Here is a 57,671-nt window from a genome sequence, read left to right as displayed (position 1 = left end):
TTGAAAGGGGTTTTGAGTGAATGGAAGAATTGAAGAAGACACCATTGTTCTCCGAATATGAAAAATTTAATGCTAAAACAATCGATTTTGGCGGATGGGCATTACCGGTACATTTTACTGGTATTAAAAATGAGCATCATGCAACAAGAAATAATGTCGGATTGTTTGATGTATCGCATATGGGTGAAATACTTGTAGAGGGAAAAGATGCTGAACCTTTCTTACAAATGATGCTAACAAATGATCTCTCAAAATTAACACCAGATCACGCGCGATACACGTTTATGTGTTATCCAGATGGTGGAACAGTGGATGATTTAATTGTTTATCAATTAGCCACAGAGAAGTATTTGTTAGTCGTAAATGCTGCAAATATAGATAAAGATTATAACTGGTTATTGAAACATAAATTTGAACAGGTAACAATCTCGAATCAATCCGATAAATTCATTCAATTAGCTATACAAGGCCCAAAGGCAGAACAAGTGTTACAAAAAATAACAGATACGAAATTATCTGACATTAAATTTTTTGAATTCTCACAAAATGTGTTTTTTAGTGGCATTGAGGAAAAAGCACTCGTAGCAAGAACAGGTTATACGGGTGAAGATGGTTTTGAAATATACATTGGAGTAGAAAGTGGTGTTGCGCTATGGAAAGCAATTATCAAAGCTGGAGAAGATGTGGGAATTCAACCAATTGGACTTGGAGCGAGGGATACATTAAGATTTGAAGCGAATTTAGCTTTATATGGTCAAGAACTGAGTTCAAGCATTTCGCCAATTGAAGCGGGACTTAGCTTTGCAGTTAAAACCAATAAAACAAGCGATTTTATTGGTAAAGAGGTATTATTAAAACAAAAAAATGAAGGTCCACCACGTAAATTAGTAGGATTAGAAATGATCGATAAAGGAATACCACGTCATGGTTACACAGTTTTATGTCAACAGAAAAAAATAGGTTTTATTACGAGTGGAACACAATCACCTACTTTAAATAAAAATATTGGTTTAGCATTAATAGCAACTGACTATGCAAAACAAGGAGACCTTGTAACAGTTCAAATTAGAAAAAAAGAAGTGCAAGCCAAAGTAGTCGCTACACCGTTTTATAAAAGGGGATAAGGGGGAGAAAAAATGGAATTTCGCTATTTACCAATGACGCAAGAGGATAAAGAGGAAATGCTAGCTACAATAGGTGTGGCTACTACAGATGATCTATTTAAAGATATACCTGACCAATTACGTTTAAAGAAAGATCTACAGTTAAAAAAACCTGCAAATGAAGCGCAGTTAATGCAGGAGTTATCTGCTTTAGCAAAGAAAAACGTAAATACGAAGACACACACATCATTTTTAGGTGCTGGTGTTTATGATCATTACATTCCATCTGTAGTTGACCATGTTATATCTAGATCGGAGTTTTACACAGCATACACACCATATCAACCCGAAATTTCGCAAGGAGAACTACAAGCCATTTTTGAATTTCAAACGATGATTTGTGAACTAACTGGTATGGATGTAGCTAATTCTTCGATGTACGATGGACCAACTGCATTAGCGGAAGCAACTAATCTAAGTGCAGCACAAACGAAAAGAAAAAAAGTATTGGTGTCAAAGACCGTCCATCCTGAATCTAGAGCAGTAATAGAAACATATGGCAAAGGACAAGGGATAGAAATTATTGAAATACCCGAAAAAAATGGATTAACGGATCTGGATATGCTTGAGACGTTAGTAGATGAAACTGTAGCAAGTGTTGTGATTCAATATCCAAACTTTTTTGGACAGATTGAGCCGTTAGCTGCTATAAGACAAGTTATTAACGATAGTAAAGCAATGTTTGTCGTATCTAGTAATCCTTTAGCACTAGGTTATTTGACGCCTCCAAGTGCATTTGGTGCTGATATTGTTGTTGGTGATACACAAGTATTTGGAATTCCTGCACAATTTGGTGGTCCGCATTGTGGTTACTTTGCAACTTCCAAGAAGTTAATGCGTAAAGTTCCAGGAAGATTAGTTGGACAGACACTAGATGAGGATGGAAAAGGAGGATTTGTTCTTACACTTCAAGCTCGAGAACAACATATTAGAAGAGATAAAGCAACTTCTAATATTTGTTCAAATCAAGCATTAAATGCATTGGCATCTTCTGTTGCGATGAGCTCATTAGGTAAGAACGGGATTAAGCAGATGGCTTGGCTTAACATGCAAAAAGCGTACTATGCTAAAAAAATTCTTGAACAACAAGGAATAGAGGTTGTCTATCAAGGTGCTTTATTCAATGAATTAGTTATTAATATCAAGCATGATGTTGCAAAAGCAAATCGAGCATTGTTAGCAAAGGGTGTATTAGGAGGATATGATTTATCTCTAGTTGATAAATCTTATAAAGGTTATATGTTACTTGCTGTATCAGAGATGCGTACAAAAGAAGAAATTAATCTGTTTGCTGTGGAAGTAGGTGTAATCATTGCATAATCAAGATTATCCATTAATATTTGAATTAAGTAAGCCAGGTCGAACGAGTCACAGTTTACCTGAGTTAGATGTAGAAGAAACGGATATCGAAGCGTTACTAGATCCTGCATATATTCGGACTACTTCTCCTAATTTGCCAGAACTAAGTGAATTACAGATTATCCGTCACTATACGGGATTATCACGTCGAAATTATGGTGTAGATTCGGGTTTTTATCCACTTGGATCATGTACGATGAAATATAATCCTAAAATGAATGAAGATGTTATACGATTAGAAGGTTTTAGTCATATCCATCCCTATCAAGATCCAGAATCAGTACAAGGAGCTTTAGAGGTTATGTATGATTTGCAAACATCTTTGGCTGAAATTACTGGGATGCATGATGTATCCCTACAACCAGCAGCAGGTGCGCAAGGTGAATGGACGGGTTTAATGATGATCCGGGCATTTCATGAAGGAAACAATGATTTTAACCGGACAAAAGTAATTGTTCCAGATTCAGCACATGGAACAAATCCGGCATCAGCATCTGTGGCAGGATTTGAAGCTGTCACAGTGAAAACAAATGAACGAGGATTAGTAGACCTAGATCATTTGAAAAGTGTTGTAGGTCAGGATACAGCCGCGCTAATGTTAACAAATCCGAATACATTAGGTTTATTTGAAACAGAGATAGTCGAAATGGCACGAATCATTCATGAAGTTGGTGGTCGATTATACTATGATGGTGCAAATTTAAACGCGATAATGGGATATACAAGACCAGGTGATATGGGTTTTGATGTCGTTCATTTAAATTTACACAAAACGTTCACAGGTCCCCATGGCGGTGGTGGACCTGGTTCAGGACCTGTTGGTGTATCTGAAGAGATTGCACGATTTTTACCAAAACCCGTGTTGACAAAACGTGATAGTCAGTATGTGTTAGATTATGATCGTCCACACTCAATAGGAAGAGTGAAGCCGTTTTACGGTAACTTTGGAATCAATGTACGTGCTTATACCTATATAAGGACAATGGGTGCAGAAGGATTGAAAAAGGTCAGTGAATACGCTGTGTTAAATGCTAATTATATGATGCGACGTTTAGAAACGGTATTTAATTTACCTTATTCGCAACATTGTAAGCATGAATTTGTTTTATCAGGTAAAAAACAAAAAAAATTAGGTGTTCGAACATTAGATATAGCTAAACGATTGTTGGACTTTGGCTATCATCCACCAACTATCTATTTTCCTTTAAATGTAGAGGAAGCCATGATGATTGAACCAACTGAAACGGAAGCAAAAGAAACATTAGATGGCTTTATTGATACAATGATAGAAATAGCAGAGGAAATAAAGAGTAATCCGGAACATGTTCAAGATGCGCCACATACAACAATAGTTCGTCGCATGGACGAAACAACAGCAGCTAGAAAACCGATATTAAAATACGAGTTTTAAACGTGAAACCCCCTTCAGATCTGAAGGGGGTTTCCGTATAGTTAATAACTTGCTTTTTTTGATTTTTTAATTTTCCCAGACCATTTTTTAAAACCGCCTTGAAGTTGACTTAAATCGCTATACCCTTTTTTGTGAAGCATTACTGCAGCTCGTCCAGTCCTTGAGCCATTTTGACAATATAGATATATAGCTTGATCTTTACGTAATTCATTCATTCGTTGTTTCAATTGTGTTAGTGGAATATTACGTGCTCCTAAAATATGGCCACCATCAAATTCCTTTGGTTCTCTTACATCGATTAGTTGTGCTTTACGATACCCTTCTCGAAATTCCTCTTCGGAAATCGTTTTTAGTATGCGTCGTTGTTTAAGATATCTATAGACACTAAATAAGATTAGCGCTATTAATATACCAATTAAGATATACAATTCCATTTTACTTCCCCCGTTTTATAAAAGTCATATTCTATTGTACGACAATTATATCATTTTTTCCAAAAAAATTCTTTCATTGATACGAGATATCTAAAAATAGTATAATTGTTTGTGTATTTAAAAAAATTCCTGACAAAGAAAATCGCTTGTGTAGACAGCAAAACTATTGTATCCTTTTTACTATAGGCTTTAAAGGGAATTGAAGAATTGGAGGATTACCATGCCAACACCTAGTATGGAAGATTATATAGAACAAATATATATGTTAATTGATTCAAAAGGTTATGCACGTGTTTCAGATATTGCTGAAGCTCTAGAAGTTCACCCATCCTCCGTTACTAAGATGGTTCAAAAACTTGATAAAGATGAGTACTTAAATTATGAGAAATATAGAGGATTGATTTTAACGCCTCAAGGTAAAAAAATAGGTAAGCGTCTTGTTTATCGACATGAGTTGTTAGAACAATTTTTAGGAATAATTGGCGTAAATAAAGAAAATATTTATCATGATGTAGAAGGAATAGAACATCATTTAAGTTGGAACTCTATTGATCGAATTGGTGATTTAGTCCAATACTTTGAAACAAATCCAACCAGAGCAGAAGAACTAAAGCAATTACATAAAGAGAATGACGAATTATAATTAATTTAAAGCAGAAGGAATTCGTGAATATACGTATTTCTTCTGTTTTTAATTTGGTTAATCTTCTATTATGAACACTACTTTTACACAGTTTTCTGAATATCTTTTTAAAAACAAGAAAATACGAAATGTTGAAACTTAATTGAAACATAATCCGTATATCTTAATATAAGACAATTAAAAAAGGGAGATGTCTACATGCTAGGCGTATTAATTACCACGGCTATATCATTTATATTATATCTTTTCGTTTTGCTTACAATATTAATTACGAAAAAAAATAAAAAGGCCACATTCAAATATGGTGTTTCCATATTTATAATTGGATTTATTTTATTTAGTATCGTTATTTATGCAATCATGCCTGCGATTACAATTCCAAATATGTTATTATCAAATTTACTTGTAGGGGTAATAACGACAGCTTCATTACTTGTTATGATTGGAGAAGTTGGAGGCTACAAAGCACCACAAAATTCAATTATTGGTTTTGTATTTATATTAGTAATAGTTGCACTACCAATTGTTTTTATAGCCGGATTTTTCGCATTGGATGATTCCTATGAATCAATTGACAAAGAAGAACAAGATCAATCAGAACCTTTGAGTAAAGAAGATACACCGATTGCAGTCGCACCAGAATCCGCTAGAAATAAGATGCAGAAAGCAATGAGTGTTGTACCAAATCCTCAATTTTATGATTTAGGTAAATTACAAGTTCAAAAAATTGATGAAGAAATTGTTTATATTGCACCGTTAGAATTCACTGGATTTTGGAAATATATAAGAGGAAATGAAACAGAGGGTTATTTTAAAATATCTGCGACAAATGTTAACGCTCAACCTGAGTTTATGGATAGTAAGATGACCTATACAAACTCAAGTTATTTCAATGACAACGTTAAACGTGTTATTTATAATCAGTATCCACATTATATGCAGAGTGGAGAAGCGCAAATAGAAGTAGATGATCAAGGGAAACCATGGTACGTACAAACGTTGTATCAGCCGATTAAGATTACCAATAAACCAAATATGACTGATCAAAAGGTAGCGGTTGTAGATCCAGTTAATGGTGAAGTATCATTGTATCGAACGAATGATGCGCCAGATTTTATCGAGGGTTCTATTAGTTCAGAAATGGCTGCACTACAAAATGAATACTTTGGAAACTATGTTCATGGTTGGTTTAATAGTCTTTTTGGTAAAAAGGATGTTCGTATTCCGAATGATTCAGGAACAGAGAAAAGTGTCACACCTATTTTTGATGAAACTGGGGAAATGTATTATTTTACTGACATGACTTCTCCAAAAGAAAATATCGATTCCGCATTAGGTTATACATTGATCCATGCACGAACAGGAACATTAACTTATTATAATGGAGATATTAATAATGCGATCATGGATAGTGAAGGGGCAAAACAAATTGTAAATAAAGAGTTTCCAGAAAAAAACTGGGAAGGCTCGATGCCAATTCTATATAATATCGATGGAAATCCAACGTGGATAGTAAATGTATTAGATCCTAATGGGCTATTTAAACATTATGCTTATATAGATGCATCTGATTCTGACTTTGTCGTATTTGGAGATACAGCAGAAGGTACATTAGACGCATATCGTATTGCTTTACAACAAGATCCTGGTAGAGTTGAATCAACTGAAGATGTTGAAGCAGAGCCAAGGAGTGGTGTGGTGTCTCGTGTGCTTGTTATAACAAATGAAACGAGTCAAGTAGTTCAATTTTTATTAGAGGGTGAAGAAACAATCTACAGATTGAATGCGAGTAATCAACCTTTAGCTGTATTTTTACAAGAAGGTGATGAAGTTATAATGCAAGTAAAAGTTCGTGATGAGCAAACAGCAACTGTAGAAGAGATGTCCATAGAAGGTTTAACAGAATAGATTAGAATCACCAGCCGATCATATGAGATGGACTGGTGATTTTTTTGTGTGATATACCTCTTTTGTAACGAAAATTGATTTAAACCGTCTAATAAAATATAGCAAAGAAGGTGAAACCAGTTGCAATGGAATGAAGACGAAATTCGAATTATTTATCGAACTTATTATAAAGATGTTTATCGATTTATTATGTCATTTACGAGATCACAAGAAGATGCTGAAGATTTAACACAAGAAGTGTTCATACGTCTATTCAATACTAGTTCAAAGTATAAAGGTGATGCATCAATGAAAACATGGTTATTCACAATAGCAAAAAATATTTCTATGGATCATTTTCGCAAACAAAGCAGACAATTACAGTTAAAAGACTTTCTGTCGCACATTATTCCTTTTAAAGATAAAAGCACGGAAGAAAAAATAGAAAAGAAAGATGAGTTAGGTCAAGTATACGAAAAATTGAATGAACTTAAACACGGTTATAGAATGGTTATCGTACTCCGGAACATGCAAGGTTTCTCAGTTAAAGAAACGGCAAGTGTTATGAATTGGACTGAGTCAAAAGTGAAAGTGACGTATCATCGAGCGTTAAAGCAACTAAGAACCCTGTTAGAAGATTATGAGCAAGATATAAAGTCTGGAGGTGGGTTATTTGAATCAGAATAAGGAAGAAGAGATATTAAATCGTTTAAAAAAAGAGTATAACAAGATAGAACCAAGAGATGAATTTGGAAGAGAATTAGAAGATAAATTAGTGACAAAGTTTTCTGAAGAGAAAAAGATATTTTGGTATCCTATTTTTGGATTAATAATTACAGCTGGATTATTTTTGATATTATTACTAAATTGGGACGATACAAATCAGAATGCATCAAAACCAGAACAACAACCTAATATAGTTTCAAATGAAGAAATAGAAGAAGCTAATATAGCCGAACCTGAAAATTATACAGAAGAAGCTGTAGTTTACGACCTAAAAGCTATGCTGGAGATGGAAAATGCTATTACACCTACAACATTTCCCATTGATGACCCTAATTATTTAAACGGGTATATTGAAGAGAACACTAGTACCAGTTATAAGATTTTATATTATCAAGTTAATGAGTCTACTGAAATTAATCGTTCTCAATTGGGAAGTCAAGATGAAGAATTAATCGCAACTTTCTCTGCTAAGGATTATGAAGAAGATTCTAATAGTCTAGATGAAGAATTTACCGATAATACTGATTCAATAAATGTTGAGTCTGGAGAAGAGATGACATTAGATCTTGGGTTCGATATATTTGGTAAGTATGCAGAAGATAACTTAAGAGAGAGTGTCAACTGGCAAGAAGGAAGATGGTTTCTACAAGTATCTTCTATGATATCTGACAAGATGGATATTGAGAATATTGCGACGCAAATTGTTGAATTCCTAGAAAGAAAACTTTTACCTGCACCAACTGTTGGATATGTGTTCGTTGCATACGATGAGGGTGGTAATTCGGTCGAAGTTAATATTATTTGGATGAATGATAATGTTGTTTATCAATTAGAAACAACCGAAGTGCCAATAAATGCATTAGATATGGTTGTGTCTGTTGAATAGTTTTTATAGTTCTAAAATAACGCACCTTTTCCTATATATAGAATAAACACATGTTGGAGGTTATCATGAAAATTGATGGTGTTTTTTCAGGAGGAGGCGTCAAAGCTTTTGCCTTTATTGGTGCGTTAGAGGTACTGGAAGAGAAGGGTTTTGCGTTTGAACGTGTAGCCGGAACATCGGCGGGTGGAATCTTAGCGAGCTTGCTTGCAGCAGGATATACCGTGAAAGAAATAAAAAATATGCTAATGGAATTAGATTTAAAGCAATTCATGGATACAAGCATAATGGATAAATGCATGCCTTTTTGGAAAGTATTGTCATTGTATTTTACGATGGGTATTTATAAAGGTGATGCTTTTGAAAAGTGGTTATATCAAAAGTTAGCTGATAAGAATGTATATACCTTTCGTGATCTTCCGAATGATTGTTTAAAAGTAGTTGTTGCAGACCTGTCTTTAGGTAAAATTGTCGTATTACCAGACGACTTACAACGTTTATATGGAATTAAGCCTGACAGTTTTTTAATTGCAACTGCTATTAGAATGAGCGCAAGCCTACCTTATTTTTATCGGCCGAAAAAATTAGTGAATAATAAAAACAAAAAAAGTGTTATTGTTGACGGCGCATTATTAAGTAACACACCGATGTGGATTTTTGATAAAGATCGTTCTATTAGAAAGAGGCCATTATTAGGTATGAATTTAAGTGCGTCCTATGACCAAATCGCAGAGAAAAAAATAACCAATGCATTTAATCTATCACAAGCGTTGGTTACAACAATGCGTTTGGCACATGATGCTAGATATATCTCAAAAAAACATACAGAAGATCTGCTATTCATACCAGTGAAAGAAGTTGATGTGTCTGACTTATCATTGTCTAAAGATGCAAAAATGGATTTAATCCTATTTGGTAGAAAAAGAGCTACGTCATTTTTAACACATTGGCCTAATTAATCATAAAATTAACTATATATTCCGACTTAACGTACATGCGGATCAAATTCAATGGGCTCCCTTTCCTGCTGTGCCCTAAGAAAATAAAGTTTCCAAAGCAGTATGATACGTCGTATTTTCAATCTACTGTGTATTTTTAAAAGTATCTTAGATTATAAAGCAAACAAAAAGAAAAGACTTACCACTAAAATGTGGCTCGATCTTTTCTTTTTTGTTTTTTTCCATCTATTACACGTAAATGTGGCGCATCTGTTTTTTTTGTGTATTTTTTCTTTTTTAATACAGGTTGATTTCTTTTAATAGAATTAGCTGTCGATGCCTTTTTAGTTTGTGGATTTTTATATCTGTTCTTAGATTGTTTAACAGCCTTTTTATATTTTTTAAGATCATCTGTTGTACGTTTACGAAGGATAAAAAAGTAGATTGCACCATAAATTAATGCACCTACACCTGCGATAATGAGTATATTCATAATGAAACCTGTTGGATTCGTTAATAATTTACTTCCTAAACCAATAATAGCAATACCGAGAAGGATATATATCCATATAGAAAACTTATGACGGAACATTTCTTTCACCCTTTCTAGTGTTTTTTAAATCATTTTTGTTTATAGCTAGGCGAATCGTTTCTATCATATATTATTTCCGTAATCTATTAATTATATGCAGATATTATGCTACTTTTTAATAAGATTCAAAAATGAACGTGTTAAAAGTTCTTTAGTCTATTTTACTAAAAAATACAACAAATCACTAGTATTAGATAATTTTTCTTTTGTGATCAAAAAGCATATTGTTAAAAATAATGGTCATCCTACATATAGAGGTGATTATGTTGACAAAAAAACAACAGTTGGAACAAGATAAGAGAGAACAACCAACTTCGATTATTACAAAATCTCTTATGACTGGTTTTATAGGTGGTCTTTTTTGGGGGTTTATGGGATGGTTTGCTAGTTTTTTTAATTTCACATCTGTATCTCCAGCAACATTCATGATTAGGTCCTGGTTAAATCAAGATTGGACAAATGGGTGGTTAGCGGAGTTGCTTGCCATCATTTTAATTGGTGTATTATCTTTAGCAGTAGCAATTATATATTATCTACTGTTAAAGAAATTAAGGGGATTGTGGCCAAGTGCTATATTTGGTGTAGTGTTATGGGGGATAGTTTTTTACGTATTACTGCCGATTTTCCCAAATATATCGGCTCTGAATCAATTGAGCGGTGATACGATTGTCACCACCATCTGCCTATTTTTATTATATGGTATATTCATTGGTTATTCCATTTCTTATGATTATCTTGATACAGTAACAAAGAAAAATATTTAAAAGGAGTCAAAAGTTTGGCTTTAGATTAAACAAAAAAATGGAATTATGATAAACTAGATGAAGAGAATTAACCTAGAAATAGAAGAAGGGAAGGATTTAGCATGGGGAAAGTTGAAAAACTCCGTAGTGTTATGAAAAAAGATAATTTAGGTGCTTTAGTTATTACAAATTCATTTAATATAAGATATATGACCGGTTTTACTGGTACTTCAGGTGTTGTGCTTATTACTGAATCGGAAGCGCTGTTTATTACAGATTTTCGTTATACACAACAAGCTGCGGATGAAGCTCCATTATATGAAATTATTGAACATAAACAAGGTATTATTAAAGAAATTGCTAACCAAGTGAAGTTATTAGGTATAAAGCGTCTTGGATTTGAAAAAACAAATTTAACTTATGCGATTTTTGAAGAATATCAAAAAGCAATTAGTGCTGAGCTAGTTCCTACAGAAGGCTTAGTTGAAAAATTACGTTTGATTAAGACAGATGATGAGATTGCTATTTTAAAGGAAGCTGCTAAAATTGCAGATGCGGCATTTGAGTATATTTTAACTGTTATTAAACCAGGTGTGAGAGAAATTGATATATCAAATGAATTGGAGTTTTTCATGCGTAAACAAGGTGCTATATCATCTAGTTTTGATATTATTGTGGCATCAGGTTTTCGTTCTGCACTCCCGCACGGTGTTGCTTCAGACAAAAAAATTGAGAATGGTGAACTTGTAACATTAGATTTCGGTGCTTTATACAAAGGTTATTGCTCCGATATAACACGTACCGTAGCTGTTGGTGATATATCGGATGAACTACATATAATTTATGATACTGTATTACAAGCACAGTTAAAGGGAGTAGAAGGTATTAAAGCGGGAATAACAGCCAAAGAAGCTGATGCACTTACGAGAGATTACATTACAGAAAAAGGATATGGCAAGTACTTTGGACATTCGACTGGCCATGGTTTAGGATTAGAAGTGCACGAGAGTCCAGGTCTATCGTTTCGCTCAAATGAAATTCTTGAAGAAGGCATGGTCGTTACCGTTGAACCAGGTATTTACGTACCAAATGTTGGCGGTTGTCGTATTGAAGATGATATTATTGTAACGAAAGATGGTAATGTGAGGTTGAATCATTCTTCAAAAGAACTTATTATATTATAAGTTATAAAAAGATAAAGAGATAGTCACTAGGGAGGAAAACAAACAATGATTTCAGTTAATGATTTTAAAACAGGTTTAACAATTGAATTTGATAATAATATTTGGTCAGTTGTAGATTTTCAACACGTAAAACCAGGAAAAGGTGCAGCATTTGTACGTTCGAAATTACGTAATTTACGAAATGGTAACATCCAAGAAAAAACATTCCGTGCAGGAGAAAAAGTAGAAAAAGCACACATTGAAAATAATAAAATGCAGTATTTATATGCTGCTGGTGATGTGCATACTTTTATGGATACACAAACGTATGAGCAAACTGAATTACAAGCTAGTCAAATTGAATATGAATTAAAATTCTTAAAAGAGAATATGGAAGTAAATATTATGAGTTACTTTGAGGAGACAATTGGTGTAGCTTTACCAAACAACGTTGAGCTTAAAGTAATGGAAACAGAACCTGGTATTAAAGGGGATACTGCAAGCGGTGGCACAAAGCCAGCAACGTTAGAAACAGGCTTAAGTGTTCAAGTTCCATTCTTTATAAATGAGGGCGATGTTCTTCTTATTAATACAACCGACGGTAAATATGTCTCACGTGCTTAAATAAAAAGCCACAAAAAAACTGGTATGCAAAACGCATGCCAGTTTTTTTGTGGCTTTTTTTCTATAAATCTCTAGATAAAAATTCAAGTCATATCAGATGAAGACAAGCATAGACTTACTATAAATACAAATGTGTTACTAGAGAAAGAAGTGAGGATATGATAGAAGAGATCATGAGATTATTTCCAGAAATAATGAAACGACAACTCATGACTAAAATTGGTACACGTTGGCGTAGTTTACAAGAAATTAGAGTTAGAATTGAACGCCCAATAGAACTTGTATTTGATACGAATACAGAATGGCTAACAGAAAATGTACCAGCTAAGCAGGATGGCATATTTTTATTAAACCAACTAAGTCAGTTTTCATTGTATCGAATGGAAGAAGAATTAAAACAGGGTTATATCACAATTCGCGGAGGACATCGGGTCGGACTAGCTGGAAAAGTTAATACCTTACATGGTGAAGTTAAAGCAATCAAGGATATTACATCATTTAATATTAGAATTGCAAAAGCAAAAAAGGGTATTGCTGATAACTATATATCCTATTTGTATGACAACAGGTACTTTAATACCTTAATCATAGGAGCACCGCAAACTGGAAAAACAACATTACTTCGGGATATTTCTAGAGTGATTGGTACTGGTTGGGGTGCTGTGAATCCCGTTAAAGTCAGTATTATAGATGAACGATCAGAAATTGCGGGCTGTATAGAAGGAATTGCGCAACATGATATTGGTATTCGTACAGATGTATTGGATGCATGTCCCAAGACTGAAGGCATGATGATGATGATTCGTTCCATGTCTCCAGAAGTTCTGATAGTTGATGAGATAGGAACTAAAAAAGATGTAGAGGCTTTACAGGAGGCCTTACATGCAGGTGTGCGAGTGATTTGTACGGTGCATGGCGAATCACTGGAAGATATACAAAAACGCTCTACGTTTATAGCATTATGGGAGGAACAAGTATTTGATCGTTTTATCTGTTTGGAACGTACTAGTAAACCCGGAGGCGTCCATTCTATTCTCGATTCAACAGGGGCAAATATTGTTAGGAAAAAGGGGTGCCGAACGAATGAAATGGATAGGAGCTCTCCTTCTTTTGGGCGCTACCACGTGGATCGGATTTGAAATAGCACTGCAATTGAACAACCGTCCCAAAGAAATTCGTCAGTTAAAGAGTGCCTTGCAAATAGTAGAAGCGGAAATGGTTTATAGTCAATCACCGTTAGAAGAAGCATTCAGAGTTGTAGCAAAACAAGTCCCTCAACCAGTTTCTTCCTTTTTTCAAGCGGTAAGCCAAGATTTACAATCACAAGCAGTGGATTTCCCTGCTAGCTGGGATAAGCGACTTGCGCTCTTCTTCACTAATGTTTCTTTAGGAGATTATGAAAAAGAGATTATGCACCAATTTGGACAAACGCTGGGACAACACGATATCAAACAACAAACAAAACATATTCAACTTGCTTTTACGCATTTAGAACGTGCTTTAGAAGAAGCACAGGATAATCAGCAAAGATATGGAAAAATGGTGAAAAGTTTAGGTTTTCTTGCTGGATTATTTATCATCTTACTCTTGATTTAGAAAGGAGTAAAATTATGTACCAAGATGCCGCAATTCTTTTTCAAATTGCTGGAATTGGAATCATTGTTGCAATGATTCACACTATCTTAAAACAGATGGGGAAAGAAGAGTATGCACAATTCGCGAGTCTTGTTGGATTTATTATTGTACTGATCGTCGTAATTGATAGCATTGACGAACTATTCCAGCAAATAAAATCCGTATTTTTATTTCAGGGGTAATGGAATGGCTATAATTCAAATTGTAACAATTGCTATCGTAGCAAGTTTGCTAGTTCTTCTAGTTAAAGAACAAAAGCCAACCTTTGCATTTTTAATTGTTTTACTTACTAGTGTGATTATCTTTTTTTTCGTAATTGAATATATAGGAAAGGTAATCGAATTAATTCGAGCATTAAGTAACAAGGCAAACATTGACAATATGTATCTTGAAACAATCTTACAAATTATTGGAATTTCTTATGTTGCTGAATTTGGAGCCCACTTGACTAGAGATGCTGGATTAGAATCGGTAGCAGCGAAAATTGAATTAGCTGGGAAATTACTTATTATTGTTTTGGCAGTACCAATATTAACAGCCGTTATTGAAACTATCCTAAACTTTCTACCGTAATAATGCTAAATAAAAGTGAGGTAAGCACATGAAGGTATATGTGAGAAGAATAGGAGTGGTTATGTTCCTTCTGTTCATATATTACCAATTCTCTGAAACTATACTAGCTACTACAAACCCTACATCAATAGAAGAAAATTCTTTATTGGAAGAAGTCTCAATGGATGAAACAACTAATTATTGGGATCAAATGGTTACAAACTATGGTGAATTTCTGCCTAATATAAAAAATGTTACGTTTCGTGAATTACTACAAAATCAAGATGCATTATCTGTAAAAGATTGGATACAAGCGATTGTTGCTTATCTTGGTTATGAGGTTATACAAAATGGAAAGTTGCTTGGTACGTTAATTATATTAACGATGTTTTCAGCAGTTCTACAGAGTATTCAAACAGCATTCGAATCAAAAACTGTTAGTAAGGTAGCAGATATTGTCGTTATGCTCGTATTATTAATTTTAGCGCTACAAAGTTTTCAACTTGCATCATCTTATGTAAATGAAACAATTATTCAAATGCGCGATTTTATGCTTGCTTTATTACCGTTAATGCTAGGATTAATGGCCTCCTTTGGAAATTTAACCGCTGTTGCCTTTTTTCATCCGGTTGTTGTTGGTTTAATGCACTTTACTGTCGTTCTTGTATCCAAAATTATCTTGCCATTGTTTTTCCTGTCTGCATTACTACAAATGATAAGCACATTAAATGAAGGGTTTCAGGTCACTAAATTAGCGGAGTTATTCAAAAATTTCGGACTAGCTTTATTGGGAATAGTTTTAACCGTATTTTTAAGCGTTGTGTCCGTTCAAGGTGCTACTTCTGCAATACAAGATGGTGTAGCAATGAAAACGACAAAATTTGTTACGAGTAACTTTATTCCCGTTGTTGGCAAGCTTTTTACAGATGCAGCAGACACTGTTCTAGGGGCTTCATTATTGTTGAAAAATGCTGTTGGGTTAGTTGGTTTAATTATATTATTAATGCTTGTCTTATTTCCAGCTATTAAAATCATTGTGATTGCATTGATTTATAAAGTCACAGCAGCAATTTTACAACCTTTAGGTGATGGTCCAATATTAAAATGTATGGATATTATGAGTAAACATATTTTGTATTTATTTGCTGCACTACTCGCAGTATCATTGATGTTTTTTTTAACCATTGTGTTACTCGTAATAGCAAGCAATATTACATTAATGCTTCGTTAAGAGAAAGGACGCTTTCTGTGTCTTCCTTAAAAGACTGGATTACTCAGATCATCGTATTTTTGCTCTTAGTAATGATTATAGAAATGTTAATTCCACAAACCAAGATGAAAAAATACGTTCATACAGTATTATCTCTTTTATTTCTTTTGTTATTTTTACAACCGCTATTTCAATTCTTAAACATGGATATAAAAGAAGCAACAGAACAAGCAATGATGGAATTTGAAGGATCGATGGACGAAAATACATTAGAAAATGAAATTGAATTAAAGAAAAATGAAATACAAGCCTCACAAGATGCATATGTTGTAGAAGAGATACTTGTCCAAATGAAAAAACAAGTGGAAGAGGAGTTGAATAATACTTATGGTGTAACAATTTCTGATATTTCTTTTCAGTTCGATCCAGAGAATAATCACGATATAGAAAACCTAAAAGAAGTGACAGTTTTCTTATTAGAAGATAGCAGCTTAAATCAAGGAGAAGTAGAAGAAATAGTTATTGGAGAACCTGAAGACACAGTGGTTTCAAACGATACCTCAGAAACGAAACGTGATGAAATTAAAACGTTTTTAAATGAAGTATGGGAGTTAGAAGAGGAAACATTAGTTTTGGTATGGGAGGGAGGAACATAGTGGAAAATCCTTTCAACAAAATCTTTAAAAATTTAAAACTTAAAACAGAGGATGGTAAGAAACCAACTAAAATGGGCTATATACTTATACTTGGTCTAGTTGGGATACTTGTTATAATCACAAGTAGTTTATTTCAAGGAGAAACAAATTCGCTTGAACAACCAGGTGAATTAGCACAACAAAAAACAGCTGAAACAGAAGAAGAAACTTTTCTACAAAAGGATACTAAAAGTTCAGATGTAGCTGAAATTGAAACGCAATATGAGACAGACTTAACAGACTTACTTGAAAAAATATCTGGTGTCTCTGCTGTAGAAGTAATGGTGAATCTAGATGCAACAAATGAACAAGTTTATGAAAAGAATTTAATCATAGGTACACAAACAACAGAAGAAACGGATCAAAATGGCGGGGAAAGAAATATTGAAGATACAACGGAAGAGCAACAAATAGTAATTGTTCGACAAGGGGAAGATGAAGTGCCTTTGTTAATACAAACAAAAAAACCAGAAATACGTGGCGTACTAGTTGTAGCAAAAGGTGTTGAACATTTAGAAACAAAACAATGGGTGACAGAAGCTGTTTCCCGCGTGTTAGATGTTCCAATACATCGAATTTCTATTATGCCAAAGAATAATGAGGAGGAATAAAAGATGTTAAAAAAACAAACAGTGTGGTTATTAACAATGCTAAGTTTAATGATTGTGTTAAGTGTATATTATATGAGTTCACCAAGTGAAGGAGAGTTAGCTTTTATTAATGATGAAGCAGACACAGAAGGTGAAATAACAACTGGAAATATCACTGAAGAAACAAGTGAAGAGACTACTTCAGATGATGGCGTAAGCTCTGAAGACATAACTTCAACATCTGATGAATCAGAGATATCTTCCACATCAACAGATGATCTTTTTACTACAATAAGAATGGAATTAGAAGAGACAAGAAGTGGAAGATTAGAACAATTGGAGAATATAGTTGCCTCAAGTGCAGCTTCCACAGAAGAAAAAACGCAAGCTTATGATGAGATGCAAGAGTTAGATAGTATATCATCTAAAGAGTTGATATTAGAAGAGACATTAAAAGCTGATAACGGTTATACGGATGTTCTTGTTCGTACAAAAGATGATAATATAATCGTAACCGTAAAGGCGGATGAATTATCTGAAACAGAAGCAAATGGGATTATGCAAATGGTTCATGATGAGTTTGGTTCAATGAATGTTGAAGTAAAGTTTCAACCCAATAGTTAATATACTGAAAAATAAATAGTCGCCCTTATGGAATAAGCTAATCTTAAATAGGTTAGCTTATTTATTTGTGTTATGATATAACTTAATTAATTGATCATTTTAAAATGAATAGTTGCAGTTTCTTCTGGATTTTCGTAAAATGTTATGGGGAGTTATTAGTACCTGTACATAACCTATATGAATTATTAATGATTACTTGTAAAAGAAGGAGTGTATTATATGTTAAAAATAGAAGATATTCGATCTTTAATCAAAGAAATTGATGGATCATCTATTGATGAGTTCAACTATGAAGCTGATGGAGTAAAATTAAAGCTGAAAAAGAATACAGAAAAAGAAGTAATTGTTGAGAATAAGACGCCTATTAATCAAGTGTCAACCTCATCACATACAATCACGGAGAACGATGGCACTGGCTCAGTACCAATTAACTTTCAAGAGTCTGTAGAAGAGGACCAACAGCGAATAGATGATTATCAGATAAAATCACCAATGGTTGGTACTTTCTATCATTCTTCTTCACCAGACACAGAGGCATTTGTTTCAGTAGGAGACGAAGTAAAAGCAGATAAAGTTGTATGTATAATAGAAGCTATGAAGCTATTTAATGAGATTGAAGCAGATGTTAATGGTGAAATTGTGGAAATTTTAGTTGCGAATGGAGAGCTAGTAGAATATGGGCAACCATTATTCAGAGTAAAGCAGAACTAAGGGGATGATTGCATGATAAAGAAACTTCTAATCGCAAATCGCGGAGAAATTGCAGTGCGGATCATTCGGGCTTGCAAAGAACTTGGAATTGAAACAGTTGCGGTCTATTCTGAAGCAGATCGTGATGCATTACATGTGCAATTTGCTGATGAGGCATACTGTATTGGTCCATACCCGAGTAAGGATAGTTATTTAAATTTCACTAATATTATGAGCGTTGCGACCTTAACAGAGGTTGATGCGATTCATCCTGGTTATGGATTCTTATCAGAAAATGCAGATTTTGCGGAGATATGTGATAAGTGTGGGATAACTTTTGTTGGACCAAGTGTTTATGCGATACAAAAAATGGGAACAAAAGATGTAGCTAGAGAAACAATGGCACAAGCAGGTGTACCAATTGTACCTGGTTCTGATGGAATTATTAAAGATGACAAAGAAGCGATAGATTTGGCAAATAAAATTGGTTACCCTGTTATTATAAAAGCTACTGCTGGCGGAGGCGGTAAAGGAATTCGTGTTGCGCATAACGAATTAGAATTAGTAAAGGGTATTACTATTACACAACAAGAAGCAGAAAAAGCCTTTGGTAACCCAGGCGTGTATATGGAAAAGTTTATCGAAGATTTCTCACATGTTGAAATTCAAATTTTAGCAGATAATTTCGGAAATGTGATACACTTAGGTGAGAGAGATTGTTCTGTGCAGCGTCGTTTACAGAAGTTGATTGAAGAAACGCCTTCGCCTGCTATTACGGATGAGATACGTAAACAGATGGGGGAAGCATCAGTAAAGGCTGCCCGTGCGGTAGATTACTCTGGTGCTGGAACCATTGAGTTTATATTTGATAAAAAAGAACAAAGATTTTATTTCATGGAAATGAATACACGCATACAAGTAGAACACCCAGTTACAGAAATGGTTACCGGTGTGGATTTAATTAAAGAACAGATTAGAGTTGCAAACAATGAAGTGTTGTCATTAAAACAAGAAGAGGTAATTTTTCAAGGATGGGCAATGGAATGTCGGATTAACGCTGAAGATCCATGGAAAAATTTCATGCCATCCCCTGGAAAAATTGAAATGTACCTTCCACCTGGTGGTTTAGGTGTGCGTGTTGATTCTGCTGCTTATCCGGGCTACACAATTTCACCATATTATGATTCGATGATCGCAAAATTAATTACATATGGTGCAACGAGAAAAGAAGCGATGGACCGTATGAAACGTGCTTTAAGTGAATTTATTATCGAAGGTATATCAACTACTATTCCGTTTCATTATAAAATGATGGAGCATCCTGTGTTTGCAGAAGGAGATTTCAATACGAAATTTCTTGAAAAATATACAATTATTGAAAATGAAGAGTCCGATTAACTCTAAAAGGAGTGGATCTTAATGAGTGAGAATACAATGTTAAATGTAAGTGAAGACTCAAGTCTTGGAAAGGTTGAAATAGCACCTGTTGTGATTGAAGTGGTTGCTGGTATTGCAACGATTGAAGTCGGTGGTGTGTCATCAACTCGTGGGAATTTTGCTAGTGGTGTAGTGGAGCGCTTCGGTAAAAAAGCACATGGAAAAGGAATTAAAGTAGAATTGACTGACACTGGTGTCATGATTGATGTTTTTGTGGTTTTGGATTATGGTGTAACGATTCCAGTTGTCGCGCAGAAAATCCAAGAAAACATTCGACAAGCATTAAAGGATATGACTGCACTTGAAATTGATGAAATTAATGTGCATGTAGTTGGCATGCACATGGACTCAACAGAAGAAGCAGGGCAAGCTGAGGAATAATGGATCTAACAGACCCTAAGAGATTTTATAGGTCTCTTAATAGGGTCTTTTTTACTTTATATAATGCTTTTTATTTAGTGCGTATAGCATTTTTTCTTTGTATTCGATATGATGAAGATAAAATGAGTGTAGAATACAAATTTTACAGTTACATGCTAGGTAAATACAAGGAGAATGAATAATGAATCGAAGAACCGCAAGAGAAAAGGCCTTTCAAATTCTTTTCTCAGTTGACAACCAAAATTACAGTCCAGATGAAGCAATGGAACAAGTATTAGAAGAAGAAGCGGAAGTAGCCTCGTCCTTTTTATCAGAAGTGGTATCAGGCGTTCATCAGCATTTAAAAGAAATTGATGAAAAAATTGAGGATCACCTGGAGAATTGGTCGATGAAAAGATTGGCAGCTGTAGAGAAAACGTTATTACGTATTGCTGTTTTTGAAATGTTTTATGAAGTTGATACGCCTCATGGTGTTGCAATTAATGAAGCAATTGAATTAGCTCATGTTTATGGTGACGATAAGTCAGGTAAATTTATTAATGGTGTATTGTCTAAAATGATTAGCTAGGGGGATTTTGCATGACTGCTGAAGTTATTTATGGAAATGTATTAGCTGAAAAGTTACGGATTGATATGAAAGATGAGGTAATTTTGCTAAGGGAACAGGGGATTCAACCAAAACTAACGGTCGTTTTAATTGGTGATGATCCGGCTTCGAAATCCTATGTAAAAGGAAAGCAAAAAGCTTCAGAATTTGTTGGGGTGGAATCGGACTTAATTGAATTACCTGAAAATACAACGGAGAAAACTTTATTGGATCTAATTGATCAACTAAATGCTGATCAAACAATTCATGGCATATTAGTTCAATTGCCACTGCCAGATCAAATTAGAGAGCAATTGGTTATTGAAGCAATTAGTCCAGAAAAAGATGTCGATGGTTTTCATCCGATCAATATTGGTAGAATGTTAACTGGTAAAGACACATTTTTGCCGTGTACGCCATTTGGTATTATTACGATGTTGAAATCGAAAAACATTGAAATGTCTGGAAAAAATGCTGTTGTAATTGGCCGTAGCAATATCGTAGGAAAACCGGTTGGTCAATTGTTGCTGAATGAAAACGCGACAGTAACATATTGCCATTCTCGGACAAAAAACATGGATCAATTTATTAAAGAAGCAGACATTGTAATAGTAGCAGTTGGTATTGCCCATTTCCTTCGTGCAGAAGCTGTTAAACCTGGTGCCGTTGTTATAGACGTAGGTATAAATAGATTAGAAGATGGTTCATTAACTGGAGATGTTGACTTTGAAAATGTCAAAGAGAAGGCATCCTTCATAACACCAGTTCCAAAAGGTGTAGGCCCGATGACTATTACCATGTTACTTCATAATACAATTAAATCCGCAAAAAAAATCTATCACGTTTAATTTGAAATGTAGGTGATTTTATGATAAATGATAATTATTTAACGGTTTCGGCATTAAACCGTTATATTAAACGGAAATTCGAAATGGACAAACATTTAAATGATGTCTGGTTAAAGGGAGAAATATCAAATTTCAAGCATCATAGTCGTGGTCACATGTATTTAACCATTAAAGATGACCAGGCTAGAATAAAAGCTGTCATGTTTGCAGGTTATAATCGCACACTGAAATTTGAACCTGAAGATGGTATGAATGTATTAATTAAGGGCGAAATCAATGTATATGAACCACAGGGCCAATATCAACTATACATTCAACAAATGGAGCCTGATGGTGTGGGTGCATTGTATGTAGCGTTCGAGCAATTAAAGGAGAAATTAACAAAAGAGGGTCTATTCGAGCATGATCGAAAATTGCCGTTACCTTTATATCCAAAACACATTGGAGTTATAACCTCACCTACAGGCGCAGCGGTTCGAGATATATTAATTACATTAAAGAGAAGATATCCGATTGCTAACATTACTATTTTTCCAGCTTTAGTACAAGGTGAAATGGCGCCATCTTCAATTGCCAATGCGCTAGGACAAGCAAACCAATTTAAATCGATAGATGTACTGATAGTAGGACGTGGTGGAGGATCAATTGAGGAACTTTGGGCCTTTAATGAAGAAGTAGTTGCTCGCGCGATTGCTGATTCGATGATTCCAATCATTTCAGCTGTAGGACATGAAACAGATGTAACGATTGCAGATTTTGTAGCGGATGTTCGTGCGGCGACACCAACAGGTGCAGCTGAATTAGCAGTTCCATCGATACAAGAATTAGAAGAAAAGATTAAAACCTGGAAACAGAGCTTAAATAGAATCATGCAACACAACTTGGATCAATCTAATAAACACTTAGAACGACTGAAAAAAAGTTATGCTTTTCGTTATCCAGTTCAATTACTAAACCAAAAAGAGCAAGATTTGGATAAGGTGGTGGAGCGTTTAGCGAAAGCCACGAAGCAAATACAATCAAACGAAAGTAAACGTTATGAACAGCTTATGAAGCGATTGGCATATCAACATCCAGAAGCACAACTGAAGCTTGCAGAAAAACAATTAGTGCAAATTGTAGACAGAAAGAAACGTGCCATGCAAGTTATCTATACCTTGAAAAATCGTCAATTCATAAATGTAGTAGAGAAATTAGAAGTCTTAAGTCCACTACATACTATGAAACGTGGCTATTCTATTGCTTATGGCGATAATGGCACATTGATACAATCAACAAAAGAAATACAACCAGGAGAAGCAATTTCCGTAAAAGTGGTTGACGGCATATTAGATTGTCGTGTCTTGGGAATAAAGGAGGACTTGGAAAATGACTGATAAGGATAAGGAAGTATCTTTTGAACAAGCAATGGAAGATTTAGAGGCAATTGTTGAAAAACTTGAAGAAGGTGAAGTACCTTTAGAAAAGGCAATTCAATACTATCAACAAGGTATGGAACTTTCCAAAGTTTGTAGTGTCAAGTTAACAAATGTGGAGAAACAAATGACCAATATTATTAACGAACAAGGGGATTTAAAAGCTTTTTCGGTACAGGAGGAAGAATAAAGTGAGCGATAAATTAGCGCTGTTTTTATCGGAAAAAGAAAAAATTGTGTCAGAAGAGTTAGTTCGGACAATAACAGAATTATCAATACCAAAACATTTAAAAGATTCCATGCTATATTCGATAAAAGCTGGTGGGAAAAGGCTTCGTCCTTTATTAATGATTGCGAGTACTGAATCCTATCATGGTACAGACCAACAAGTGCTGTCAGTGGCTGTGGCATTGGAAATGGTTCATACGTATTCATTAGTTCATGATGATTTACCAGCAATGGATGATGATGATGTACGAAGAGGCAAACCAACAAATCATCGGGTCTTTGGTGATGCTACTGCAATTTTGGCAGGAGATGCACTATTAACATACAGTTTTGAATTAATTTCTAATGACAATCAATTAACAGATGAGCAAAAAGTATACATATTAAAACGACTAGCAGAAGCAAGTGGTCCAAAAGGAATGGTAGCAGGTCAATCGCTTGATATGGAAGCTGAAGATAGAGCGATCCATTTTGATGAACTGGAAACAATTCACCATTTAAAAACCGGCCAGTTACTAATTTTTGCGATTGAAATTGGTGCTTATATTGGCGGTGCTTCAAATTACCAACTTGAGGCAATAAGAGATTTTGCTTATTATGTCGGCCTTGTTTTTCAAGTACAAGATGATATCTTGGATGTAACAGGGGATCCAAATACGATTGGTAAACCTATTGGGAGTGACGAAACCAATTTAAAGAGTACGTATCCAAAACTACTTGGCTTAAATGGTGCGATTGAAAAGAAAGAGGAATATGTTATAAAAGCAAAAAATGCCCTAAAAACAGCAGATGTACAATCTAGTTTATTGGAAGAATTAATTGATTATTTAAGTGATCGAACTATCTAGTCAATAATTATTGAGTACACGTTAAAAATATGTTATCATACTATTATATGAGGAATGGTGCAGTATTCTAGTCGGTTCTCCGCTTCTGAAGGCGGGCCTAAAAATCCGCCAAAGGGCACATCGATGAAGTTCCTTGTGTCGGCTTGAGGCGCCCAGCCTTGGGTCGGTGCTGGGAGTTAAGGTTGCAGGGCGATCCACAAAGGCATGTGGGCGAGGACCCTGCTTCCGCGGAGGCCCAACTCTGTGGTTAGACTTTAGCCAAAGAATTACCATGGACTGGGGTATGAACCTACGCAATAAGTGGAAGGGTATCTTATTCGTAGCGTAGCCTGCCTTGAGTGGTGTCTGAGGGGATTATTATTGTGAATACAAAAGTCGGAAGGCCACTGACTTATGTATTATTATTTATATGAAATCAGCACTGCAAAAGAGGCTAGGGAGTGGTTAAGAGCTGCTGAGGAAATCTCCTAGACTGTTCCATAAGACGTTTAAAAGGGATTATAGTGCGGACTAAGTGGTAATCCAGTCTAGCTTTTGGAAACAAGGCTAAGATGCTTTTAATGGGGAACCGCCAGAATGGCAACATTCGGTAAGGATCTGGGAAAACCTACTGGACCTAAGCCGCAGTTTTTACCTTTTAAACGACCATTCCAATTACATAGTTGTATATAAAAATGAGGTATAAATAGATGGCGAAATCACAATCGCAAATTAAAAAATCAATAAAATTTAGCATAAGTATTGCCGTTATCACATTTGTGTTAGCGGCTATTTTTTCAGTTATTTCTTCTTCTATATTAGGAGAAGTGATGTGGGTTGTTGGCTTTATTATTGTGTTAATTATTGTATTGATTGGAATTGTTTTTGACATGTTAGGAATAGCAGCAACTGCTGCAGACGAAGTTCCATTTCATGCAATGGCAGCAGAGAAGGTGGACGGCTCAAAAGAAGCGATCTTAATTGTTCGGAATGCTGATCGTTTCGCAAGTTTTTGTAACGATGTAATCGGAGATATATCTGGAGTTATTAGTGGTACAGCTTCTGCAATCGTTGTTTTACAATTAGCTAACGGTTTTGGCCATGGTGATGGTTCTACTTTGCAGATTGTTATATCTGTTATTATGACAAGTTTAGTTGCAGCTCTAACAGTTGGTGGGAAAGCGTTAGGGAAATATTATGGCATTCATTCGTCAACGAAAATCATTTTCTTTGTAGGTAAAGTGATCGCATTTATACAAAACAAGACCAAAATTGAAATTTTGAAAAAAGGTTAGTGACCATATATAAATCAATTTAGGGAGGATTCCCAAATGGATCTTACAAAGATAAAAGATCCTTCTTTTTTAAAGAAGTTGAATAATGAAGAATTAGAAGTATTGGCATCTTTTATTCGTAAATTCCTAATTGAAAAATTGTCAGAAACAGGCGGCCATTTAGGGGCGAATTTAGGCGTTGTTGAATTAACATTAGCTTTACATAAATCTTTTAGTAGCCCTACTGATAAATTAATTTTTGACGTAGGTCACCAGTCCTATATTCATAAAATACTAACAGGGCGTGCGAATCAATTTGAATCGATTAGACAATATAAAGGAATGTCAGGTTTTCCAAAAAGGGCTGAAAGTCATCACGATGTATGGGAATCGGGACACAGTTCAACTTCGTTATCCGCTGCAATGGGTATGACGATTGCACGTGATTTAACAGGTAAGAATTACTTTGTTGTTCCGATTATTGGCGATGGTGCTTTGACAGGTGGTATGGCTTTTGAAGCATTAAACAATATTGGTCATGAACAAAAAAACATGATTGTTATTCTCAATGATAATGAAATGTCTATTGCAAATAATGTTGGTGCACTCCATAATGCGCTAGGACGAATGCGTAGCGCTGGTCAATATAATAAGGTAAAAAAAGAATTAGATTGGATTTTAAAGAAAATTCCAACAGTAGGCGGAAAATTAGCACATACAGCTGAGCGGATTAAAGATAGCATGAAACATTTTGTGATTCCGAGCATGTTTTTTGAAGAATTTGGTTTTACTTATTATGGACCAGTGGACGGACATGACTTTCATGCACTACAGGAAAACATTCAATATGCTAAAAAAACGGAAGGCCCCGTTTTAATCCACGTAATTACCCAAAAAGGTAAAGGGTATCATCCTGCGGAATCAGACGAGAAGGATAAATGGCATGGTGTTGGCCCGTATAAAATTGAATCAGGCGAAAAAATTTTATCTACTAATGTTGCCCCACAATGGAGTGCTGTTGTGAGTGCGACCCTAGAAAAAATTGCTTTGGAGAACAGCAAATTAACAGTTATTACACCCGCAATGGTGTTAGGTTCCAAATTAGAAAATTTTCAACTAAAATACCCTGACCGCCTATTTGATGTTGGTATTGCAGAACAACACGCGACAACAATGGCAGCAGGAATAGCAATACAAGGCATGAAGCCGTTTCTTGCAATTTACTCCACCTTTTTACAACGCGCTTATGATCAAATTTTGCATGACGTTTGTCGTCAAAATTTAAATGTGGTTTTTGGAATTGATCGAGCTGGGTTAGTTGGTGCTGATGGTGAGACACATCAAGGGTTGTTTGATATTTCTTTCTTACGCTCGATGCCAAACATGGTCATTATGATGCCAAAAGATGAAAATGAATGTCAGCATATGGTATATACTGCTCTAGAATATAATGATGGGCCGATAGCGATTCGTTACCCAAGAGGTAACGCAATTGGTGCGTCAGTAGATAACGCGTTACTAGCTATCCCAATTGGTACATGGGAGGTTATAAATGAAGGGGCAGATGCAGTCATCCTAACATTTGGAACAATGATTCAGATGGCGATAGAAGCAAGTAAGACATTAGCAAAGCTTGGAGTGTCTGTTCGTGTCATTAATGCACGATTTATTAAACCACTGGACGAACGTATGCTTCACGATATATTTGAAGAAAAATTGCCGATCCTAACAATTGAAGAAGCCATATTATCTGGTGGTTTTGGAAGCGCGATTCTAGAGTTCGCTGAAACAAATCGTTACACGACTAAACAGATAAAACGAATGGGTATAGAAGATGAATTTATTGAACATGGTAGTGTGGAGTTTTTACTAGCACAAATTGGTTTAACAAAACAAGTGGTAATAGAAGAAATACAACAGTTATTGCCAACTAAACAACAAAGGGTTTAAGTGATGACAATTAAAAAAATCAGATTAGATATATTATTAGTGGAACGTGGTTTAGTTGAAACACGAGAAAAAGCAAAACGTACAATTATGGCTGGATTAGTTTTTAGTGAGCAACAAAGACTTGATAAGCCTGGTGTTAAAGTTAATAGTGATATTTCGGTTACTGTTAAGGGCAAATTGCTTCCTTATGTTGGAAGAGGTGGACTAAAGTTAGAAAAGGCTTTGAAAACTTTTAACCTTTCAGTATATAAGAAAATAATGGTTGATATTGGTTCTTCTACAGGTGGGTTTACAGATTGTGCTTTGCAAAATGGCGCTACATTATGTTACGCAGTTGATGTAGGATACAATCAATTAGATTGGAAATTAAGAAATGATTCAAGAGTTGTGGTAATGGAACGTACTAATTTTCGGTATGTAACACCTGATAAATTTAATAATGGAATGCCAAATTTTGCAACGATAGATGTCTCTTTTATATCATTAAAAATTATTTTGCCAGTTTTAAAAACAATCTTAGCAGATGATAGTGATGTCGTGGCATTAATCAAACCACAATTTGAAGCTGGAAGAGAACAAGTTGGTAAGAAGGGTATCGTTCGAGACAAAACAATTCATAAAGAAGTATTAAATCGAATCCTTCAGTTTGCGCATGAAGAAGGCTTTGGTATAAAAGATTTAACTTTTTCACCAATCACTGGTGGTGACGGTAACATTGAATTTCTTACTCATTTAATATGGAAACCGCAAGAAAAAGCAGGGGAATTGAAATCTAATGTCGAATTTAATTCTATAGTGGAGCAAGTAGTTGGACAAGCTCATGAAATCCATTCAAAAAAATAAATAAGGATATACTATTTTAAAGTGTGAAGCGCTGTGAATTTAAGCTAGTTTCACTATCTTTTTTAGAATGTGGAAAGGAGATACTATGAACAAAGGTCAACGACATATAAAAATTCGTGAACTAATTACAGATCATGACATCGACACACAAGATGAATTGGTTGATGCATTGCGTGGATTAGGTTATAACGTTACGCAAGCTACTGTCTCGCGAGATATAAAAGAATTGCATCTAGTTAAAGTTCCGATGGTTGATGGAAGATATAAATATAGTTTACCCGCTGATCAACGCTTTAACCCTTTAGAGAAGCTAAGACGCTTAATGCGAGATGCTTTTATTAGAATTGATCAAGCAGGTTATTTTTTAGTACTTAAAACGTTACCAGGTAATGCAAATGCGCTCGGCGCTTTAATTGATAATTTAGATTGGTCAGAAATATTAGGAACGATATGTGGAGATGACACGATTTTAATTATTTGCAAAACAGAAGAGCATACCTTTGAAATTCAAGATCGCTTTTTAGAAATGTTATAATTAATAATAAAGTGAGGTGGAAGCTTATGTTAACCGAACTTACTATAAAAGATTTTGCTATTATCGATGAGATTACTATTACCTTTAGAGAAGGATTAACTGTACTGACTGGAGAAACTGGTGCAGGTAAGTCCATCATTATAGATGCGATTCAGTTATTAACAGGTGGAAGAGGATCTGTAGAGTTTGTAAGATATGGTGCAAACAAAGCAACATTAGAAGGGCTATTTACAATTGATGAGCCCTCGCATCCAATATATAAAAAAGGTAAGACATTTGGTATCGAGATTGATACGGATGGAATGATTGTCTTGAATCGGACAATAACTGCTAACGGAAAGAGTATTTGTAGAGTAAATGGAAATTTGGTAACGCTAGCTATTTTAAAAGAATTTGGGAAAACGTTGATTGATATCCATACCCAACACGAAACACAATCGCTTATGGATGTAGACCGACATATTGAGTTATTAGATATGTATAATAAAGAGTCCATAGACGAAGTGAAAGCGGATTATAATATATTATATCAAAAATTACATACACTAAAAAAACGGTATCAAAAATTAAATGATAATGAACAAGAAATGGCTCAAAGATTAGATTTACTCCGATTTCAACTTAATGAATTACAAGAAGCAGATCTTTCTCCAGGAGAGGATGAAACCCTAGAGGAAGAACGAAAAAAATTAATGAACCACGAAAAAATATATAAAGGTGTAAATGAAGCTTATGAAGCTTTAAACGGTGAGCAACGAGCACTTGATTGGTTAGGATTGGCACTTTCTGGATTAGAAACAGCAAGTGAGTATGAAAAAGGATTAGCAGAAAAAAAAGAAGGATTTTCAAATCATTTTTATTTAATTGAAGAATTATCTTATGATTTACGTCATTATTTAGATTCACTCGAATTTGATTCAGAACGTCTCAATTTTTTGGAAAGCCGATTAAACGATATAAGCCGATTAAAGAAAAAATATGGATTTACTGTTGATGATATGTTGGAGTATGCTGCTAAAATTGAGGATGAAATTGATGAAATTCAAGATCGCGATACATCTTTAGGTAAATTAGGGGCAGAAATAGAAGAAATTGGCCAGGATGCACTCGTTGAAGCACGACACCTACATGATTTACGTAGCCAAGCTGCTAAACAGTTAAAGTTAGCAATTCAACAAGAACTACAGGATTTATATTTAGAAAAGGCAACTTTTGAAGTAGACATAAAAACAAAAAAAACGAAACCAAACGAACCAGAATCTAAATCGATACCAGTACAATTAACACCTAATGGTTTTGATATTATCCGATTTTTAATTTCAACCAATCCTGGTGAACCGATTAAAGAAATGAACAAAGTCGCATCAGGTGGTGAATTGTCACGAATTATGTTGGCTTTGAAAAACATTTTCGCTAAACATCAAGGAGCAACTAGTGTGATTTTTGATGAGATTGATACGGGTGTAAGTGGTAGGGTAGCCCAAGCTATAGCAGAAAAAATACATGGAATATCCACAGGATCGCAAGTATTATGTATTACACATCTTCCTCAAGTAGCTGCAATGGCAGATACACATTTATTGATTGAAAAAAATGTTTCAGAACAACGGACTAGTACAACCGTTGATGAGCTTTCAACTGAGTCACGCGTAATGGAAATAGGAAGAATGGTTACAGGTAGTGAACTGACAGAAACATCAAAAGTTCATGCCAGAGAATTAATTGCATTAGCTAATAAAAGTAAGGAATAAAAACCATGTTAAACGAGCATGGTTTTTTTAATACACAAAAATAATGCTTAATACTATCTAAAATAGGAAAACATCTCCCCTATATGAGATCTTTACTGGGTTTAAAAAAGGCTTGCTAAGGTCACATTATAAATACAGAAAAAAATAATTTGGGTTGGGAACGAGGAGAGTGGATAATGAACATGAATAAAATTCGGGCTGCAATAGGATTATTACTCCTTGTTACTTTCCTAAGCATGCCATTTAACCATTTTATACAACAATATGTTGCTATACCGAATCATGTAACAGTGTTTGATGAAACAGGAGAAAATTTAACTATTCCAAAGTTAGGGAATGAAACAACAACTGTTTTGTCTCAGCAAGATGAAGTTTTAGAAGCAATGGACACATCTCAGTTTAAAGCAGTCAATAATGGAGAAAGCTCAATTGTATATGAAGTTGCAGGTATGCCACTTAAAAAGGTCAATGTAGCCGTTTTAGATGATTTTAAAGTAATACCTGGTGGACAATCAGTAGGTGTTAATTTACAAACTTTGGGCGTACTCGTAGTAGGACACCATTTAATCAATACAGATAGTGGCGAAAAGTCGCCGGGTGAAGATGCTGATATTCAAGTTGGCGATATAATTTTGCAAGTGAATGGAAATGAAATAGAAAAAATGGAACAGATGACTCCACTTGTTGATGAAGCGGGAAAAAATAATAAGAAACTAAATGTAAAAATAAAACGTGGTGGTGAAACGCTAGAAAAAAAATTAGCACCAGCGCTTGATAAAAAAGAAAACCAGTATCGAATCGGATTATATATAAGGGATTCGGCAGCAGGTATTGGAACAATGACGTTTTATCATCCAGAATCGAAAAGATATGGCGCTCTAGGTCATGTTATTTCTGATATGGACACCAAAAAACCGATACAAATTCACGATGGTACAATTGTAAAATCTAATATTACGTCGATAAAAAAAGGTGATAATGGCGTGCCAGGAGAGAAGCAAGCAACTTTTAATAGTGATGATACACCTTTGGGTACCATAACAAAAAACACATCATTTGGTGTATTCGGTAAATTAGATAGTAAATTGCAAAAAAGCAAGTGGAATGAACCAATGCCAATCACATTGCCAAATCAAGTGAAAGAAGGTCCGGCTAAAATTTTAACAGTTGTAGAAAATGATTTGGTCGAATCATTTGATGTGGAAATTGTAAACAGTGTCGATCAGCCAAATGCAGCTACCAAAGGAATGATAATAAAGATCACTGATGAAAAACTTTTAGAGAAAACTGGTGGTATTGTACAAGGTATGAGTGGAAGTCCAATAATGCAGGATGGCAAATTAATTGGTGCCGTAACACATGTTTTTGTAAATGATCCCACATCAGGTTACGGAATTCATATCGAATGGATGTTAGAAGAAGCTGGAATAGATATTTACAATAAGCAACAAGAAGCTAGTTAAAGATTAAGCTCTTATTCGTGATAAAGCGATAAGAGTTTTTTTTGAATTTCAGGTTCAAAATTGTTAAAAAGAAGCAGATATATGCTATACTCTGGTTAAAGAATATTCGACAAAACGCAGAATAATACTATTTAAATGACGAAAAATATCGATTTCATAAGAAAACAAGAGTATTTTGAAGTAAATAGAAAAAAACACAAATATTTTTATCTAAAAGAAGGAATTTTCGAACTTGTGTCGAAATTGTAGATGTGAAACAAGATAGGATTAGTCGAAGGAGGAGCAAATATAGTGCAAAAGATTAAGGTTTGTTTAGTAGATGATAACAGAGAGCTAATTGAATTAATGGAGGAATATTTTGAAAGTCAATCAGATATTGAAGTGATTGGTACTGCTTTTAACGGAAAGGAATGTATTAGTTTATTTGATGAGATCGAACCAGATATTGTGGTTCTTGATATTATAATGCCTCATATGGATGGATTAGCTGTTTTAGCGAAATTAAAAGAGATGGATATACCTAAACATCCTAGAGTGATTATGCTCACGGCATTTGGACAGGAAGAAGTAACAACGAAAGCAGTAGATTTAGGGGCATCTTATTTTATTTTAAAACCCTTTGATTTAGATAGTTTAGCTAGCCAAATCAGACAAGTTCATGGTGCACCGACATCAGATAATAAAGCAGTAAAACAAAAATCCAATAAAGAGAACCACAAAAGAGATTTAGAAGCAAATATTACACATATTATACATGAAATTGGTGTTCCAGCTCATATTAAAGGGTATATGTACTTACGAGAAGCAATCACAATGGTCTATAATGACATTGAATTATTGGGTTCTATTACGAAAGTTTTATATCCCGACATTGCTAAGAAATTTAATACTACAGCCTCTCGTGTTGAAAGAGCAATACGACATGCAATCGAAGTAGCATGGAGTCGTGGCAATATCGATTCTATATCATCATTATTTGGTTATACCGTAAATGTCTCTAAAGCAAAACCAACTAATTCAGAATTTATTGCAATGGTAGCTGATCGTCTACGTATCGAACACCGTGCATCTTAAGCGGTTGTATGACAGTTTTTTGACGTATAGTTACGCATAAACAGGGCTATAAACTATGTACGGATACTCACAAGCGTCCTTCTTTGTCGGAATTACTAAATTCCCATAAAGGAGGGCGTTTTTGCATTAAAGGATTTTCTAACAGCATAAGCTTATTGAAAGAGTAAAAAATTATTATCAAGCATATGTTGAAACGATAATTCAGATTTTATTGTAGGATAGAAAGGGGTATTGATCATGCGGGAGATTATATTCGATTATCCAGTGAAAGAATTTACATATAAAGTTATAGGTGAAAGAAAGTTGAAATTTTATATATTTGAATCAGAAAGTTCTCAAAAAAATGGATCGATTATTTTATTTTTTATCGGAGGTAGTTTTAGTAAAGACCCAAACAGTCCAGCTAGGTTTCAGGAGCAAGCTAAATATTTCGCTTCCAAAGGCATGATAACAGCATGCGTTGATTATAGAAATGGCGCTGACGAAGGATTTACTCCAATTCAAGCAATTCAAGATGTTAAATCGGCTGTTCGTTCGGTTAGAGAAAATTATGCTTATTTAGGAGTAGACCCAAATAAAATTGTTGTATGCGGCTCATCTGCAGGTGCATATATATCTGTATCCTCTATTATGTTCAAAGAATTGAATAATGAAACTGATAATCTTAGCACAGACAATGTTCCAAATGCTCTAGTTGTTTTTGCAGGTGGCATGGATGGTGTTGATATAATGAAAAGACGTTACCCTGAATTGCTTGATGAATCGATAGAATTATCTCCCATACACCACATAAAGAAGTGCTTACCAAAAACTATTTGGTTTTGTGGAACTGTGGATATAGATTATGAACAAAACAAAGAATTTATTCAACGTATGGTTGAAAAAGGAAACGAGATAACTTTTATAGAATATGACAAGATGGAACATGGTTTTTTCCATTTTGGAAGAAATAATAATGAATTTTATCAAGATACCATTCAAAAAACAGAAGGATTTTTAAAAGAAATAGAATTTATTTAAATGAACTTATGCTTTTGGGGGTTTATTGGAACGATGGTGTATAATCGCCCTTACGTCATAATAATTTTGAATGAATGTATAAATTCTTCATTTTGCGGTAACTTAACCAAAAAAGGAGGATTTTTATGAAAAAAGTACTATTCTTTTTAGTCGTTTTAAGCTTTTTATTACCTGCTTCTGTATTGGCGGAAGATACGTATACAGTTCAACCTGGAGATTCGATGTGGAGAATTGCGATGAAATATAAGATAGGTGTTACTGAAATTATTGAGGCCAATCCATCTATTGATAATCCAGATCTTATTTACCCGAACCAAAAAATAGCCATACCAATAATTGACGCAATAAAACATACAGAACACTTGGTTATTCAATTAACCAATCAAGAACGAGCAAAAAATGGACTATCTGCTTTACGACCTAACTGGGAGTTGTCACGTGTTGCAAGATATAAGTCTGTGGACATGCTTGATAAGAATTACTTTTCTCATACAAGTCCCACATATGGATCTCCGTTTGCGATGATGGAGAATTTCGGAATATCATACCAAAGAGCAGCAGAAAATATTGCGAGAGGTCAGCGCACGCCACAAGAAGTCGTAACAGCTTGGATGAATAGTCCAGGACATCGCAAAAATATATTAGGTGATTTCACTCATATAGGTGTCGGTTATGTTGAAGACGGAAAATATTGGACTCAAATGTTTATAACCAAATAACATGCAGTAAGACCTTGTACATCATTCAAGGTCTTTTTTTAATATATTTTGCTGTTAAACGTAATATAACAAGATTAATGAAGAAAATATCTTGTTTGTAGTGTTCTAAACAGCTCAACTCAGTAATTCTCGTACATGGTCTTGAATAATCAGAATTTTATTATAACAATTTAATTGAAAGTATGATAATATTTTTAATGACATAGAAAAATATAAATGGAGAGGTTTTAAATATGAAAGTATCGAAATTTGGAGGAAGTTCAGTTGCTAGTGCTTCGCAATTAAAAAAAGTTGCACAAATTATTCAAGCAGATGCAGATAGAAAAGCAATTGTAGTATCAGCACCAGGAAAGAGGTTTTCTGAAGATAATAAAGTAACCGATCTTCTCATTAAACTAGGGGAAGCTTATCTAGCAAATGAGCCGCATCAAAAGCAATTAGATGAAGTTTTATTGCGATTTAGCTCGATTACAACAGAATTAAATTTATCGGATCGTATTCTAGGAGAGATAAAAGATGATATTGCATCCGTTTTTGCTAGTGATTATCAAAAAGAACTTAAATTAGAAGCGATTAAATCAATTGGTGAAGATTCGCTAGCTAAAATACTTAGTGCCTATTTACAATCACTTGGAGTAGAAGCAAGCTATTTAAATCCAAAAGAAGCTGGCATTATCTTAAGTGATGAACCGGGTAGTGCTCAAATTTTAGATGAAAGTTTTGAGCTATTATATAAATTACGTGATCGAAAAGAAATAGTAGTAATTCCTGGCTTTTTTGGCTATACAAAAGAGGGTAAATTAGTTACTTTCTCTCGAGGTGGTTCAGATATTACTGGGTCAATCGTTGCAGCTGGAGTGAAAGCAGATTTGTATGAAAACTTTACCGATGTTGACTCGGTTTATTGCGTTAACCCAACCATTGTTGATAATCCTAAGGAGATTACGTCATTAACGTATAAAGAAATGCGAGAATTATCCTATGCGGGGTTTTCCGTTTTTCATGATGAAGCACTTATACCAGCCTTTAAAGCAAGTATTCCTGTTTGTATTAAAAATACCAATAATCCAGACGGACTTGGGACCATTATTGTTTCACAAAAAGAGCCAAATGGTAATCCGGTTGTAGGGATTGCTAGTGATATTGGTTTCCTAAGTTTATATGTTAGTAAGTATTTGATGAATAGAGAGTTAGGTTTTGGTCGTCGTTTACTGCATATATTAGAAGACGAAGGTATATCTTTTGAGCATACACCATCTGGTATTGATGATTTGTCAGTCATTATTCGTGAGAGTGAGTTATCAGAAGCTAAAGAAGAAAAGATTATTAAACGTATAAAAGATGAATTAGATCCTGATCAAGTCTATATAGAAAGAGATCTTGCATTAATTATGATTGTTGGAGAATCAATGAATAGCTCAGTTGGTATAGCGGCTAAAGCAACAGAAGCATTTTTACGTGCAAATGTTAATTTAGAGATGATTAACCAAGGATCTTCTGAAACGTCAATGATGTTTGGTGTGAAAGAAGAAGGCGTTAAGAGAGCAGTGCAATCATTATATGAAATATTTTTCGTAGAAGAAAATTAAGCTAACAAAAATGACACATTACAGTAATATGTAATGTGTCATTTTTGTTTTAAGCCAGTAGAAGAGGTTTCTTTTGCAAATTCATGGTGTAAAAGCTATGATTACAAATAAGAACAAAGAATAAATTGCGTTGGGTGCATATTTTTTCTAATACTATCCCATACATAACTTGCACGAAAATTGCATGATGTTAGTAAGGAGAGTAAGGAGAGCAATGAGTTTACTCATTACTTAAGGAGGATCAACTTTGGAAATTTTTTCTTATATGGAAAAGTACGACTATGAACAACTTGTTATTTGTCAAGATAAAGAATCTGGTTTGAAAGCGATCATCGCTATTCACGATACAACACTTGGACCTGCTTTGGGTGGGACAAGGATGTGGACTTACGCATCTGAAGGAGCAGCAATTGAAGATGCTCTTCGATTAGCAAAAGGAATGACCTATAAAAACGCTGCGGCAGGTTTAAATCTAGGCGGAGGTAAAACAGTCATAATAGGTGATCCGAAAAAAGATAAAAATGAAGCAATGTTTCGTGCATTCGGGCGTTATATTCAGGGTTTAAATGGTAGATATATTACAGCCGAAGATGTTGGTACAACGGTAGAAGACATGGATATTATTCATGAAGAAACAAATTATGTGGCTGGCATATCACCTGCTTTTGGTTCATCGGGTAATCCTTCGCCAGTAACAGCATATGGCGTTTATAAAGGAATAAAGGCAAGCGCAAAAGAAGTGTTTGGAACAGATATATTAGCAGGAAAAAAAGTTGCCATTCAAGGGGTAGGGAGTGTTGCCTACACACTTTGTGAATATTTACATGATGAGGGAGCACAATTAATTGTTACAGATATAAATGAAGAAGCTGTTCAAAGAGCAGTAGATGCATTTGGTGCTAGAGCTGTTGGACTAGATGAAATTTATTCCGTTGATTGTGATATCTACGCTCCATGTGCGCTAGGAGCAACATTAAATGATCAAACAATACCTAAATTAAATGCAAAAATTGTTGCAGGGGCGGCAAATAATCAACTAGAACTAGACAAGCATGGTGATTTATTACATCAAAAAGGTATTTTATATGCACCTGATTTTGTTATTAATGCTGGAGGTGTAATTAATATAGCCGACGAACTTAACGGTTATAATCGCGAAAGAGCAATGAAACATGTTGATAAGATATATGATAATCTAGAAACGGTTTTTGCTATTTCAAAACGCGACAATATTCCTACTTACATTGCAGCCGAAAGAATGGCAGAGGAAAGAATAGCGAGTTTACGTAATTCTCGAAGTACATTCTTACAAAATGAACATCATGTTATTAGTAGACGTTAACATGAAAAAATAATTAGAAAATGTTTTTCTCAGATTGCTTATCTAAAGTGATTTCTGAGAAAAACACTTTTTAATAAGAAAACATCTAGTTGACCTTTTCTACCTAGAAGAATATTATAGAGAAGAAGGATTCTGATAACTAATTGGTAATGGTCTTCTATTACCTGCTTACATAGAGTGTTTTATTAAAAAAGTTACATTAGGGAGGTTTTTTTATGGCCAAAAATTATGACCTAGTCATACTAGGAGGTGGTACAGGTGGATATGTAGCCGCCATCCGTGCTTCTCAACTAGGATTAAAGACTGCCATTGTCGAAAAGGATAAGCTTGGTGGTACATGTTTACACAAAGGGTGCATCCCTTCAAAAGCATTATTAAGAAGTGCAGAAGTGTATAAACAGACCAAAGATGCAGAACAATTTGGCATTAATACTTCTGATATTAATCTGGACTTTTTGAAAGTGCAAGACCGTAAGCAGCAAATTGTTAATCAATTGCATCAAGGTGTAATCGGACTGATGAAAAAGGGTGCAATCGACATATATGATGGAATAGGTAGAGTTCTTGGTCCTTCTATCTTCTCGCCAACAGCAGGTACTGTTTCTGTAGAGATGAAAGATGGTTCTGATAATGAAATGTTGATCAGTAAGAATTTAATTATTGCAACAGGTTCAAAACCAAAGATTATCAAGGGATTGGAACCAGATGGAACACATATCCTAACTTCAGATGAGGCGTTGAACATGAAGGCATTACCAAAATCAATTATTATAGTTGGTGCAGGGGTTATCGGTGTAGAATGGGCATCCATGCTGGCAGATTTTGATGTGAATGTCACGTTAGTAGAGTATGCCGAACAAATTTTACCGACAGAGGATAACGAAATTGCAAAAGAAATGCAGCGTTTATTAAAGAAAAAAGGTATTAAGATTATGACAAATGCAAAAGTGCTAAGTAAAACAGTAGAAAAAGCTGATAATGTAACAATTCAAGTTAATTACAAAAATGAGCAGATTGTATTAACCGCTGTTCAAATGCTAGTTGCAATTGGAAGAGAACCAAATACAACTCAAATAGGAATAGAAAATACGGATATTCAGTTAGATGCGTCTAGCTCAATTAAAATAAATAAAGATTTTCAAACAAAGGAATCACATATATACGCAATTGGGGATTGTATCGGTGGAATGCAGCTTGCCCATGTTGCGTCACATGAAGGTAAACACGCAGTAGAACACATTGTAGGTAATAAGCCAATTCAACTTGATTATCGGAATATTCCTACATGCATCTATTCAAATCCAGAAGTGGCAAGCGTTGGTTTAACTGAAAAACAGGCGAAAGACGAGGGTTTTCAAGTGAAGTCTGGTAAGGTTAGTTTTAAAGCAATTGGTAAAGCGCTTGTTTACGGTGAGTCAGATGGATTTGTAAAGATAATAGCAGATAAGAAAACAAACGACTTATTAGGTGTTCATATGATAGGACCGCATGTAACAGAGTTAATATCGGAGGCGGGATTAGCCAAAGTTTTAGATGCCACCCCATGGGAAATTGGGGAAACTATTCACCCACATCCGTCTTTAGCTGAAGCCATAGCTGAAGCTGCATTAGATGTAGATGGAGTGAAAATTCATGGATAAGCAAGAAGGAGGAGTTATCATGAGAGAAAACCGTCATATTTCTTTAGGTTTAACAGACGATGAAGTATTTGAGATGTATCGAACTATTTTGTTAGCAAGAAGAATCGATGAACGTATGTGGTTATTAAATCGTGCAGGGAAAATTCCATTTGTGGTCTCATGTCAAGGTCAAGAAGCGCAACAAGTAGGTGCTGCGTTTGCTTTAGATCGTACGAAGGATTATTCAGCTCCGTATTATCGGGATGTTGGTGTAGTCCTAGCGCTTGGCATGACGGCTCGTGACTTGATGTTACAAGCCTTTGCAAAAGCGGAAGACCCTAATTCAGGTGGACGCCAGATGCCAGGTCATTTTGGTCAAAAGAAAAATCGCATGTTAACTAGTTCATCGCCTGTAACGACACAAGTTCCACATGCTGTTGGTATTGCATTAGCAGCTAAAATAGAGAAAAAAGGTATTGTTAGTTTTGTTACGTTAGGAGAGGGTTCTTCAAATCAGGGAGACTTTCATGAAGGTGCGAATTTTGCTAGTGTACAAAAGTTGCCTGTCATTTTAATGGTGGAAAATAATCAGTATGCTATTTCAGTACCATTAAGTAAACAAGTAGCCTGTGAGAAAATATCAGATCGGGCAATTGGATATGGCATGCCAGGTGTAACAGTAGATGGTAATGATCCATTGGCAGTATATCAGGCTGTTAAAGAGGCTGCTGATCGTGCTAGAAATGGTATGGGACCTAGTTTAATTGAAACGTTATCTTATCGATTAACACCACATTCAAGTGATGACGACGATAGTATTTACCGTACGAAAGAAGAAGTAAAAGAGGCAAAGAGTAAAGATGGTGTGCTAACTTTTGCGGTCTATCTACGTGAACAAGGCATTTTAACAGAATCAAAAGAAAAAGAGCTTGAAGAAGAATTAAAACAAATTATAAATGACGCTACAGATTACGCAGAAGCTGCTGCTTATGCAGATCCATCATCAATTTATGATTATGTTTATGAAAAGAAGTAAGGGAGGAGGATTATAATGGCAGTAATATCTTATATCCAAGCAATTACACAGGCATTACAGGAAGAAATGAAACGAGATAGTAAAGTATTTGTTTTAGGGGAAGACATTGGTATAAATGGTGGTGTTTTTCGTGCTACAGCAGGTTTATATGATGAATTTGGAGAAGAGAGAGTTATTGATACACCTCTAGCTGAATCAGCAATTGCTGGTGTTGGAATTGGTGCAGCTATGTATGGGATGCGTCCTGTTGCTGAAATGCAATTTGCTGACTTTATTCTTCCGGCAGTTAACCAAATAATTTCTGAAGCGGCTAAGATTCGTTATCGGTCGAATAATGATTGGAGTTGTCCAATTACAATTCGTGCTCCTTATGGTGGAGGTGTGCATGGCGCATTATATCATTCACAATCTATTGAAGCTATTTTTGCCAATCAGCCAGGTTTAAAAATTGTTATGCCATCTACTCCATATGATGTAAAAGGATTATTGAAAGCTGCAATTCGTGATAACGATCCTGTACTTTTTTTAGAACATAAACGCGCTTACCGGTTAATTAAAGGGGAAGTACCAGAAACAGATTATACTGTTCCAATTGGAAAAGCTGATGTAAAAAGAGAAGGATCAGATATTACAGTTATTACGTATGGCTTATGTATTCATTTTGCATTAGAAGCTGCTGCAAAATTAGCTGAAGAAGGTATTGAAGCACACATATTAGACTTGCGTACTGTATATCCATTAGATCAGGAAGCGATAAAAGAAGCAGCTTCAAAAACTGGAAAAGTATTGTTGGTTACGGAAGATAACAAAGAGGGAAGCATTATAGGTGAAGTAGCTGCAATTATTAGTGAACATTGCTTGTTTGATTTAGATGCACCAATCAAGCGGTTAGCGGGTCCAGATGTTCCAGCTATGCCATATGCCCCTCCATTGGAGAAAGAGTTTATGATTAATTCTGAGAAAGTGGAAGTGGCGATGAGAGAACTTGCATTATTTTAAGAAATGAATAAAAAAGGAGGGGATGCGTTTTGATTCTCGAAAAAATTACAATGCCTCAACTTGGTGAAAGTGTGACAGAAGGAACGGTAAGTAATTGGCTTGTGCAAGTTGGAGACCATGTGGAAAAGTATGACCCGATTGCAGAAGTAATGACAGATAAAGTGAATGCAGAAGTACCGTCTTCTTTTACTGGAACGATTAAAGAATTAGTTGCAGATGAAGAACAAGTATTAGCTATTGGTGAATTAATGTGTTATATCGAAGTAGAAGATAGTGGATCGGAAGTTAAAGATGAGCGGGTACAACAAGATAAAGAGGAAGATCAAATAAGAGCAACACAAACTGATACATCAATGAAAACACGTTATTCTCCTGCTGTTATGCGTTTAGCGCAAGAAAATAATATTGATTTAAACACAGTAAAAGGAAGCGGACGTGGGGGCAGAATAACACGTAAAGATTTGGAAAGAACGATTGCAAATCCATCTCCTACAGATGAATCAACCGTTGAAAAAGAAGTTGAGGAAGTCAGTTCTGTGAAAAATGATGAGAAACTTGCGGTAGAAACAGCAATTGGTGACAAAGAAATTCCGGTAACTGGTATCAGAAAAGCAATAGCGAATAATATGGTTCGTTCTACAACAGAAATACCGCATGCTTGGATGATGATAGAAGTTGATGTTACCAACCTTGTTAAATATCGTGATGCAGAAAAAACAAAATTTAAAGAGAATGAAGGATACAACTTATCCTACTTTGCTTTTTTCCTAAATGCTGTAGCAAAGGCATTAAAAAAATACCCAGAATTGAATAGTTCATGGGCCGGAAATAAAATTATTCAACATAAAGCAATTAATTTATCAATTGCAGTTGCACATGAAAAAGAACTATTTGTACCAGTGATTAAAAATGTTGACGAGAAAAGCATTAAAGGAATAGCAAAAGAAATTCACGCCTTAGCAATGAAAGCACGTAATGGTAATTTAACACAACGAGACATGGAAGGTGGTACCTTTACTGTTAATAATACGGGTTCATTTGGTTCAGTTCAATCTATGGGAGTGATAAACTACCCACAAGCAGCAATATTACAAGTGGAATCAATTGTAAAAAGGCCTATCATTATTGATGATATGTTTGCGGCACGTGATATGGTCAACCTTTGTCTTTCGTTAGATCATCGTATATTAGATGGCGTCATTTCCGGCAAATTCATGTCACATGTTAAAGAGATTTTAGAAAACATATCAGTTGATACAACGCCAATATATTAGTGAAAAATCATCCATATTTCTGGATGATTTTTTTGCGTGAATGAGTATTATACTAATTGTGTACTCTTTTTAACAGAACATGATAGAATAGAGATACTATAGTAAAAGAGGTGTTTTGATGAACAGAATAAAATTAGGTACAAGTGATTTAGAAGTTGGAGAAATATCTTTAGGTTGTATGCGTATGGATGCGCTTTCTAAAAAGGATGCGAGACTAGTTATCGAAAACGCAATGGATCTAGGCGTGAATTTATTTGATCATGCTGATATCTATGGTGGTGGAAAGTCAGAAGAGGTTTTTTCTGATGCAATTGAAATGAACCCGTTAATAAGAGAAAAGATGATCATACAATCAAAATGCGGTATTCGAAATGGTTTTTTTGATTTCTCTAAGGAACATATTACATCTTCAGTTGAAGGAAGTTTAAAACGCTTAAACACAGATTATCTTGATATTCTACTATTACATCGTCCAGACGCTTTAATGGAGCCGGAAGAAGTAGCAGAGACTTTCACGAGGTTGAAAAATAGTGGTAAAGTAAACTATTTTGGTGTTAGTAACCAAAATCCGATGCAGATAGAATTACTAAAGAAGTATTTAAAAGATGATTTAATCATTAATCAGCTTCAACTAAGTATTATGCACACACCAATGATAGATGCTGGTTTAAATGTTAATATGCAACATGATAAAGCAACTGATCGGGAGAACAGTGTTTTAGAGTATTGTCGTTTACACGATATAACTGTACAGGCTTGGTCACCATTCCAATATGGCATGATTAAAGGTGTGTTTGTTGGTAATAAAGACTTTCCAGAAGTGAATGAAAAGATACAAGAAATAGCAGAGAAAAAAGGGGTAACTGATTCAGCGATAGCGATTGCTTGGATTTTACGTCACCCAGCTAAAATTCAACCAGTTGTTGGTACAATGAATCCACAGCGACTAGCTGATATTGAAAAAGCTTCACACATTACTTTAACAAGAGAAGAATGGTATGAGATATATCGTTCAGCAGGAAATGTGTTACCTTAAATACTAATAGAGCCTACTACCATCTACATTTTGGGAGTAGGTTCTTTTTGTTATGCAACTTTGGGAGCTAATCCTAAATTGAAGAGACATCGTACTTCTTTCGTAATAATCGTCAATCTTTTAGAAACCATGGCTAAATCTATTTTTATTCGTGTCAAAATAATGTCCAAATATATGTAAAATAAAACTTTTTAGTCTAATAAACGATATTTCACAGAAACGTCACCTAAGGAAGATCTATTCTATAGTATAATTCGAATAGTTTTCTAACAGAAAATTGAGGATTTGCTTCTATTTTTTGTTAATAGACAAATACATAGAGATAAAAGGACTGGGATGCATGATTAGGAAATGGAAAGAAAAATTCTTAAATAGAGGTATAAGGAGTACATTAATTATTTATTTTAGTATGATTGCTTTAGTTCCAATAATTGTTGTTGGTTTATTTTCTTATAATCAAGCAGCAACATCGCTAGAAAATGAAGTTGGTAATAAAGTAAAAGATTATGCACGAGTTAATATGGAGAAATTAGATCGAACAATGTATGAAAGAGTAAGAGATGTTCAAATAATGGCAACTGCGCCTTCAGTATTAGGTGCTGTAGATAGTAATGATCAAATTGAAAATTATCTAGATCAACAATTAGAAACATTAAGTTATTTCTCTTCTTTGTCTGTTTCGGATAGTGACGGTAATGTGATTAGCCGAAATGGTAGAAGCGAGGAGTTAACAATAGAAAGGGACACAGCGGAATGGAAGGAAGCAATTGAAAATGGTTTATCCTTTTCCGAAGTTGTCTATGATGCTGATCTGGATAGCTATGTAATCGAAATTAATGTTCGAATTGATAAGGGTGAACGCGTCGGAATGATGCAAGCAAAGTTTAATGTTGAACATATTTGGAATGATGTTAATACTATTTCAAGTGAAAATGTCATGGTTGAATTAGTAAATCAAGATGGTGAAAAAGTTGCTGATACTGTTTCTAGTGCAAGTACGGATGTGGAAACAGGGGCTGAAGAAGTTGATCAATCATCTCAAATTTTCACTGAATTAAATGTAGCTACTCCTGGTGATGCAGGGTTTATTAAAGCAAAAGATAGTATAAACAATGACGCAATTATAGGATATGCAAAAAGTGCAGGTTATCAAGATTTTACAGGGTTTAATTGGTCACTAATTGTAAGTGAGCCTACTGCAATAGCCTTAGATTCTATTGAAAAAGTCGGGGAAATCATTTTAATTATCGGTGCTATAACACTTATTATAGTAATTTTATTATCTTTCTTTATTGCTAGAAGTATTGCAAATCCATTAATAACATTACGTAATCGATCGTTAAAGGTTGCTGACGGTGAGTTGAATAAGAAAATAGAGGTCAAAGGACGTGGTGAGGTTCGAGAACTTACTGAAGCAATGAATCAAATGATTGATAACTTGCGAGATACGATTAAGCACACAGGTGATGCATCTAATCGAATTGGTTCACAAAGTAATACATTACAAAAGATAAGTAATGCTATTCAAACGGGTAGTCAGCAATTGACATCTACTATGCAGGAATTAGCTAGTGGATCGGAAGAACAAGCAAATTCATCAACAGATATTGCATCTGCAGAACAACATTTAGATCAGCAAATTAGCAATGTAAAGCAAGAGTCCGAATTATTAGAGAAGTCTTCAGAAAGTGTGTGGAATATTTCTAATGAAGGTACAAAGCAAATGAAAGAATCAATTAATCAAATTGAAGTGATTAATCATGAAGTGAAAAATGCTGTTGACAAGGTTAAAGGTTTAGAAAAACAATCACAAGCGGTATCTGATTTAACAGTAGTAATTAATAACATAACGGAACAGACGAATCTGTTAGCGCTGAATGCAGCGATTGAAGCTGCAAGAGCAGGTGAAGCAGGGAAAGGTTTTTCCGTCGTGGCGGATGAAATTAGGAAGTTAGCTGAACAAGTTAGTCTATCGGCAGTAGACATTGCTGAAGTAATTAATCAAATGCAGAAAGAATCCAAATCTTTAGCTGTCTCTTTGGATGGTGCGTATCAACAAGCTGATAAAGGTGTCACACAAATAAAAGAATCAGCTACGTACTTTTTAACAATTAAAGAGGAAATCATCCAAATGAATAAACGAATTGAGTCAGTTGGAAACAACCTTAAAGGAATTGAAGAAAACAGCAATGAGATAAATGAAGGTATAACCCAAATTGCATCTGTATCAGAAGAGAATGCAGCTAATTTAGAAGAAACATCAGGTTCTATTGCACAACAACAAGCCGCTGTCGATAATCTATCAGAACAAGCCGATATATTACAAAAATTATCAAATGAGTTAAATCAGATGATCGATAAATTTCAAATTGATTAACTAAAAAATAATGCTACGCTCTTCAAAAAGCGTAGCATTATTTTTAGATTAAGCAGTAACATCACGTTTTTGAAAAATAGTAAACGCTAATATTTGAAAAATAACAAAATAAATTAGTAACATGATAATGGAAAAAGGTAATGTCATTGACTCAATTGGTGGTGTACCATCAAAATAAATGCTTAGATTTGTATTAGCAAATAAGATGTATTTCGCCCATTCAAATTTCGTTGCCAATAGCATGGTTGCATTTCCACCAATAAAAAATAAGAATAGCGAAATGCCAATTGCAAATGAATTACTTCGAAATACAGCTGAGATCATAAAGGCCATCGTTGTGATCATTAATAAATCAATCGAATATAATAGGTATTGGCTAATAAGGTGTAGTGCGATATTTTTCTCGATTACTTCACCATTTTGATAGGCTAAGTGTGCAATATCTGTCATAGGAAAGCCGAAAAATAGCATACCCACAAGGCTGGATGTAAGGTAGATAATACCAATCATCATTAGTCCGAAGAGAATAACAGTTATATATTTCGATAGTAAAATTTTCATGCGACTTATTGGTCGAATTAGTAATAGTTTTATTGTTCCACTAGAAAATTCATTAGCGACCATACCTGCTGCAATAATAATGGTGAATAAGCCTGCAAAACTGATAATCGTCTTGGCTTCATCAACAAATGTCCATAGATGAGTTTCTTGATTTGGTGGAATGTTATTTTCAATTCGGTATTCATTAATCGCAATATTTCGTTCGTAAAACATATCCATACGTGCATTAGCATTCGCACCTAATGCCGCTTGATCAGAACTAATTTGTGTTTCAACTGCTTGTTTCCAATTCGTGTCGTGTGCTTGTTCATTTGCTGTTTCAGTATATTTTAATATTCCGGCAAATCCAATTACAAATAGAATCATACATCCTATCATAATTAGGGTGCTCTTTTTACGGATAATTTTTACCCACTCATTTACGACGAGATTTACCATTAATATTGGCTCCTTTCAGAAGTAGAAGTAACCTCTAAAAAACGGTCTTCTAAAGTCTTTGTTAATTGCTTTGTACCGTAAACACTAATTTCAGAATCAATCAGTTTTTTTAGTATGACTGCAATCTCTACTTTTGTTGCTTGAACGGTAAATCCGCCTGTTTGATAGCTTACTTGCCAATTTTCATTTAACCAATTAGAAGCAGTATCTAGCTCGCTTGTTTCAATAAAATGTGTTGTCTTTTCATCAGTAGTAGATGCGTTCATATTGTGAACATCTATTATTTTTCCTTGCTGTATAATTGCTATACGATCACACATCATTTCCATTTCAGCTAATAAGTGGCTAGAAACAATGACACTCATGTTCCTTTCTTTGGTCAAATAGCTTAAGTGCTCTCTAATCTCTCTAATGCCAGCAGGATCTAATCCGTTTGTCGGCTCATCTAATATCAATAGTTTCGGATCATGCAAGAGACATTGAGCCATTCCAAGCCGTTGTCTCATTCCTAAAGAGTAGGTTTTGACCTTGTCATTAATTCGCGTTGATAATCCAACCAAATCAATTACTTCTTTTATCTTTTCTTTCGTAACTTGTTTATGCATCCGGGCATACTGCAATAAATTTTGATAGCCGGATAGATGTTTGTACATTTCAGGGTTTTCTACAATGGCGCCGATTTGCTTTGCGGCATCTTCAAAATTGGTCTTCACACTGTTTCCACAAATTGCAATATCCCCACTGGTGATTTTCATTAAACCTACGATCATACGAATCGTTGTTGTTTTGCCAGCACCATTTGGTCCCAAAAAACCGAAGACTTCACCTTCTTCAACTGTAAGGCTAATGTCGTCAATGATTGTCTTGCGATTTATTATCTTGGTTACATTCTCTAAAGAAAGTACTACTCCCATTATTTCTCCACCTCTACACGTCTTACGATTTCTTTAAACCAATTTAGTACGGATAGACCTTGTTCCTCACGCAAAACTTCGACATTTTCCTGTCCGATTATATCACCATAATGTAGTGCAATAACTTCATCTAATAAAGGCTCGATTTCGATTATTTCATGCGTCGCAATAATGAGTACTTGTTGGTCTAGGTCTACGTATTGCAATAGACTTTTAACAGTAGCTTCGCGAACCATTGGATCTAATCCAGAAAATGGTTCATCTAATAAAATTGCTCCTGTTTCTCGTGCTAAAGCCGTTACAAGTTTTAATCGACCACGGTTCCCTTTGGATAACGTTTTTACCTTTTTCGTTGCATCGAGCTTTAAATCAATCAATAATGCCCGGGCCTTTTCCAAATTAAAATTACTGAATTGACTAGCAACGTAATCTACAGTTTCTTGAACAGTAAATGTCTCATAGAACATATCTAACTCTGTCAAATAAGCAACATCTGCTGCTGTTTTGCGGGTGATAGGCGCTCCATTTAATGTTATAGTACCTTTATTTGGAAAGGAGAGTCCTGTCATCATTTTTAATGTGGTTGATTTCCCGCTACCATTCGGACCTACGAGGCCATAAATTTTACCCTTTTCTAGCGAAAGACTTACATCTTTCAATGCGAATTCCTTTCCATAATGTTTCGTGACGTTGTTCAATTGTAAAGTCACATTAAATCCCCCTATTTAAAAAATGGTGTACTTGGGTTATTATTTCTGTTTGTTTGACCCCAATTTTATTCATTTTATTAATAAAATCTTCGATGATCTCTTCTTGCAGGCTTAATTTTATATCTTCTAGTAATGCATTGTTTTCAATTACAAATGTTCCTTGACCTCTCCTTGTTTCCACAACATTCATCCTTTCTAATTCCCCGTATGCACGTTGGATAGTGTTTGGATTAACTCCCATTTTGACTGCCATATCACGAACCGATGGTAATTTTTCAGGGGATTTTTGTTTTCCTTGTAAAATATCTATAACAACTTGATCAACAATTTGCATGTAAATTGGCTTTGATGACTGAAATTCCTTTGACATGCTTTACACCTCTACCTTCTTAGATAACAATCGTGCTGACAGATAATAGAGCAACCCTGTCAGTAAGAGGTAATAAATAACAGGAATAAGGGGAACCTGTATATTCTCAAATACGATATTCCAAAGTGCACCATCATAGTCCAGAAATGGATTAGAAGTGATAGAGAAGTGATAACGCGTTATTAAATCACTTATCCAGGCTATTTTTAGCAGCAAGGTTTCTAAGATGTTATAAGAAAAGAAAATCAAGATAATAAGTAACCATCTAAAATAGCGCACTTTTGGATAGTTACTTAAACTGTGGTATATCATCCAATAAAGGGTGACCCAGCCGGTTAAATAAAGACCTATTCCGATAGCAAAAAAATATAGAAAGCTACCTAACTGAATAAAAGCGGAAATATCTAATTGTTGATAGACGTCAACTCCAAAAAAATACATGCTAAATGCCAGATATCCAATTAATATAAATTGAAGTAATGCTTGATAGATTATTAACAATAATAATTTGGAGAACAATAAGGTGTAACTTGAACGTGGGCTATATAACCACATTTGATTTTTACCTTCTTTCGTTAAAAAAGAAAGCATCATGCCAGGTATGAATCCAATCATTGAAAAGCCAGCTAATAGAAGTATAGCTAAAGTCCCTGCTGGTTGTTTGGTGTAAGATGAGACGATGACTCCAACTATTAATAGTAAGACTAATAATACAGAAAATGTTAGTAGATTGGATCTAGATAATCGATAATCCTTTTTTAATAACCCTAAAAATGGGTGCATATAATAAAACAACTCCTTGTGTGTTAGTGTACTATTTGAATAGTACACTAATACATAAGGAGTTGCAAGAACTTTTTGAAAGGTGGTTATATGGCTAAATGGTCATTTCTAGTTTCTTTTGTGTTTTGGTATTGCAATGTCATAAAATTCAGTTGTTAATTTTTTGAAGCCTTCGCTTAATTCTTCACCTTTCATCGGTAATCCATGTCCAGTTAAGAGTAATTTTGGCTTTAATTTCGCAAGGGTTTGAACTGACTTTTCTGCATCTTCCCAGTCATGTGTGAAATAAGCAGGAGGTCCATATAGTTTAATAAGTGGTAAAAATATGGCCAAACTTGATTCAGGGTTTTCTGTTGTAACAGCGTCGCCTGCAATTAAAATCTTATCAGTTTCTCGAAATAGCGAAATATGTCCAGGTGTGTGTCCAGGTGTATGGAAATATTTCCAACCATCAAGGAATGGAAGTGTTCCATCCTCAGATAATGTCTTAGCTAAATGTTTTAAATTCACTGCATCAGTAGGAAAGACTGGCGATAATAAAGACAGTAAGCCACCGCCAACAGTTGGATCAGCTGGTGGATACTCACTTGTTCCATCAACAAAGGGCAATTCCTTAGGATGTACATAAACAGATATATCCCAATGCTTAGCTAATTTTTTTGCGGATCCGACATGATCAAAATGAGCATGTGTCAGTATAATAGCTTTTGGTGGAATAGTGTTAAAACGTTTTTCTGCTGCAGCAATAATTCGCTCATGATAATGAGCAATACCGGTATCAATCAGGATCCAATTCTGTTCAGATGGTTTACCAAGCATATAAACATTTGATACTAATGTACGATAAAGTGCAATATCATCAGTAATTTCTTCTGCAATAGCATGTTCCATATTTGCCTCTATATGTGCTGATAGATCGGTATGCTTTTCCATATATATATAGCTACTCCTTTTTTGATTAGTTTGTAAAATCTACGATGTAATTATGCATGTAGCGAAATAAATTAATAGTTATGTTTTGGAAAAACGACGTATCATAACAGCTTTAATTAAAGAAATAGGCAGCGCAATGGAAGAGATGTCTAGTCATACAGAAGACTTAATAAATGTGGCAAAAGACTTAACAGTCGAAGTCAATAGATATAAATTATAAAATAACACATAAAAACACCTTCGTTTAGGACACTTTAAAGTGGTCATAAATGAAGGTGTTTTTATTAAATAGCTCTGTTGATACGTTGACTGCTCGATTTATCAAGTGCATTTAAGCAATTATCTAGATGATCATAACCTCTGAATGAAGACGTGTTATTACTTTTAGACTCTAAGGTCCAAATTGGTGTAAGTGGAATTAAAGCTTCTTCAGAATAGCGCATATAAGGTAAATATACGTAATAGTCTTTGGTATTTAGATTAATTTGATAACCAATATATAATGAATCTGCTTGACCTTTGGTTAGATAAGTTGTCATACTGTCAAAATGATATTTATTAGATAAACGTGGTATTGTACTCTTAAGATTTTCAATTAATTGATTACGCATACATATTTTCATTAAGAACGCCTCCGAATAATTTTATTACTAGGATGGCGTTTTTTGTTAAAGTTTAAACATAACTTAGTCAATATCTTCAAGAAAGTAGGAAATTGGATTATCTATATAGAATTTTGTATCTGGAATCGGCTGGTTATTTTTTGAGAAAATAGTCAATTGATTAATTACTTTCGCTAGATGATCCTTAGTTGCTTCAGAAACGTCATCAAAAGCAACACCGTAGTAAAAAATATCTTGTCCTATTTCGCTTTTCCAAACGAAAGATCCGATGATTTCAAATTCGAATCCATTTAGGGAAAATGTGTATATAATCTTCATATTTGATTGAACTGGTAATTTTAAGGCAGACATTATTTTTAAGCCGCCCAAACTAATATTTTCAATTAATATCTTTGCCATCCCTACATTTATTTTACGATTGTTAATTTCAATAATAGATAGTCCACCTTGTAGATATCCAGGAAAGGATAATCGATAATATTTTCTTCTATCTATTTTAGGTTTAGACACTTTAGTTGATTTTGGAATTGGCAGAAAACCTTTCTTTATCATTTTTTCGAATCCGCTTATTGGTACAGGTTCTGAAAAAAGATACCCTTGTATAAGGTGGCATTCTTTTTGTTTCAGAAGTTGAAGTTGTTCAAAATTCTCTACACCCTCAACTATGACTTTCATATCTAGTGATTTTGCGAGATATAATATACTACTAACTATTGCGGCATCCTTTTTATTTTCATCGAGTATATTTAAGATGAAAATGCGATCAATCTTTAATTCATCAGCATGAAATTCGCGTAAATATTGTAAAGATGCATAGCCAGTGCCAAAGTCGTCAATTGCAATTGAAATACCTATTGCACGTAGTTGTGAAAGTGTATGCTGTACGTTACTTTCATTTTTTAATAACGCACTTTCAGTAATTTCAAATGTTATAAAGTGTGCAGAAATGTCATGTTTCTCTAATTGGCTCTTTACAAATGAAATCAATCCTGGTTTTAAAAATCGATTAGGAGATATATTAATTGAAATAGGGCGTAATATATAATCTTGATCTTTCCATATTTTTAATTGTTCGATCACTTTAGCAATCACCCAATCTCCTATATCATTCATGAGATAGTTTTCTTCAGCTAATGGAATAAATTCAGATGGAGATACTAAACCCCATTCTTTATGATTCCATCGTAATAAAGCTTCAGCGGATTCAATTAATCCAGTAAACGCATTCACTTGAGGTTGATAATAGACCTCGAAATCTTCATTAATAATCGCTTTTCTTAAATCTTGTGAAAGCATATATTTTTTATATGCTGATATATTATTTGAAGATGAATAAAATTGATAGGTATTTTTCCCATTGTTTTTTGCTTGTTTTAATGCAGTATGAGAACTTTCTAAAAGTTTCAATTCTGTATCGCCGTTTTCAGGATAAAAACTAATACCTAAACTTGTTGTTAAATGTAATTGATAATCAAATATGTTGATTTCCTTTTTAATTGTTTGTAATAGTGTATCAGCTAAATTACTTGCTGAATCTATATGTAATGCCTCTGTATCAATAATAATAAAATCGTTACTGACTAATCTAGCAACATAACTAGTAGAAGGTAAGGACGCTGTTAGCTTTTTCGCAACGTTTTTTAAAACCTCATTTCCAATTTGATAGCCTAAGGAGTCATTGATATGAGCGAGACGATCTAAGTCCAGATAAAATAAGGCAAACGGACTTTTTTTATCAATTAGCTCAGCAATTTTTTCGGATAAGCTACGTTGATTTGGTAGGTTAGTTAGAATGTCATGTGATGCATAATAAACTAATTCTTCATGCATCACCATTTCAGAAGTTATGTCAACTATAACTCCAAATAAACGTATTAATTTATTGTCACTATTAAACCACGGAATTGTTTGGTCAAAAACCCATTTTGTTTCACCATCATATGTAATGATTCGATAACGATGTTTAATTGACTTTCCAGTTAATAGATCTTTTTGTCTATTAAAAACGACTTCTTGGTCATCAGGATGAATAGCTGTTTGCCAAATAGTTTCGTCAGCATATAATTCGTCTAGTGACAAATTAAAAATTTTCTCAGCACCTTTTGAAATGAAATTAAGTTTATTGGAAGGGTAATCTTTCATCCAAATCCCCGAGCTTAAATGATCGTAAATTTGTTTGAACCGGTTGTTGATCGTAATGAGTTCTTTTTCTAATTTTTTTTCAACAGTATTATCTTGAATCATACCAAGTAATTTATACGGCTTTTTATCGATATAAATTACTTCAGCTTTTGTTTTTAAGTAACGAATTTCATTGGTTTTACCATGATAAATTCGATACTCAGAAGAATAATTTTCCCCTTTTAGAGCTTGTTGAACTTTTTCCGAAGCTTCGTCAAAATCATCTGGATGAACCAATTGAAAAGGTTTAGTCATCGGTATATGTATAGAATGATCCAGTCCAAAAATATCATAAAAGTAATCAGAACAATATAATTTATCTTCATCTATTAAATATTCCCAACTTGCAATCTTGGCAATTTCTTGAGCATGTATTAAATGCTTCTGATTCGATTCAAGTTGTTTCATTAAGTCTGTTTGGTTTTGATTAGTCACGCTAGCCTCATCATTTGAAAGTTCAATTGTTGATTCATTTGAAAATAAGCGAGTAATAAAGCTACTAAATTTATGATCTTTGATAGCTAATTACCTCCTTTGATTTATGTCAATGTATTATACTATTTTATGACCAATTATGCACTAGTTCGTCTTATAACTACTTAATTCTACAAAAATATTATTAAAAAACGTGTTTTTTGCGGTTACCCGGGAAATACAATTAATTGCTAGTTCTTTTGAAAGTTGTTAAAATAATGTAGACAGTAAAAGTGTACAGATAAACAGAGGAGTTGAAATAGAGTGGATTTTAATTTATTTATGGGAGACATTGTTCAGACAGCTCGTGAGGAAATGAATAATGCTGGTTATCAGGAATTGAAAACTCCTGAGGAAGTGGATCAAGCATTAACAGCTAAAGGGACAACACTTGTAATGATTAATTCAACATGTGGTTGTGCTGGTGGAGTTGCTCGTCCAGCTGCAGCTCATATTGTAGAATCTAATCATCGTCCAGATAATCTAGTAACAGTATTTGCTGGTCAAGATAAAGAGGCAACTGAAAAGGCACGTGCATATTTTAAAGGTTACCAACCTTCATCGCCCTCATTTGCGCTATTAAAGGACGGACAAATTGTAACAATGGTAGAACGTAATAATATTGAAGGTTATACCCCTGAACAAGTTGTTTATCAACTACAAGAAGCTTTTGAGAAAGCTAACTAATACTTTTTTCGCAAATCCCTGTGCTTGTATTTACGAGAACAGGGATTTGCTCTATACTTATGCATTATACTATGTGAAATAGAAATGATTAAGTGGGGAGCAAAAATTGTGAAAATTGGTTACCGAACGATTAAAACTGCTATTGCGACTCCTTTAGCAATTTGGCTTGCAGAACTATTTCAATTAGACAATTTTGTATCAGCAGGAATTATCGCGGTATTATGTATTCAGACAACAAGAAAAAGATCTTTTTTAAGTGCTTGGCATCGTTTTGGATCGTGTCTAATTGCAATGATCTATTCATTTGCTATTTTCGAAACGGTAGGTTATCATCCAATATCTATTGGTATATTATTGTTAGTTTTTATTCCAACAACAATCAAGTTAAACTTAACACCAGGTATCGTTACTAGTTCCGTCATCTTATTACATTTGTATAGTGCTGCCTCTATTACTTGGGAATTAATTTTGAATGAAGTATTATTAATTGCTATTGGAATTGGCTCAGCATTACTTTTAAATTTATACATGCCAAGTTTGGAATCGAAATTACAATCTTTACGCAAAAAGGTGGAGAAAAACTTTCAACAAATTTTGGAAGAAATCGCCATATATCTTCATGAAGGTAAAAAAACCTGGACTGGTAAAGAACTTATTGAAACAGAAAAGTTGTTTCGACAAGCTGATTTATTTGTGTCAAGAGATGCCGAAAATCATTTATTACGAGAAGAACATCCATATAAAGATTACTTTGAAATGCGTAAAAAACAATTTGATTTACTAAAACGAATGTTGCCGGTTATAAGTCAAATGAATGAGTTAACGGAACAAGCTGATCGAATTGGTAGCTTTTTTGATGATCTAGCTGAAGCCGTACAACCTGGAAATAATGCTAAAAAACATTTAGATTCAGTTGATGATTTAAAAAAACAATTTGAAGAAGATGATCTTCCTAAAACGAGAGAAGAATTTGAATCAAGAGCGAATCTATTTCAATTGTTACATGAAATTGAAGAATATTTAGAGATTAAAAAAGCACGTACGCCAGAGAAATTAACGAAAATGTAGTTAAAGACATAATTACATTTTGATTGTAGATACTAGGGGAAACATATAAATGAGGGATTAAAATGAAATTAATCATGCTCACCGTCATTTTGATAGTTTCTCCACTGTGGCCTTTAGGAGAAAATCCGAGTTTGAATGCGCCATTTGTAATCGTTAATAAACAAAGTAATCAATTAGCTTTTGTAAACGAAGGTAAAGTACAAGAAGTTTATCCAGTTGCAACGGGTGCTACAGAGGAATTGACACCAAACGGTATCCATACGATAATTGTTAAAGCAATCGATCCTTATTATCGAAAAAAGGATATTCCTGGTGGTGACCCAAATAATCCACTTGGATCAAGATGGATTGGATTTAATGCAAAAGAGACAGATGGAAGAACGTATGGTATTCATGGAACAAATCAACCGGAATCGATTGGAAAGAATGTTTCTGCTGGGTGTATTCGTATGTTAAATAAAAATGTTGAAAAGCTTTATGAACAAGTCCCTATAGGTACAAAAGTATGGATTTTAAGGTCTGACAAGAATTTTGAAAGTCTTGCAAGAGAAGCAGGAGCGATTAAATAATAAACCAGCCAAGAATATTGGCTGGTTTATTGTTTTAATTTACTAGATATGCTAGCCCCATAGTGAATGTTGATAATACCATAGCAAGAATCATTATATAGACAATTATTTTATTTCGTCTTTGACGTTTTGAGAGTTTTCTTGGTTCGTTTGATACTGTTTTACTCGCCATTTTTTTCCGCCTCCTTCAAACACATTACTACTAAGTATTTTATCGTGAATTAACAAAAGGTACAACCTTTTTCCGTATGTTAAAATTGACAATTGATAATTGGTTCGCTAACGTAATTAGTGAAACTTGTTTTACGATTGAGGAGGAAGTAAATAAAATGGTTAATCAAGATAGACTTATTGAAGAATTTATAACATTAGTACAAATTGATTCAGAAACAAAAGAAGAAAATGAAATAGTTGAGGTTTTAAGAAAGAAATTCACTGATTTAGGCTTAGATGTGGTAGAAGATGATAGTAAAAATAAGACTGGACATGGGGCAGGTAATCTTATTTGCACATTGAAAGGTAATAACGCAACCGACACGGATACGATTTATTTCACATCTCATATGGATACAGTTGTTCCTGGAAAAGGTATTAAGCCATCAATAGTGGATGGTTACATCGTTTCTGATGGTACAACGATACTAGGTGCAGATGATAAAGCAGGTTTAGCTGCAATAATTGAAGCTATACGATTACTTAAAGAGAAAAATATTTCGCATGGTGAAATACAATTTGTGATAACAGCTGGTGAAGAATCTGGCCTAGTTGGTGCTAAAGAGTTGGACACAAATCTTTTAAAAGCCAAGTTTGGCTATGCAATAGATAGTGATGGCGTTGTTGGTGACATTATTGTTGCAGCTCCAACACAAGCTAAAGTTGTTGCGATTGTTAAAGGGAAAACTGCGCACGCAGGTGTAGCGCCAGAAAAAGGTGTTTCTGCAATAACAATTGCATCAAAAGCAATTGCAAAAATGCCTTTAGGAAGAATAGATGACGAAACTACTGCTAATATCGGTCGTTTTGAAGGTGGTCAAAAAACAAATATTGTATGTGATTATGTTGAGATTTTAGCAGAAGCCCGCTCACTTGATCCAGCGAAACTGGAAATACAAGTTCAAAAGATGAAAAATGCTTTTGAGGATGCAGCGACTGAAATGGGCGGTAAAGTAGAAGTT

At 34.5% G+C, this 57,671-nt stretch carries 60 protein-coding genes (1 of these 60 cut by a window edge); 49 read left to right on the top strand and 11 right to left on the bottom strand.

What is annotated here, in order from left to right; translation table 11 throughout:
• The first annotated feature begins 20 nt into the window (after positions 1–20).
• Genes gcvT through gcvPB form a run of 3 tightly spaced genes read left to right on the top strand, consistent with a single transcriptional unit; the run spans position 21 to position 3,933 of the window.
• Positions 21–1,124 carry a glycine cleavage system aminomethyltransferase GcvT gene (gcvT, locus tag D2K60_RS17115; RefSeq protein WP_117169240.1) on the top strand — a complete coding sequence of 368 codons (1,104 nt, stop codon included), beginning with the start codon at positions 21–23 and terminating at the stop codon, positions 1,122–1,124.
• A 12-nt stretch (positions 1,125–1,136) separates the two neighbouring features.
• A complete protein-coding gene (gene gcvPA / locus D2K60_RS17110) occupies positions 1,137–2,483 on the top strand; it encodes an aminomethyl-transferring glycine dehydrogenase subunit GcvPA (RefSeq protein ID WP_117169241.1) in 1,347 nt (448 codons plus the stop codon).
• Positions 2,476–3,933: an aminomethyl-transferring glycine dehydrogenase subunit GcvPB gene (gene gcvPB, locus D2K60_RS17105; RefSeq protein ID WP_117169242.1), complete on the top strand. Its 1,458-nt coding sequence runs from the start codon at positions 2,476–2,478 to the stop codon at positions 3,931–3,933. Before gcvPA ends, gcvPB begins: the two co-directional genes overlap by 8 nt.
• Positions 3,934–3,974: 41 nt before the next feature.
• Here gcvPB and D2K60_RS17100 read toward each other — a convergent pair whose 3' ends face one another.
• Positions 3,975–4,367 (bottom strand): rhodanese-like domain-containing protein, encoded by a 393-nt coding sequence (locus tag D2K60_RS17100; protein ID WP_205418587.1) that lies wholly within the window; start codon positions 4,365–4,367, stop codon positions 3,975–3,977.
• Between the two features lie 220 nt (positions 4,368–4,587).
• On the opposite strand from D2K60_RS17100, the gene mntR reads away from it, so the two are divergent.
• The 5 genes from mntR to D2K60_RS17075 all read left to right on the top strand — a co-directional run bounded on the left by mntR (position 4,588) and on the right by D2K60_RS17075 (position 9,465).
• Positions 4,588–5,010, top strand: a complete 423-nt coding sequence (gene mntR, locus D2K60_RS17095) for a transcriptional regulator MntR (protein WP_117169243.1) — start codon at positions 4,588–4,590, stop codon at positions 5,008–5,010.
• Between the two features lie 198 nt (positions 5,011–5,208).
• Positions 5,209–6,918, top strand: coding sequence for a DUF2304 domain-containing protein (locus tag D2K60_RS17090; protein ID WP_117169244.1), 1,710 nt, complete (start codon positions 5,209–5,211; stop codon positions 6,916–6,918).
• 120 nt (positions 6,919–7,038) lie between these two features.
• Positions 7,039–7,584 carry an RNA polymerase sigma factor gene (locus tag D2K60_RS17085; protein WP_117169245.1) on the top strand — a complete coding sequence of 182 codons (546 nt, stop codon included), beginning with the start codon at positions 7,039–7,041 and terminating at the stop codon, positions 7,582–7,584.
• Complete coding sequence (locus D2K60_RS17080; protein ID WP_117169246.1) at positions 7,571–8,509, top strand: hypothetical protein; 939 nt, start codon at positions 7,571–7,573, stop codon at positions 8,507–8,509. Before D2K60_RS17085 ends, D2K60_RS17080 begins: the two co-directional genes overlap by 14 nt.
• Before the next feature lie 65 nt (positions 8,510–8,574).
• Complete coding sequence (locus tag D2K60_RS17075) at positions 8,575–9,465, top strand: patatin-like phospholipase family protein (RefSeq protein ID WP_117169247.1); 891 nt, start codon at positions 8,575–8,577, stop codon at positions 9,463–9,465.
• Between the two features lie 184 nt (positions 9,466–9,649).
• On the opposite strand, the gene D2K60_RS17070 is transcribed toward D2K60_RS17075, so the two are convergent.
• Entirely contained in the window at positions 9,650–10,036 is a 387-nt protein-coding gene (locus D2K60_RS17070; protein WP_117169248.1) for an SA1362 family protein, read from the bottom strand.
• 263 nt (positions 10,037–10,299) lie between these two features.
• Between D2K60_RS17070 and D2K60_RS17065 the strand changes: the two genes are divergently transcribed.
• The 36 genes from D2K60_RS17065 to D2K60_RS16885 all read left to right on the top strand — a co-directional run bounded on the left by D2K60_RS17065 (position 10,300) and on the right by D2K60_RS16885 (position 46,185).
• Complete coding sequence (locus D2K60_RS17065; protein WP_117169249.1) at positions 10,300–10,800, top strand: YqhR family membrane protein; 501 nt, start codon at positions 10,300–10,302, stop codon at positions 10,798–10,800.
• A 101-nt stretch (positions 10,801–10,901) separates the two neighbouring features.
• Positions 10,902–11,963, top strand: a complete 1,062-nt coding sequence (locus D2K60_RS17060; RefSeq protein WP_117169250.1) for a M24 family metallopeptidase — start codon at positions 10,902–10,904, stop codon at positions 11,961–11,963.
• Positions 11,964–12,008: 45 nt separating this feature from the next.
• Positions 12,009–12,566, top strand: coding sequence for an elongation factor P (efp, locus tag D2K60_RS17055; protein WP_117169251.1), 558 nt, complete (start codon positions 12,009–12,011; stop codon positions 12,564–12,566).
• Positions 12,567–12,727: 161 nt separating this feature from the next.
• Positions 12,728–13,705, top strand: coding sequence for a stage III sporulation protein AA (gene spoIIIAA / locus D2K60_RS17050; RefSeq protein ID WP_117170344.1), 978 nt, complete (start codon positions 12,728–12,730; stop codon positions 13,703–13,705).
• Positions 13,650–14,162, top strand: coding sequence for a stage III sporulation protein SpoIIIAB (gene spoIIIAB / locus D2K60_RS17045; RefSeq protein ID WP_117169252.1), 513 nt, complete (start codon positions 13,650–13,652; stop codon positions 14,160–14,162). Before spoIIIAA ends, spoIIIAB begins: the two co-directional genes overlap by 56 nt.
• 14 nt (positions 14,163–14,176) lie before the next feature.
• Positions 14,177–14,383: a stage III sporulation protein AC gene (gene spoIIIAC / locus D2K60_RS17040; RefSeq protein WP_117169253.1), complete on the top strand. Its 207-nt coding sequence runs from the start codon at positions 14,177–14,179 to the stop codon at positions 14,381–14,383.
• 4 nt (positions 14,384–14,387) lie between these two features.
• On the top strand, positions 14,388–14,774 hold the full coding sequence (spoIIIAD, locus tag D2K60_RS17035; protein WP_117169254.1) for a stage III sporulation protein AD: 387 nt from the start codon (positions 14,388–14,390) through the stop codon (positions 14,772–14,774).
• A gap of 28 nt (positions 14,775–14,802) precedes the next feature.
• The gene (spoIIIAE, locus tag D2K60_RS17030; RefSeq protein WP_117169255.1) at positions 14,803–15,984 is read left to right on the top strand and encodes a stage III sporulation protein AE; all 1,182 of its coding nucleotides are present in this window, start codon (positions 14,803–14,805) and stop codon (positions 15,982–15,984) included.
• A 17-nt stretch (positions 15,985–16,001) separates the two neighbouring features.
• Positions 16,002–16,619, top strand: coding sequence for a stage III sporulation protein AF (spoIIIAF, locus tag D2K60_RS17025; RefSeq protein WP_162880727.1), 618 nt, complete (start codon positions 16,002–16,004; stop codon positions 16,617–16,619).
• A complete protein-coding gene (gene spoIIIAG, locus D2K60_RS17020; protein ID WP_338048357.1) occupies positions 16,619–17,269 on the top strand; it encodes a stage III sporulation protein AG in 651 nt (216 codons plus the stop codon). Before spoIIIAF ends, spoIIIAG begins: the two co-directional genes overlap by 1 nt.
• Positions 17,270–17,272: 3 nt before the next feature.
• Positions 17,273–17,872 carry a SpoIIIAH-like family protein gene (locus D2K60_RS17015; protein WP_117169257.1) on the top strand — a complete coding sequence of 200 codons (600 nt, stop codon included), beginning with the start codon at positions 17,273–17,275 and terminating at the stop codon, positions 17,870–17,872.
• Positions 17,873–18,091: 219 nt separating this feature from the next.
• The gene (gene accB, locus D2K60_RS17010; RefSeq protein ID WP_117169258.1) at positions 18,092–18,583 is read left to right on the top strand and encodes an acetyl-CoA carboxylase biotin carboxyl carrier protein; all 492 of its coding nucleotides are present in this window, start codon (positions 18,092–18,094) and stop codon (positions 18,581–18,583) included.
• Between the two features lie 12 nt (positions 18,584–18,595).
• The gene (gene accC / locus D2K60_RS17005; protein ID WP_117169259.1) at positions 18,596–19,960 is read left to right on the top strand and encodes an acetyl-CoA carboxylase biotin carboxylase subunit; all 1,365 of its coding nucleotides are present in this window, start codon (positions 18,596–18,598) and stop codon (positions 19,958–19,960) included.
• Between the two features lie 21 nt (positions 19,961–19,981).
• A complete protein-coding gene (locus tag D2K60_RS17000) occupies positions 19,982–20,380 on the top strand; it encodes an Asp23/Gls24 family envelope stress response protein (protein ID WP_117169260.1) in 399 nt (132 codons plus the stop codon).
• Between the two features lie 181 nt (positions 20,381–20,561).
• Positions 20,562–20,948, top strand: coding sequence for a transcription antitermination factor NusB (nusB, locus tag D2K60_RS16990; protein ID WP_117169261.1), 387 nt, complete (start codon positions 20,562–20,564; stop codon positions 20,946–20,948).
• 11 nt (positions 20,949–20,959) lie between these two features.
• Positions 20,960–21,814: a bifunctional methylenetetrahydrofolate dehydrogenase/methenyltetrahydrofolate cyclohydrolase FolD gene (gene folD, locus D2K60_RS16985; RefSeq protein ID WP_117169262.1), complete on the top strand. Its 855-nt coding sequence runs from the start codon at positions 20,960–20,962 to the stop codon at positions 21,812–21,814.
• Between the two features lie 20 nt (positions 21,815–21,834).
• Positions 21,835–23,190, top strand: coding sequence for an exodeoxyribonuclease VII large subunit (xseA, locus tag D2K60_RS16980; protein WP_338048358.1), 1,356 nt, complete (start codon positions 21,835–21,837; stop codon positions 23,188–23,190).
• The gene (gene xseB / locus D2K60_RS16975) at positions 23,183–23,419 is read left to right on the top strand and encodes an exodeoxyribonuclease VII small subunit (RefSeq protein WP_117169263.1); all 237 of its coding nucleotides are present in this window, start codon (positions 23,183–23,185) and stop codon (positions 23,417–23,419) included. Before xseA ends, xseB begins: the two co-directional genes overlap by 8 nt.
• Before the next feature lies 1 nt (position 23,420).
• The gene (locus tag D2K60_RS16970; RefSeq protein WP_117169264.1) at positions 23,421–24,305 is read left to right on the top strand and encodes a polyprenyl synthetase family protein; all 885 of its coding nucleotides are present in this window, start codon (positions 23,421–23,423) and stop codon (positions 24,303–24,305) included.
• 689 nt (positions 24,306–24,994) lie between these two features.
• Positions 24,995–25,579, top strand: coding sequence for a hypothetical protein (locus D2K60_RS16965; RefSeq protein ID WP_117169265.1), 585 nt, complete (start codon positions 24,995–24,997; stop codon positions 25,577–25,579).
• Between the two features lie 36 nt (positions 25,580–25,615).
• Positions 25,616–27,508, top strand: coding sequence for a 1-deoxy-D-xylulose-5-phosphate synthase (gene dxs, locus D2K60_RS16960; RefSeq protein ID WP_117169266.1), 1,893 nt, complete (start codon positions 25,616–25,618; stop codon positions 27,506–27,508).
• A gap of 3 nt (positions 27,509–27,511) precedes the next feature.
• Complete coding sequence (locus D2K60_RS16955) at positions 27,512–28,351, top strand: TlyA family RNA methyltransferase (RefSeq protein WP_117169267.1); 840 nt, start codon at positions 27,512–27,514, stop codon at positions 28,349–28,351.
• Between the two features lie 85 nt (positions 28,352–28,436).
• Entirely contained in the window at positions 28,437–28,886 is a 450-nt protein-coding gene (gene ahrC, locus D2K60_RS16950) for a transcriptional regulator AhrC/ArgR (protein ID WP_117169268.1), read from the top strand.
• 26 nt (positions 28,887–28,912) lie between these two features.
• Positions 28,913–30,637, top strand: a complete 1,725-nt coding sequence (gene recN, locus D2K60_RS16945) for a DNA repair protein RecN (RefSeq protein WP_117169269.1) — start codon at positions 28,913–28,915, stop codon at positions 30,635–30,637.
• 176 nt (positions 30,638–30,813) lie between these two features.
• On the top strand, positions 30,814–32,100 hold the full coding sequence (gene spoIVB, locus D2K60_RS16940) for a SpoIVB peptidase (protein WP_117169270.1): 1,287 nt from the start codon (positions 30,814–30,816) through the stop codon (positions 32,098–32,100).
• A gap of 291 nt (positions 32,101–32,391) precedes the next feature.
• Positions 32,392–33,174 (top strand): sporulation transcription factor Spo0A, encoded by a 783-nt coding sequence (gene spo0A, locus D2K60_RS16935; protein WP_117169271.1) that lies wholly within the window; start codon positions 32,392–32,394, stop codon positions 33,172–33,174.
• 237 nt (positions 33,175–33,411) lie between these two features.
• A complete protein-coding gene (locus D2K60_RS16930) occupies positions 33,412–34,194 on the top strand; it encodes an alpha/beta hydrolase (RefSeq protein WP_117169272.1) in 783 nt (260 codons plus the stop codon).
• Positions 34,195–34,319: 125 nt separating this feature from the next.
• Positions 34,320–34,913: a SafA/ExsA family spore coat assembly protein gene (safA, locus tag D2K60_RS16925; RefSeq protein ID WP_117169273.1), complete on the top strand. Its 594-nt coding sequence runs from the start codon at positions 34,320–34,322 to the stop codon at positions 34,911–34,913.
• A gap of 233 nt (positions 34,914–35,146) precedes the next feature.
• The gene (locus D2K60_RS16920) at positions 35,147–36,502 is read left to right on the top strand and encodes an aspartate kinase (protein WP_117169274.1); all 1,356 of its coding nucleotides are present in this window, start codon (positions 35,147–35,149) and stop codon (positions 36,500–36,502) included.
• A 265-nt stretch (positions 36,503–36,767) separates the two neighbouring features.
• Positions 36,768–37,844 carry a Leu/Phe/Val dehydrogenase gene (locus D2K60_RS16915; protein ID WP_162880781.1) on the top strand — a complete coding sequence of 359 codons (1,077 nt, stop codon included), beginning with the start codon at positions 36,768–36,770 and terminating at the stop codon, positions 37,842–37,844.
• A 215-nt stretch (positions 37,845–38,059) separates the two neighbouring features.
• Entirely contained in the window at positions 38,060–39,484 is a 1,425-nt protein-coding gene (gene lpdA / locus D2K60_RS16910) for a dihydrolipoyl dehydrogenase (protein ID WP_117169276.1), read from the top strand.
• A 19-nt stretch (positions 39,485–39,503) separates the two neighbouring features.
• Entirely contained in the window at positions 39,504–40,499 is a 996-nt protein-coding gene (locus D2K60_RS16905) for a thiamine pyrophosphate-dependent dehydrogenase E1 component subunit alpha (RefSeq protein ID WP_117170347.1), read from the top strand.
• 15 nt (positions 40,500–40,514) lie between these two features.
• On the top strand, positions 40,515–41,498 hold the full coding sequence (locus D2K60_RS16900) for an alpha-ketoacid dehydrogenase subunit beta (protein ID WP_117169277.1): 984 nt from the start codon (positions 40,515–40,517) through the stop codon (positions 41,496–41,498).
• Between the two features lie 29 nt (positions 41,499–41,527).
• Entirely contained in the window at positions 41,528–42,772 is a 1,245-nt protein-coding gene (locus tag D2K60_RS16895; protein ID WP_117169278.1) for a dihydrolipoamide acetyltransferase family protein, read from the top strand.
• Positions 42,773–42,890: 118 nt separating this feature from the next.
• Positions 42,891–43,808 (top strand): aldo/keto reductase, encoded by a 918-nt coding sequence (locus D2K60_RS16890; RefSeq protein WP_117169279.1) that lies wholly within the window; start codon positions 42,891–42,893, stop codon positions 43,806–43,808.
• Between the two features lie 340 nt (positions 43,809–44,148).
• Positions 44,149–46,185, top strand: a complete 2,037-nt coding sequence (locus D2K60_RS16885) for a methyl-accepting chemotaxis protein (RefSeq protein ID WP_117169280.1) — start codon at positions 44,149–44,151, stop codon at positions 46,183–46,185.
• A gap of 48 nt (positions 46,186–46,233) precedes the next feature.
• On the opposite strand, the gene D2K60_RS16880 is transcribed toward D2K60_RS16885, so the two are convergent.
• From D2K60_RS16880 to D2K60_RS16855, 6 genes are all read right to left on the bottom strand, one after another.
• Positions 46,234–47,184, bottom strand: coding sequence for an ABC transporter permease (locus D2K60_RS16880; RefSeq protein ID WP_117169281.1), 951 nt, complete (start codon positions 47,182–47,184; stop codon positions 46,234–46,236).
• A complete protein-coding gene (locus tag D2K60_RS16875) occupies positions 47,184–48,098 on the bottom strand; it encodes an ABC transporter ATP-binding protein (RefSeq protein ID WP_117169282.1) in 915 nt (304 codons plus the stop codon). The genes D2K60_RS16880 and D2K60_RS16875 overlap by 1 nt, the downstream gene beginning before the upstream one ends.
• Positions 48,098–48,808, bottom strand: coding sequence for an ABC transporter ATP-binding protein (locus D2K60_RS16870; protein ID WP_117169283.1), 711 nt, complete (start codon positions 48,806–48,808; stop codon positions 48,098–48,100). The genes D2K60_RS16875 and D2K60_RS16870 overlap by 1 nt, the downstream gene beginning before the upstream one ends.
• A 1-nt stretch (position 48,809) precedes the next feature.
• Positions 48,810–49,178: a GntR family transcriptional regulator gene (locus D2K60_RS21190; RefSeq protein WP_117169284.1), complete on the bottom strand. Its 369-nt coding sequence runs from the start codon at positions 49,176–49,178 to the stop codon at positions 48,810–48,812.
• A gap of 3 nt (positions 49,179–49,181) precedes the next feature.
• A complete protein-coding gene (locus tag D2K60_RS16860; RefSeq protein WP_117169285.1) occupies positions 49,182–49,961 on the bottom strand; it encodes a hypothetical protein in 780 nt (259 codons plus the stop codon).
• 108 nt (positions 49,962–50,069) lie between these two features.
• Positions 50,070–50,894 carry an MBL fold metallo-hydrolase gene (locus D2K60_RS16855; protein WP_117169286.1) on the bottom strand — a complete coding sequence of 275 codons (825 nt, stop codon included), beginning with the start codon at positions 50,892–50,894 and terminating at the stop codon, positions 50,070–50,072.
• A gap of 85 nt (positions 50,895–50,979) precedes the next feature.
• Between D2K60_RS16855 and D2K60_RS21185 the strand changes: the two genes are divergently transcribed.
• Positions 50,980–51,114: a hypothetical protein gene (locus D2K60_RS21185; protein WP_275896243.1), complete on the top strand. Its 135-nt coding sequence runs from the start codon at positions 50,980–50,982 to the stop codon at positions 51,112–51,114.
• 64 nt (positions 51,115–51,178) lie between these two features.
• Here D2K60_RS21185 and D2K60_RS16850 read toward each other — a convergent pair whose 3' ends face one another.
• Positions 51,179–51,517, bottom strand: coding sequence for a DUF5634 family protein (locus D2K60_RS16850; RefSeq protein ID WP_117169287.1), 339 nt, complete (start codon positions 51,515–51,517; stop codon positions 51,179–51,181).
• A 63-nt stretch (positions 51,518–51,580) separates the two neighbouring features.
• Entirely contained in the window at positions 51,581–54,133 is a 2,553-nt protein-coding gene (locus D2K60_RS16845; RefSeq protein ID WP_117169288.1) for an EAL domain-containing protein, read from the bottom strand.
• A gap of 321 nt (positions 54,134–54,454) precedes the next feature.
• Between D2K60_RS16845 and D2K60_RS16840 the strand changes: the two genes are divergently transcribed.
• The 3 genes from D2K60_RS16840 (at position 54,455) to D2K60_RS16830 (ending at position 56,496) form a co-directional block, all read left to right on the top strand.
• Complete coding sequence (locus D2K60_RS16840) at positions 54,455–54,859, top strand: BrxA/BrxB family bacilliredoxin (protein ID WP_117170348.1); 405 nt, start codon at positions 54,455–54,457, stop codon at positions 54,857–54,859.
• A gap of 105 nt (positions 54,860–54,964) precedes the next feature.
• Complete coding sequence (locus D2K60_RS16835; protein ID WP_117170349.1) at positions 54,965–55,927, top strand: aromatic acid exporter family protein; 963 nt, start codon at positions 54,965–54,967, stop codon at positions 55,925–55,927.
• 62 nt (positions 55,928–55,989) lie between these two features.
• Positions 55,990–56,496 (top strand): L,D-transpeptidase, encoded by a 507-nt coding sequence (locus tag D2K60_RS16830; protein WP_117169289.1) that lies wholly within the window; start codon positions 55,990–55,992, stop codon positions 56,494–56,496.
• A gap of 34 nt (positions 56,497–56,530) precedes the next feature.
• Here the strand turns inward: D2K60_RS16830 and prli42 are convergent, their stop codons facing one another.
• Positions 56,531–56,668 (bottom strand): stressosome-associated protein Prli42, encoded by a 138-nt coding sequence (gene prli42, locus D2K60_RS21180; protein ID WP_162880729.1) that lies wholly within the window; start codon positions 56,666–56,668, stop codon positions 56,531–56,533.
• A 157-nt stretch (positions 56,669–56,825) separates the two neighbouring features.
• Here prli42 and D2K60_RS16825 point away from each other — a divergent pair, with 157 nt between their 5' ends.
• Positions 56,826–57,671, top strand: partial view of a M20/M25/M40 family metallo-hydrolase gene (locus tag D2K60_RS16825; protein WP_117169290.1) — the 5' portion only. Its footprint extends 285 nt past the window's final position; 846 of the gene's 1,131 nt are visible here — the first part of the coding sequence; its start codon is at positions 56,826–56,828; its stop codon lies off the right edge, out of view.

Source organism: Paraliobacillus sediminis (assembly GCF_003426055.1).
The sequence above is the reverse complement of the archived record's forward strand: the minus strand, read 5'-3'. Positions and strand labels throughout refer to the sequence as shown.

Excerpts from the sequence above, each read along its gene's own strand:
- gcvT (WP_117169240.1), top strand. The coding sequence starts at position 21 with ATGGAAGAATTGAAGAAGACACCATTGTTCTCCGAATATGAAAAATTT.
- gcvPA (WP_117169241.1), top strand. The coding sequence starts at position 1,137 with ATGGAATTTCGCTATTTACCAATGACGCAAGAGGATAAAGAGGAAATG.
- D2K60_RS17100 (WP_205418587.1), bottom strand. The coding sequence starts at position 4,367 with ATGGAATTGTATATCTTAATTGGTATATTAATAGCGCTAATCTTATTT.
- mntR (WP_117169243.1), top strand. The coding sequence starts at position 4,588 with ATGCCAACACCTAGTATGGAAGATTATATAGAACAAATATATATGTTA.
- D2K60_RS17090 (WP_117169244.1), top strand. The coding sequence starts at position 5,209 with ATGCTAGGCGTATTAATTACCACGGCTATATCATTTATATTATATCTT.
- D2K60_RS17075 (WP_117169247.1), top strand. The coding sequence starts at position 8,575 with ATGAAAATTGATGGTGTTTTTTCAGGAGGAGGCGTCAAAGCTTTTGCC.
- D2K60_RS17070 (WP_117169248.1), bottom strand. The coding sequence starts at position 10,036 with ATGTTCCGTCATAAGTTTTCTATATGGATATATATCCTTCTCGGTATT.
- D2K60_RS17065 (WP_117169249.1), top strand. The coding sequence starts at position 10,300 with ATGTTGACAAAAAAACAACAGTTGGAACAAGATAAGAGAGAACAACCA.
- D2K60_RS17060 (WP_117169250.1), top strand. The coding sequence starts at position 10,902 with ATGGGGAAAGTTGAAAAACTCCGTAGTGTTATGAAAAAAGATAATTTA.
- efp (WP_117169251.1), top strand. The coding sequence starts at position 12,009 with ATGATTTCAGTTAATGATTTTAAAACAGGTTTAACAATTGAATTTGAT.
- spoIIIAB (WP_117169252.1), top strand. The coding sequence starts at position 13,650 with ATGAAATGGATAGGAGCTCTCCTTCTTTTGGGCGCTACCACGTGGATC.
- spoIIIAC (WP_117169253.1), top strand. The coding sequence starts at position 14,177 with ATGTACCAAGATGCCGCAATTCTTTTTCAAATTGCTGGAATTGGAATC.
- spoIIIAD (WP_117169254.1), top strand. The coding sequence starts at position 14,388 with ATGGCTATAATTCAAATTGTAACAATTGCTATCGTAGCAAGTTTGCTA.
- spoIIIAE (WP_117169255.1), top strand. The coding sequence starts at position 14,803 with ATGAAGGTATATGTGAGAAGAATAGGAGTGGTTATGTTCCTTCTGTTC.
- D2K60_RS17015 (WP_117169257.1), top strand. The coding sequence starts at position 17,273 with ATGTTAAAAAAACAAACAGTGTGGTTATTAACAATGCTAAGTTTAATG.
- accB (WP_117169258.1), top strand. The coding sequence starts at position 18,092 with ATGTTAAAAATAGAAGATATTCGATCTTTAATCAAAGAAATTGATGGA.
- accC (WP_117169259.1), top strand. The coding sequence starts at position 18,596 with ATGATAAAGAAACTTCTAATCGCAAATCGCGGAGAAATTGCAGTGCGG.
- D2K60_RS17000 (WP_117169260.1), top strand. The coding sequence starts at position 19,982 with ATGAGTGAGAATACAATGTTAAATGTAAGTGAAGACTCAAGTCTTGGA.
- nusB (WP_117169261.1), top strand. The coding sequence starts at position 20,562 with ATGAATCGAAGAACCGCAAGAGAAAAGGCCTTTCAAATTCTTTTCTCA.
- folD (WP_117169262.1), top strand. The coding sequence starts at position 20,960 with ATGACTGCTGAAGTTATTTATGGAAATGTATTAGCTGAAAAGTTACGG.
- xseA (WP_338048358.1), top strand. The coding sequence starts at position 21,835 with ATGATAAATGATAATTATTTAACGGTTTCGGCATTAAACCGTTATATT.
- xseB (WP_117169263.1), top strand. The coding sequence starts at position 23,183 with ATGACTGATAAGGATAAGGAAGTATCTTTTGAACAAGCAATGGAAGAT.
- D2K60_RS16965 (WP_117169265.1), top strand. The coding sequence starts at position 24,995 with ATGGCGAAATCACAATCGCAAATTAAAAAATCAATAAAATTTAGCATA.
- dxs (WP_117169266.1), top strand. The coding sequence starts at position 25,616 with ATGGATCTTACAAAGATAAAAGATCCTTCTTTTTTAAAGAAGTTGAAT.
- D2K60_RS16955 (WP_117169267.1), top strand. The coding sequence starts at position 27,512 with ATGACAATTAAAAAAATCAGATTAGATATATTATTAGTGGAACGTGGT.
- ahrC (WP_117169268.1), top strand. The coding sequence starts at position 28,437 with ATGAACAAAGGTCAACGACATATAAAAATTCGTGAACTAATTACAGAT.
- recN (WP_117169269.1), top strand. The coding sequence starts at position 28,913 with ATGTTAACCGAACTTACTATAAAAGATTTTGCTATTATCGATGAGATT.
- spoIVB (WP_117169270.1), top strand. The coding sequence starts at position 30,814 with ATGAACATGAATAAAATTCGGGCTGCAATAGGATTATTACTCCTTGTT.
- D2K60_RS16930 (WP_117169272.1), top strand. The coding sequence starts at position 33,412 with ATGCGGGAGATTATATTCGATTATCCAGTGAAAGAATTTACATATAAA.
- safA (WP_117169273.1), top strand. The coding sequence starts at position 34,320 with ATGAAAAAAGTACTATTCTTTTTAGTCGTTTTAAGCTTTTTATTACCT.
- D2K60_RS16920 (WP_117169274.1), top strand. The coding sequence starts at position 35,147 with ATGAAAGTATCGAAATTTGGAGGAAGTTCAGTTGCTAGTGCTTCGCAA.
- D2K60_RS16915 (WP_162880781.1), top strand. The coding sequence starts at position 36,768 with ATGGAAAAGTACGACTATGAACAACTTGTTATTTGTCAAGATAAAGAA.
- lpdA (WP_117169276.1), top strand. The coding sequence starts at position 38,060 with ATGGCCAAAAATTATGACCTAGTCATACTAGGAGGTGGTACAGGTGGA.
- D2K60_RS16905 (WP_117170347.1), top strand. The coding sequence starts at position 39,504 with ATGAGAGAAAACCGTCATATTTCTTTAGGTTTAACAGACGATGAAGTA.
- D2K60_RS16900 (WP_117169277.1), top strand. The coding sequence starts at position 40,515 with ATGGCAGTAATATCTTATATCCAAGCAATTACACAGGCATTACAGGAA.
- D2K60_RS16890 (WP_117169279.1), top strand. The coding sequence starts at position 42,891 with ATGAACAGAATAAAATTAGGTACAAGTGATTTAGAAGTTGGAGAAATA.
- D2K60_RS16885 (WP_117169280.1), top strand. The coding sequence starts at position 44,149 with ATGATTAGGAAATGGAAAGAAAAATTCTTAAATAGAGGTATAAGGAGT.
- D2K60_RS16880 (WP_117169281.1), bottom strand. The coding sequence starts at position 47,184 with ATGGTAAATCTCGTCGTAAATGAGTGGGTAAAAATTATCCGTAAAAAG.
- D2K60_RS16875 (WP_117169282.1), bottom strand. The coding sequence starts at position 48,098 with ATGGGAGTAGTACTTTCTTTAGAGAATGTAACCAAGATAATAAATCGC.
- D2K60_RS21190 (WP_117169284.1), bottom strand. The coding sequence starts at position 49,178 with ATGTCAAAGGAATTTCAGTCATCAAAGCCAATTTACATGCAAATTGTT.
- D2K60_RS16860 (WP_117169285.1), bottom strand. The coding sequence starts at position 49,961 with ATGCACCCATTTTTAGGGTTATTAAAAAAGGATTATCGATTATCTAGA.
- D2K60_RS16855 (WP_117169286.1), bottom strand. The coding sequence starts at position 50,894 with ATGGAAAAGCATACCGATCTATCAGCACATATAGAGGCAAATATGGAA.
- D2K60_RS16850 (WP_117169287.1), bottom strand. The coding sequence starts at position 51,517 with ATGAAAATATGTATGCGTAATCAATTAATTGAAAATCTTAAGAGTACA.
- D2K60_RS16840 (WP_117170348.1), top strand. The coding sequence starts at position 54,455 with ATGGGAGACATTGTTCAGACAGCTCGTGAGGAAATGAATAATGCTGGT.
- D2K60_RS16830 (WP_117169289.1), top strand. The coding sequence starts at position 55,990 with ATGAAATTAATCATGCTCACCGTCATTTTGATAGTTTCTCCACTGTGG.
- prli42 (WP_162880729.1), bottom strand. The coding sequence starts at position 56,668 with ATGGCGAGTAAAACAGTATCAAACGAACCAAGAAAACTCTCAAAACGT.